The sequence below is a fragment of the Haloquadratum walsbyi J07HQW2 genome, assembly GCF_000415985.1.
In the GTDB taxonomy this organism is placed as follows: domain Archaea; phylum Halobacteriota; class Halobacteria; order Halobacteriales; family Haloferacaceae; genus Haloquadratum; species Haloquadratum walsbyi_B.
In genome coordinates this window covers 699,347-757,017 of record NZ_KE356561.1, presented here as the reverse complement: position 1 = coordinate 757,017, position 57,671 = coordinate 699,347, and the positions used below count along the sequence as shown (strand labels likewise).

51 protein-coding genes and 2 pseudogenes (1 of these 53 cut by a window edge) are annotated in these 57,671 nt (G+C 47.6%); 27 read left to right on the top strand and 26 right to left on the bottom strand.

Annotated elements, in window-relative coordinates:
• A protein-coding gene (locus J07HQW2_RS03490) for a sugar phosphate isomerase/epimerase family protein (RefSeq protein WP_021053958.1) crosses the window boundary here: on the bottom strand, window positions 1-316 show its 5' end (the start). The gene continues 443 nt to the left of window position 1, outside the view; only the first 316 of its 759 coding nucleotides appear in the window; it begins with the start codon at window positions 314-316; its stop codon lies beyond the left edge, outside the window.
• A gap of 86 nt (window positions 317-402) precedes the next feature.
• The gene (locus J07HQW2_RS03485; RefSeq protein WP_021053957.1) at window positions 403-1,068 is read right to left on the bottom strand and encodes a MaoC family dehydratase; all 666 of its coding nucleotides are present in this window, start codon (window positions 1,066-1,068) and stop codon (window positions 403-405) included.
• A gap of 171 nt (window positions 1,069-1,239) precedes the next feature.
• On the opposite strand from J07HQW2_RS03485, the gene J07HQW2_RS03480 reads away from it, so the two are divergent.
• From J07HQW2_RS03480 to J07HQW2_RS03460, 5 genes are all read left to right on the top strand, one after another.
• Window positions 1,240-1,554 carry an AbrB/MazE/SpoVT family DNA-binding domain-containing protein gene (locus J07HQW2_RS03480; RefSeq protein WP_021053956.1) on the top strand — a complete coding sequence of 105 codons (315 nt, stop codon included), beginning with the start codon at window positions 1,240-1,242 and terminating at the stop codon, window positions 1,552-1,554.
• Between the two features lie 6 nt (window positions 1,555-1,560).
• The gene (locus J07HQW2_RS03475; protein WP_021053955.1) at window positions 1,561-2,025 is read left to right on the top strand and encodes a hypothetical protein; all 465 of its coding nucleotides are present in this window, start codon (window positions 1,561-1,563) and stop codon (window positions 2,023-2,025) included.
• A 172-nt stretch (window positions 2,026-2,197) separates the two neighbouring features.
• A complete protein-coding gene (locus J07HQW2_RS03470) occupies window positions 2,198-2,752 on the top strand; it encodes a poly(R)-hydroxyalkanoic acid synthase subunit PhaE (protein WP_021053954.1) in 555 nt (184 codons plus the stop codon).
• The gene (phaC, locus tag J07HQW2_RS03465) at window positions 2,749-4,176 is read left to right on the top strand and encodes a class III poly(R)-hydroxyalkanoic acid synthase subunit PhaC (RefSeq protein ID WP_021053953.1); all 1,428 of its coding nucleotides are present in this window, start codon (window positions 2,749-2,751) and stop codon (window positions 4,174-4,176) included. Before J07HQW2_RS03470 ends, phaC begins: the two co-directional genes overlap by 4 nt.
• Window positions 4,177-4,362: 186 nt before the next feature.
• Window positions 4,363-5,106 carry a beta-ketoacyl-ACP reductase gene (locus J07HQW2_RS03460; RefSeq protein WP_021053952.1) on the top strand — a complete coding sequence of 248 codons (744 nt, stop codon included), beginning with the start codon at window positions 4,363-4,365 and terminating at the stop codon, window positions 5,104-5,106.
• A gap of 221 nt (window positions 5,107-5,327) precedes the next feature.
• On the opposite strand, the gene J07HQW2_RS03455 is transcribed toward J07HQW2_RS03460, so the two are convergent.
• The gene (locus tag J07HQW2_RS03455) at window positions 5,328-5,717 is read right to left on the bottom strand and encodes a Zn-ribbon domain-containing OB-fold protein (RefSeq protein ID WP_021053951.1); all 390 of its coding nucleotides are present in this window, start codon (window positions 5,715-5,717) and stop codon (window positions 5,328-5,330) included.
• Window positions 5,714-6,880 carry a thiolase domain-containing protein gene (locus J07HQW2_RS03450; RefSeq protein WP_021053950.1) on the bottom strand — a complete coding sequence of 389 codons (1,167 nt, stop codon included), beginning with the start codon at window positions 6,878-6,880 and terminating at the stop codon, window positions 5,714-5,716. Before J07HQW2_RS03450 ends, J07HQW2_RS03455 begins: the two co-directional genes overlap by 4 nt.
• A 339-nt stretch (window positions 6,881-7,219) precedes the next feature.
• Here J07HQW2_RS03450 and J07HQW2_RS03445 point away from each other — a divergent pair, with 339 nt between their 5' ends.
• From J07HQW2_RS03445 to J07HQW2_RS03425, 5 genes and pseudogenes are all read left to right on the top strand, one after another.
• Window positions 7,220-7,900 (top strand): energy-coupling factor ABC transporter permease, encoded by a 681-nt coding sequence (locus tag J07HQW2_RS03445; RefSeq protein WP_021053949.1) that lies wholly within the window; start codon window positions 7,220-7,222, stop codon window positions 7,898-7,900.
• Window positions 7,900-8,223, top strand: coding sequence for a hypothetical protein (locus J07HQW2_RS03440; RefSeq protein ID WP_021053948.1), 324 nt, complete (start codon window positions 7,900-7,902; stop codon window positions 8,221-8,223). Before J07HQW2_RS03445 ends, J07HQW2_RS03440 begins: the two co-directional genes overlap by 1 nt.
• A 2-nt stretch (window positions 8,224-8,225) precedes the next feature.
• The gene (locus J07HQW2_RS03435) at window positions 8,226-9,041 is read left to right on the top strand and encodes an energy-coupling factor transporter transmembrane component T family protein (protein ID WP_021053947.1); all 816 of its coding nucleotides are present in this window, start codon (window positions 8,226-8,228) and stop codon (window positions 9,039-9,041) included.
• Window positions 9,038-9,928 carry an energy-coupling factor ABC transporter ATP-binding protein gene (locus tag J07HQW2_RS03430; protein WP_021053946.1) on the top strand — a complete coding sequence of 297 codons (891 nt, stop codon included), beginning with the start codon at window positions 9,038-9,040 and terminating at the stop codon, window positions 9,926-9,928. Before J07HQW2_RS03435 ends, J07HQW2_RS03430 begins: the two co-directional genes overlap by 4 nt.
• Window positions 9,929-10,138: 210 nt before the next feature.
• A pseudogene (locus tag J07HQW2_RS03425) lies at window positions 10,139-11,425 on the top strand (RNA-guided endonuclease InsQ/TnpB family protein).
• Between the two features lie 319 nt (window positions 11,426-11,744).
• On the opposite strand, the gene J07HQW2_RS03420 reads toward J07HQW2_RS03425, so the two are convergent.
• Window positions 11,745-12,608, bottom strand: a complete 864-nt coding sequence (locus tag J07HQW2_RS03420) for a 3-hydroxyacyl-CoA dehydrogenase family protein (RefSeq protein WP_021053941.1) — start codon at window positions 12,606-12,608, stop codon at window positions 11,745-11,747.
• A 531-nt stretch (window positions 12,609-13,139) separates the two neighbouring features.
• Here J07HQW2_RS03420 and J07HQW2_RS03415 point away from each other — a divergent pair.
• Window positions 13,140-13,466: a cupin domain-containing protein gene (locus J07HQW2_RS03415; RefSeq protein WP_021053940.1), complete on the top strand. Its 327-nt coding sequence runs from the start codon at window positions 13,140-13,142 to the stop codon at window positions 13,464-13,466.
• Between the two features lie 248 nt (window positions 13,467-13,714).
• Here the strand turns inward: J07HQW2_RS03415 and J07HQW2_RS03410 are convergent, their stop codons facing one another.
• Window positions 13,715-16,054: a glycoside hydrolase family 31 protein gene (locus J07HQW2_RS03410; RefSeq protein ID WP_021053939.1), complete on the bottom strand. Its 2,340-nt coding sequence runs from the start codon at window positions 16,052-16,054 to the stop codon at window positions 13,715-13,717.
• 543 nt (window positions 16,055-16,597) lie between these two features.
• Here J07HQW2_RS03410 and J07HQW2_RS03405 point away from each other — a divergent pair.
• Window positions 16,598-17,653 carry a sensor histidine kinase gene (locus J07HQW2_RS03405; RefSeq protein ID WP_303703947.1) on the top strand — a complete coding sequence of 352 codons (1,056 nt, stop codon included), beginning with the start codon at window positions 16,598-16,600 and terminating at the stop codon, window positions 17,651-17,653.
• Window positions 17,650-17,820 carry a hypothetical protein gene (locus J07HQW2_RS17575; protein WP_021053937.1) on the top strand — a complete coding sequence of 57 codons (171 nt, stop codon included), beginning with the start codon at window positions 17,650-17,652 and terminating at the stop codon, window positions 17,818-17,820. The genes J07HQW2_RS03405 and J07HQW2_RS17575 overlap by 4 nt, the downstream gene beginning before the upstream one ends.
• Window positions 17,821-17,988: 168 nt before the next feature.
• On the opposite strand, the gene J07HQW2_RS03400 is transcribed toward J07HQW2_RS17575, so the two are convergent.
• A complete protein-coding gene (locus tag J07HQW2_RS03400) occupies window positions 17,989-18,375 on the bottom strand; it encodes a DUF5684 domain-containing protein (protein ID WP_021053936.1) in 387 nt (128 codons plus the stop codon).
• A 137-nt stretch (window positions 18,376-18,512) separates the two neighbouring features.
• Between J07HQW2_RS03400 and J07HQW2_RS03395 the strand changes: the two genes are divergently transcribed.
• The gene (locus J07HQW2_RS03395) at window positions 18,513-18,818 is read left to right on the top strand and encodes a DUF8011 family protein (RefSeq protein ID WP_021053935.1); all 306 of its coding nucleotides are present in this window, start codon (window positions 18,513-18,515) and stop codon (window positions 18,816-18,818) included.
• A gap of 417 nt (window positions 18,819-19,235) precedes the next feature.
• The gene (locus J07HQW2_RS03390) at window positions 19,236-20,450 is read left to right on the top strand and encodes an MFS transporter (RefSeq protein WP_021053934.1); all 1,215 of its coding nucleotides are present in this window, start codon (window positions 19,236-19,238) and stop codon (window positions 20,448-20,450) included.
• 13 nt (window positions 20,451-20,463) lie between these two features.
• Here the strand turns inward: J07HQW2_RS03390 and J07HQW2_RS03385 are convergent, their stop codons facing one another.
• From J07HQW2_RS03385 to J07HQW2_RS19875, 7 genes are all read right to left on the bottom strand, one after another.
• Window positions 20,464-21,183: a sensor domain-containing protein gene (locus J07HQW2_RS03385; RefSeq protein WP_021053933.1), complete on the bottom strand. Its 720-nt coding sequence runs from the start codon at window positions 21,181-21,183 to the stop codon at window positions 20,464-20,466.
• 170 nt (window positions 21,184-21,353) lie between these two features.
• The gene (locus J07HQW2_RS17570) at window positions 21,354-21,527 is read right to left on the bottom strand and encodes a DUF1289 domain-containing protein (RefSeq protein WP_303703946.1); all 174 of its coding nucleotides are present in this window, start codon (window positions 21,525-21,527) and stop codon (window positions 21,354-21,356) included.
• A 367-nt stretch (window positions 21,528-21,894) separates the two neighbouring features.
• Window positions 21,895-22,674, bottom strand: a complete 780-nt coding sequence (locus J07HQW2_RS03380; protein ID WP_021053932.1) for an ABC transporter permease — start codon at window positions 22,672-22,674, stop codon at window positions 21,895-21,897.
• Window positions 22,674-23,393, bottom strand: a complete 720-nt coding sequence (locus tag J07HQW2_RS03375; protein ID WP_303703945.1) for an ABC transporter permease — start codon at window positions 23,391-23,393, stop codon at window positions 22,674-22,676. The genes J07HQW2_RS03380 and J07HQW2_RS03375 overlap by 1 nt, the downstream gene beginning before the upstream one ends.
• Before the next feature lie 29 nt (window positions 23,394-23,422).
• On the bottom strand, window positions 23,423-24,193 hold the full coding sequence (locus J07HQW2_RS03370; protein WP_021053930.1) for an ABC transporter ATP-binding protein: 771 nt from the start codon (window positions 24,191-24,193) through the stop codon (window positions 23,423-23,425).
• Entirely contained in the window at window positions 24,190-25,239 is a 1,050-nt protein-coding gene (locus J07HQW2_RS03365) for an ABC transporter substrate-binding protein (RefSeq protein WP_021053929.1), read from the bottom strand. The genes J07HQW2_RS03370 and J07HQW2_RS03365 overlap by 4 nt, the downstream gene beginning before the upstream one ends.
• Window positions 25,240-26,013: 774 nt before the next feature.
• The gene (locus J07HQW2_RS19875; RefSeq protein WP_021053928.1) at window positions 26,014-26,304 is read right to left on the bottom strand and encodes a hypothetical protein; all 291 of its coding nucleotides are present in this window, start codon (window positions 26,302-26,304) and stop codon (window positions 26,014-26,016) included.
• Here J07HQW2_RS19875 and J07HQW2_RS19870 point away from each other — a divergent pair.
• From J07HQW2_RS19870 to J07HQW2_RS03345, 6 genes are all read left to right on the top strand, one after another.
• The gene (locus J07HQW2_RS19870) at window positions 26,200-26,433 is read left to right on the top strand and encodes a transposase (RefSeq protein WP_394324629.1); all 234 of its coding nucleotides are present in this window, start codon (window positions 26,200-26,202) and stop codon (window positions 26,431-26,433) included. The genes J07HQW2_RS19875 and J07HQW2_RS19870 overlap by 105 nt on opposite strands.
• Entirely contained in the window at window positions 26,367-26,726 is a 360-nt protein-coding gene (locus J07HQW2_RS19865; RefSeq protein WP_021053927.1) for an IS200/IS605 family element transposase accessory protein TnpB, read from the top strand. The genes J07HQW2_RS19870 and J07HQW2_RS19865 overlap by 67 nt, the downstream gene beginning before the upstream one ends.
• Window positions 26,627-26,986 (top strand): zinc ribbon domain-containing protein, encoded by a 360-nt coding sequence (locus J07HQW2_RS19860; protein ID WP_394324605.1) that lies wholly within the window; start codon window positions 26,627-26,629, stop codon window positions 26,984-26,986. The genes J07HQW2_RS19865 and J07HQW2_RS19860 overlap by 100 nt, the downstream gene beginning before the upstream one ends.
• 393 nt (window positions 26,987-27,379) lie before the next feature.
• Window positions 27,380-28,744 carry an MFS transporter gene (locus tag J07HQW2_RS03355; RefSeq protein WP_021053925.1) on the top strand — a complete coding sequence of 455 codons (1,365 nt, stop codon included), beginning with the start codon at window positions 27,380-27,382 and terminating at the stop codon, window positions 28,742-28,744.
• Window positions 28,745-28,872: 128 nt separating this feature from the next.
• Window positions 28,873-29,202 carry a hypothetical protein gene (locus tag J07HQW2_RS03350; protein ID WP_021053924.1) on the top strand — a complete coding sequence of 110 codons (330 nt, stop codon included), beginning with the start codon at window positions 28,873-28,875 and terminating at the stop codon, window positions 29,200-29,202.
• The gene (locus J07HQW2_RS03345) at window positions 29,199-29,984 is read left to right on the top strand and encodes a sulfite exporter TauE/SafE family protein (RefSeq protein ID WP_021053923.1); all 786 of its coding nucleotides are present in this window, start codon (window positions 29,199-29,201) and stop codon (window positions 29,982-29,984) included. Before J07HQW2_RS03350 ends, J07HQW2_RS03345 begins: the two co-directional genes overlap by 4 nt.
• A 572-nt stretch (window positions 29,985-30,556) precedes the next feature.
• On the opposite strand, the gene J07HQW2_RS03340 is transcribed toward J07HQW2_RS03345, so the two are convergent.
• Complete coding sequence (locus J07HQW2_RS03340) at window positions 30,557-31,213, bottom strand: AIM24 family protein (protein WP_021053922.1); 657 nt, start codon at window positions 31,211-31,213, stop codon at window positions 30,557-30,559.
• 461 nt (window positions 31,214-31,674) lie between these two features.
• Between J07HQW2_RS03340 and J07HQW2_RS03335 the strand changes: the two genes are divergently transcribed.
• From J07HQW2_RS03335 to J07HQW2_RS03325, 3 genes are all read left to right on the top strand, one after another.
• A complete protein-coding gene (locus J07HQW2_RS03335) occupies window positions 31,675-32,418 on the top strand; it encodes a TenA family protein (RefSeq protein ID WP_021053921.1) in 744 nt (247 codons plus the stop codon).
• 347 nt (window positions 32,419-32,765) lie between these two features.
• Window positions 32,766-35,375: a PD-(D/E)XK nuclease family protein gene (locus J07HQW2_RS03330; protein WP_021053920.1), complete on the top strand. Its 2,610-nt coding sequence runs from the start codon at window positions 32,766-32,768 to the stop codon at window positions 35,373-35,375.
• Window positions 35,372-38,266: a UvrD-helicase domain-containing protein gene (locus tag J07HQW2_RS03325; protein ID WP_021053919.1), complete on the top strand. Its 2,895-nt coding sequence runs from the start codon at window positions 35,372-35,374 to the stop codon at window positions 38,264-38,266. Before J07HQW2_RS03330 ends, J07HQW2_RS03325 begins: the two co-directional genes overlap by 4 nt.
• A gap of 1,100 nt (window positions 38,267-39,366) precedes the next feature.
• On the opposite strand, the gene J07HQW2_RS03320 is transcribed toward J07HQW2_RS03325, so the two are convergent.
• A complete protein-coding gene (locus J07HQW2_RS03320) occupies window positions 39,367-40,053 on the bottom strand; it encodes a sensor domain-containing protein (RefSeq protein WP_048075452.1) in 687 nt (228 codons plus the stop codon).
• Between the two features lie 328 nt (window positions 40,054-40,381).
• Between J07HQW2_RS03320 and J07HQW2_RS17565 the strand changes: the two genes are divergently transcribed.
• Entirely contained in the window at window positions 40,382-40,738 is a 357-nt protein-coding gene (locus tag J07HQW2_RS17565; RefSeq protein WP_021053915.1) for a transposase, read from the top strand.
• Here J07HQW2_RS17565 and J07HQW2_RS03310 read toward each other — a convergent pair.
• From J07HQW2_RS03310 to J07HQW2_RS03280, 8 genes are all read right to left on the bottom strand, one after another.
• A complete protein-coding gene (locus J07HQW2_RS03310; RefSeq protein ID WP_021053914.1) occupies window positions 40,675-41,067 on the bottom strand; it encodes a reverse transcriptase-like protein in 393 nt (130 codons plus the stop codon). The genes J07HQW2_RS17565 and J07HQW2_RS03310 overlap by 64 nt on opposite strands.
• A gap of 576 nt (window positions 41,068-41,643) precedes the next feature.
• The gene (locus J07HQW2_RS03305; protein WP_021053911.1) at window positions 41,644-42,549 is read right to left on the bottom strand and encodes a hypothetical protein; all 906 of its coding nucleotides are present in this window, start codon (window positions 42,547-42,549) and stop codon (window positions 41,644-41,646) included.
• A 472-nt stretch (window positions 42,550-43,021) separates the two neighbouring features.
• The gene (locus J07HQW2_RS03300; RefSeq protein WP_021053910.1) at window positions 43,022-45,670 is read right to left on the bottom strand and encodes a PAS domain S-box protein; all 2,649 of its coding nucleotides are present in this window, start codon (window positions 45,668-45,670) and stop codon (window positions 43,022-43,024) included.
• 756 nt (window positions 45,671-46,426) lie between these two features.
• A complete protein-coding gene (locus J07HQW2_RS03295; RefSeq protein WP_021053909.1) occupies window positions 46,427-46,939 on the bottom strand; it encodes a metal-dependent hydrolase in 513 nt (170 codons plus the stop codon).
• 224 nt (window positions 46,940-47,163) lie between these two features.
• On the bottom strand, window positions 47,164-47,439 hold the full coding sequence (locus J07HQW2_RS03290; RefSeq protein WP_021053908.1) for a DUF6360 family protein: 276 nt from the start codon (window positions 47,437-47,439) through the stop codon (window positions 47,164-47,166).
• Window positions 47,440-47,444: 5 nt separating this feature from the next.
• On the bottom strand, window positions 47,445-49,559 hold the full coding sequence (gene nasA / locus J07HQW2_RS03285; protein ID WP_048075130.1) for an assimilatory nitrate reductase NasA: 2,115 nt from the start codon (window positions 49,557-49,559) through the stop codon (window positions 47,445-47,447).
• Window positions 49,559-49,699 (bottom strand): hypothetical protein, encoded by a 141-nt coding sequence (locus J07HQW2_RS17560; protein ID WP_021053906.1) that lies wholly within the window; start codon window positions 49,697-49,699, stop codon window positions 49,559-49,561. Before J07HQW2_RS17560 ends, nasA (J07HQW2_RS03285) begins: the two co-directional genes overlap by 1 nt.
• Complete coding sequence (locus J07HQW2_RS03280; RefSeq protein WP_021053905.1) at window positions 49,692-51,470, bottom strand: nitrite/sulfite reductase; 1,779 nt, start codon at window positions 51,468-51,470, stop codon at window positions 49,692-49,694. The genes J07HQW2_RS17560 and J07HQW2_RS03280 overlap by 8 nt, the downstream gene beginning before the upstream one ends.
• Before the next feature lie 398 nt (window positions 51,471-51,868).
• Here J07HQW2_RS03280 and nasA (J07HQW2_RS03275) point away from each other — a divergent pair, with 398 nt between their 5' ends.
• Window positions 51,869-53,941 (top strand): assimilatory nitrate reductase NasA, encoded by a 2,073-nt coding sequence (gene nasA / locus J07HQW2_RS03275; protein ID WP_021053903.1) that lies wholly within the window; start codon window positions 51,869-51,871, stop codon window positions 53,939-53,941.
• Between the two features lie 533 nt (window positions 53,942-54,474).
• Entirely contained in the window at window positions 54,475-55,773 is a 1,299-nt protein-coding gene (locus tag J07HQW2_RS03265) for an MFS transporter (RefSeq protein WP_303704299.1), read from the top strand.
• Between the two features lie 256 nt (window positions 55,774-56,029).
• Here J07HQW2_RS03265 and J07HQW2_RS03260 read toward each other — a convergent pair whose 3' ends face one another.
• Window positions 56,030-56,374, bottom strand: a complete 345-nt coding sequence (locus J07HQW2_RS03260) for a hypothetical protein (protein WP_021053899.1) — start codon at window positions 56,372-56,374, stop codon at window positions 56,030-56,032.
• A gap of 671 nt (window positions 56,375-57,045) precedes the next feature.
• A pseudogene (locus J07HQW2_RS03250) lies at window positions 57,046-57,671 on the bottom strand (hypothetical protein); the annotation flags it as partial.

The following is a 57,671-nucleotide window of genomic DNA, read 5'->3' as shown; positions in this document are numbered from 1 at the left end:
TCGGAGCAATTCCACGACGTGTCGGATGTGCTACAGCGGTTGTTGCGCCAAGAGCACTTGCTGTCTCTAACACAGAATCAATATATGAGAGTGTCGCAGAGTCGATTGTATCTACGGCGGTTGCGAGCGGCTGATAATATGGGAGATGTACGGTGACATCAAGATTTCGTTTGTGAAGCCGTTCTGAAACCGAATTAACATTAATTTCTCCAATCGGTTGTTCACCCTCACCAAGTCCGATTTCGACGTACTCAAAAGCGTCTGGAATAGTTTCGATGCGGTCAAGATATGGACCAATCGAGACACCAACATGCATAGCTATCTATATGTTTAGAGACGAGCGCAATAGTTGATGCGACCGCTCGTCATTATCTGGGATCATAATAACGATAGTAACTAAACTTACTCACTCGTGTCTGTGTCTGTCTCGGTTGCTGGTGGTGAATCGATAAGGACAACCGCCTCACCATCAATGACAGTAGTCCCCTCCGCTGTTTGCACTGTCGTGTTGAGTCGATATCGATCACCGTCAAGCGTTTCAATAATACTAACAGTTGCCTCAACAGTCGTTCCAATATCGACAGGGCGCTCAAAATCAAGATCCTGTGACAGGTATACGATCATCCCGGGGAGACGCGCAAGTGCAGAGCTAATTAATCCAGACGCCAATGTGCCATGGACAATTCGGCGACCAAACCGGGTATCTGAGGCGAATTCATCATCAAGATGAAGTCGATTCGTGTCACCACTGATATCTGCAAATGCGTGAACATCACTATCAGTCAATTCTTTTCTGAATACTACCTCACTACCAACGCCGAGTTCTTCAACTGTGTCAACTGATTGAACCGTTGTCCATGAAGACTTACTGTAAGCGATTGAGTCATCACCGGACTCTCGATCAGTCGATTCTGCTGGATCCATCGATTGTGACCACAACTCACGATTGGCTTCAGCAATATTTGAGTACATTTGAGCCATATTCTTTGAAACAGCTGTTGATGACTCTAACCACGCAGTCGCTATTCCTTCGAATGAGTCAGTCATTGATGACTGATCAGATGCCATATCAGGCTAGATGTAATCATCATTGATAGCAGTTGTGAATTAATCATAAAATGCCAATCGACGGAACTGAAAGTATATCTGAAACATACAAAACCAACAAATGGTACTCAGTGGTAACAAATGGTAATAATAACAAGATTTATCATCTCAAGCCGAGTATGTAAAACTGAGATGACAGACGATTCGGATGATGAGACGCCCATCTGGTCGCCGGCGGCTGTTGCAAAACAGTTTCAGGAAGCAACACAGAATGCGACACAGAGCCAGCAGGAACTATTCGAGCAGTTCATGCAGAGTAATATGAACGCTGGCGGACTCGGTGATTTCTCACAGTTGAGTGCCATGAGTATGGGAACAGCGATGTTCAAAACACGCGTCCAAAGCGGTGGGCGTATTTCGATCCCCGATGCGGAGCGAGAAGCACTTGACATTGAGGAGGGCGACATTGTCCAAACGGTTGTCATCCCAATCAAACGAAATCGGTGATTTACAATGAATACAGATCAAAATCCACTCAGCAGTATGTTCGAGATGCAACGCACGTACATGGAAGCAAGTCGCGAAGCGGTAACCCAGTCGATTGAATTTCAGAAAGAAGCTGCCGAGGCAGTTATTGAAAGTTTTGAACCAACTGCAAGTGCTCAGCAAGATAGTGTTGAGATGACTCGTCGTGCATTTCACACTGCTATTGATGGAATGGAGCCTGGACTTCCAGACGACACCACTGAGGAACTTCGAAGTGCTATCGATGATCAATACGATGCATTAGTTGATGTGCACGGTGAAACGTGGGAGTCACTCGAGGATTCGGCAGAAGACGCAATTGACGGCTATGATGAACTCGCTGAGACACAGGCGGAGATGGTCGATGAGATGTATGAGATGATGTCTCAGGCGATGACAAACGCAGAGTCAATGAGTGACGGCACACCGGTGCCGATCTCCATGGACGAGTAAGACTCGGATTTATATTCATTACTACTACACTGTCTATGTGATAATACGACTCATGTAGATAGTGCGAAAATTATTATATATTTTATAACGCTATTTTTCAATCTATTATGGAGATCCGAAACGAAACCCAAACACTGACACTACGTGGGTACGATAACATACATAAATAACAATGAGCAATAATACAGGAGATCCCGCAGAGATGATGGGGACCGAAATGATGGAATCGATGTTCGAACAGTTTTCAGAAGCATACACCGACACACTCAAACGTAACATGGACGCACAGTCTGAGTTTGCGGACATGATGTTGGATTCAGCCGATGAGATGTTTTCTGAGGAGCAATTCGATGATGCCTCAGAAGGTGCTGCACAAGCGTATGAGTCCTGGATGGAGGCTGCAGAATCCTCATATGAACGGATGGGAGATATAATTGAGGGTGAAGACGTCGACCCGACAGAATTCCGTGATATTTGGCTGAATACCGCAAATGAGGCGTTCAAAGAGTCGATGTCAACAACCGCATTTGCAGCAATGACCGGTCAAAATCTCGATAGCGTTCTTGATTTCCAACAACAGATGAATGACACGGCTGAGGACACGCTTCACGGGATGGGATTTGCGACAACCGGCGATATTCGTGAGGTCGGTGAACGACTTGTGGAGGTTGAACGACGACAGCAATCAATTGAATCAAAACTAGATCAGCTTATTGATCAGACATGAATCCGTTCACATACCCACTTGACGCACAACGAAACTTCATCAACTCAATGACTGAGACAACTGAGTCGATGCAAGCACTTCCAGAAAGCCTGGAGACGATGGCAACTATCGAGGTTGGTGAAACGCCAAGTAACGTCGTCTATGAGGAAAATAAGCTTGAATTACTTCGATATGATGCTGAAGCAGCAGGCATCGACGCAGAAGAAAACCACGACGTACCAATTCTTATTGTTTATGCGTTGATCAATCGACCATATATTCTCGATCTTCAAGCTGATCGATCTGTTGTTCGGCGGCTACTTGAAGCAGGTTTTGATGTGTATCTGATTGATTGGGGTGAGCCATCGCTACTTGATCAGGCATTATCTCTTGATGATTATGTCAACCGATATATCGACAACTGTGTTGACGCAGTCACTGATCAATCAAACGTAGATTCAATTAATCTACTGGGATACTGTATGGGCGGGACAATGAGTGTCATGTACAGTGCCATTAATCCCGAGAAAGTTCGCAATCTTGGATTGATGGCAGCAGGACTTTGCTTTGCTGGAACTGGTGGCATTCTTGAAGAATGGGGCGATGATGAGTATTATTCCCCACAGGACGTCACTGATGCCTTCGGGAATGTCCCCGCAGAGTTCCTTGATACTGGATTTGCTCTGATGGATCCTGTTAATAATTATATTACAAAATACACGACGCTGTACGACAAACTCGATGATCAGGACTTCGTTGAGAATTTCTCACGAATGGAACGGTGGCTCTCTGATGGAATTGATGTTGCAGGAACGGCATATGTCGAGTTTCTTGAAAAGATCTACCAGGAAAATCAACTCTATCGTGATACACTTGAACTCGGTGGCGAGTCAGTCGAATTATCTGAATTGGATATGCCAGTGTTGCAAGTGATGGGCGAGTATGACCATCTCATCCCACCGGAAGCGTCTCGACCGTTTAATGACGTCATTCCGAGTTCGGATACCGAAATTATGGAGGCATCAACCGGACATATCGGATTATCTGTCTCAAGTAGCTCACACGCCGAACTTTGGCCAGATGTTGCTGGATGGTTTGCTGAGCGTTCAGCCGTTGAGTCAGCTTCAAGTCTCTCAACAGATGGGGCAACGGAAGTTGTTGATGATACTGCTGTTGAGATTCCTGTTGGTGACGATACCGACTCTAATGAGGGTGAGAGGAGCACAGAGCAAGCAGACACGACGACTGAGTCTGCAGAAAAACCTGAATTAGAATCAATTCAGGGCATTGGACCGGCATACAGTGAGCAGTTGGAGGATGCAGGCATTGAGACGGTTGCCGGTCTTGCCGCAGCTGATCCTGACACGCTCGCTGAGACAATCGAGGTTAGTGCATCACGGCTTCGTGAGTGGAGTGAGCGTGCGAGTGAGGTGACCGAGCAATAATCTCAATCACGATAGATACTAACTACTCGAGCATCTGTATGAGTGGAAAATAATCCTAATATGGTATAATATATCGATATGTGATTATCAGCAAATCCTTCTATACCTACCAAAATATTATCAATGTAGTATCATAATATGGATTATCTGCTGGGCAGATCACTGAACAGCAGGACTATCATAATGATGAACCTCGAAAATAGAACCTGCGTTATTACGGGTGCATCGCGGGGCATTGGTCGTGGCATTGCTGAGGAACTGGCTGGTGAGGAGGTCAATGTAGCGGTTAACTACCGATCATCACAGGCAGAAGCAAATGATGTCGTTGAGACGATTCGTGATGCCGGTGGTACTGCGATTACCGCTCAGGCAGATGTCACCGATTTTTCAGCAATCAAATCTATGCGGGACCATGTCCATGATGAATTTGGGTCAATTGATATTTTGATTAATAATGCCGGCATTACCAAGGACACGACATTTGAGAAGATGACGCCCGATCAGTGGAAGTCGGTCATTGATGTGAACCTCAACGGGACGTTTAATGCAACAAAAGCTTTCTTCAGCGATATCAAATCATCAGACCAAGGACGATTAATCAATATCTCTTCAATCGTCGGAAAACAGGGTAACTTTGGGCAGGCAAACTATGCAACCTCAAAGTCAGGCATTTTTGGATTCACGCGCACGCTCGCACTTGAACTTGCGCCATCAGGGTCAACAGCAAATTCAGTTGCACCAGGGTTTACCAAAACCGATATGCTTGCAGATGTGCCTGATACTGTCAAAGATTCAATTCGAGATGATATCCCAATGAGTCGGTTTGGTGATGTTCAAGATATCTCGCACGTGGTGAAGTTCCTCGCAAGTGGAGAAGCATCATATATCTCAGGTGAGGTTATCGATGTGAACGGTGCTATGGATCTTTAGTTCAATTGACACCATACGCTCCTCTTGATGATGAGCATTAACTGAATAAATATACTTTATTCACCAGCGGTGACGGCGAATACCACGGGTTTTGATCCAGAGGTGATTCATTATTCCGTATTTCTGCCTGCCGTCTTGATTCCTAATATCACGTATTTAACCGTTCGTCTCAAATCTTAAAAGATGAAAATGAAACAATTCCTGCAAGTAATGATGACGTATTATTTTCCAGCCGGAACGAACGTCACGACCGGTTCGCCTGTTTTTGTCGCGTCACCGAGTTGGACTGTAACATCAAGCCCGTGCGTGATATCATTATCATCAATACCAACGAGTTGTCCTGTCAACTGCACCTGTCCATAATCGACGATCACGACATTATACGGAGCGTCTTCGCTGAACCGTGGAGTCGGGACATGGACCTTTGTGTGTGCAACGACTTCCCCTGCATCGGGGAGTGACACTTCTTCAATATCAGTTGAACCACAGTGTGGGCATACACGTCGTGGTGGCAATGACCCATGCTCATTTTCGCACTCGAGATAGTAGCCATCACCCGCATCAATTGCCTCGAGTAATTCATCGTATCCAGCATCGCCAACATCACTCATTGGTCCACCTCCAAGACATGAACAACAGTACTTGCTACGGTTCCACCAGCATTATGTGTTATTCCGACAGAGGAATCTGAGACATACTCGCTGTTATGATGGTCACCGCGTAACAGTCGTGTCATTTCTGCAATCTGTGCGGCACCTGTTGCTCCGACAGGATGTCCTTTTGCTTTAAGCCCACCAGAGAGGTTGACTGGGATGTCGCCCTCAGGAAGCGTATCACCACGACGTGCAGCGTTGATCCCATCGCCGTGATCAAAGATTCCCATTGATTCGAGTGCGAGGACCTCTGCAATTGTGAAGCAATCATGTACCTCTGCGAGATCAACATCAGCAGGTCCAATCGTTGCATCGTCAAAGGCTTCATTTGCGGCGTTCGTTGCCGCTGGCGTCTGTGTAAGATACTCGCGGTCCTGGAGTGCGAGATTATCTGAACCCTGCCCGGATCCTGTCACGCGGACGTCAATATCGAGATTATTATTTGCAGCATACTCCTCACTGACAATGACCGCTGCCGCGGCTCCATCGGTCACTGGACACGCATCATAGAGATGTAACGGTTCTGCTACCGGTGGCGCATCGAGAGCGTCATCAATATCAATTTCATATTGGAACTGTGCAAATTCATTATCAACGGCATTTGCGTGATTCTTCTGTGCGATATACGCTAGATCTTCTCTTGACCCACCATATTCCTCAAAATACGCATCTGCCATCAGGGCATACGCACCAGGGAAAGTCATTCCAACACGAACCTCATACAGATCATCCGCGGCGAGCGCGAGTGATGCCGTCGTCTCGGCAGTCCCAAGATTATTCATTCGCTCGGCACCTCCGACGATCACTGCGTCGGACTCACCAGAGCGAACGTTCTTGACAGCTTCACGCACAGCAACACCTGAAGATGCACACGCACTTTCAATCCGTGTTGCAGGGGCATCAATACCGAGCGCCTCTGCTGAGATTGGTCCCATATGACCTTGATCCTCAGAGACCTCACCGATGAAATTCCCATAAAAAACACTTTCAATATCGTCCGAGTCAACTCCGGCGTCATCAAGAGCCGTGAGACCGGCTTCTGCAAACATGTCTCGAGTTGTGCGTTCAGGATGCTTCCCAAAGTGTGTGAGTCCGACGCCTGCGACCTGTGGATGACCCATAATAAACATATTATTGAGATTCGATAAAAAGACTGCGTAAATTTTACTTCTTTATTATCTGAATGATGCTATCGGTGAGATATGAATAGCTTTAATTTAGTGACATTTGATACATATAATACATTTTATTTGCTGCTCCTTGATTAATTATTCTGCGATTGTTTCGATTCATATCGATACATGCTAATAAATCACAGAAAGTAGAAGTTAGCCGCTTGATTCCATATCACAGACAAAATGCATTATCAACGAGACTCCGTTGCTATTGAATAGTTGTTAGTTTACTTCCTCAAAAATGGTAAAATTATTATATCCAAGCACAAGATTACTAAATCAGATATGGCACATATCCATCTTGGCGAGGGCTCATTCCCCCTGTGGGCACTAATCGTATGGACAACACTTGGCGTAACATTAGTCAGTCTAGTTGTCTATCGGATTCGTAAGGGTGGAATAAAGACTCATCAGATTGCTCTTGCTGGAATTGGAGCAGCAGCAAGTTTCGCAATTTTTCAACTGAACATCCCTGTATGGGGTGGTATCCATATGAACCTCACCGGTCTCGTCGGTATTCTTGCCGGACCACTGCTTGGCACACTCATTGCTCTTGTCGTCAATATTTTCTCGGCAGCGTTGGGTCACGGTGCTGTCGGCCTGCTCGGAGCAAATACGCTGATCAACGCTTCTGAGGCTATCGTTGCATACTACATATTCAGGACGTTGCTTCGGATGGATTGGGATAGCTTCCCTGCCAGTGCCAGCGCAGCAACTATCGGTCTTTCAGCTGGAGCAATCCTGATGGGCGTAATTATTATTATTAGCGGCGTCAACGGGAGTACATTACCGCGCAGTGACCTAACAATCGCAGTCGGTGGGCTGGTCGGTCTCAATCTTGGTGTGGCAGTCGTCGAAGGGGTTTTAACAGGATTTATTATCCAATTTCTTGCCTCGGTCCGACCTGATCTCATTGGTCTTGCCGACCGCACTACGACTGAGGAATCCGCTGGGGTGACAGCCTAATGAACCGCTGGAAACAGTATGGTGGGCTTGCTGGATTATGTGCATTTTGCCTTGTTGCTGGTCTGTGGGGGTTTACTTCAACTGGTGGCTCACTTCCGTGGGCTAAACGCTCTGCACAGGCACTCCAACGCGGTGCACGAGAGGGCAGCGGTGCACTCATTGATCTTAGTCGGGGAGTACTTGTCGCTGGTCCGATCCGCAAAGGTGGTATGATGCTCGAGTTCTTCGGCGTTGTTGTGTTGATGATTGTCTTTGCTATTGGGTTATATGTATATGCGAGTCGGTATCGTGAACTCGAGGACTCTGAACGCACAGCTCAGTAATCGTGACAACGCTTTCAAACCACGTTCCAGACCCACGGCTCATTACTGCGTATGCCGAACATCAAGAAGGACCCCTACACCGCGTGAATCCCTGGACAAAGGTCGGCGTAGTAGGCGCCCTCGTCCTCGCAGTGACCGTTATTGACAGCCTCTTTATTCTTGCAGGGCTCTATGCTGCGACACTATTGACATATGGTGTCGCCGGATTCCCATATGGTCGACTTATGTATTGGTATACGCTACCACTGTTATTTGTCGTTTCAGTGGCGGGACCGCTAGCCTTTCTTGAACCAGGGGTAGCAGTCGGTGGAGCACTCGACACTCCCGTTGGTGAACTCTCGGTAACCTGGGCAGGTGCCTCGCTGTTCGGCGAATTAACTTGTCGGTCACTCAGTGTCGTAACGTTCACACTGACCGCAACAATGAGCACTCGATACGCTGATATCGCTTATTTGCTTGGTCGCTTGCTGCCCCGACCAATCGACCAAGTCGCATTACTCACCTATCGATTCACATTTGTCATGATTGAGACACTTGAGGATTTGGTGAAAGGTGTCCTCGCTCGTGGGGCATCTCTTTCTGAGTTCTGGGCGAACCGCCGGATCTATGCCCGAATACTTGGAATGACATTGTTGACCGCTATTGAGCGATCTGAACGGCTAGTCAAGTCGATGGAGGCTCGCGGATATAATGGTGATATCACGCTGTACGGTGATGTCTCACGACCGCCTGCTCGTGAAATTATCGGCGTTGGTGTCTGTTATATTAGTGTCGTCGTTTACGCGCTGACTGCCGTTTATGAGGTGGTCTCAATATGAGTACGGACCGTTCTGAGAGGCAGACACCACTGATTGACCTCCAGTGTGGAGCTCACACATACCCCGACGGGACTGTTGGGATGCATGATGTCGACTTCTCAGTGTATCCTGATGAGGTCGTTGCGTTCGTTGGCGGTAATGGAGCCGGCAAATCGACATTATTAGAGCACTTGAACGCTACCCTCGTTCCAGATGATGGCGAGTTGGTCGTTGATGGTACCGAAATCACCGAAGATAACAAAGGATATGCCCGGAAGGCAGTCGGATTCGTCTTCCAAAATGCCGATACACAGTTAGTGGCGCCCACAGTATTAGATGATGTCGTGTTCGGTCTCCAAAACTACGGAATAACCGGAAAGGAAGCTGAGCGCCGGGCTCGGGAAGCACTGGCGACGGTTGATGCATCACATCTTGAAGACCGTGTTCCACATTATCTCAGCGGCGGTGAGAAGCGACTCATCGGTCTTGCCGGCGTATTGGTCTTAGATCCTAGTGTGGTCGTACTTGATGAACCGCTGGCTGGTCTTGATCCTGAGCGGTCACGGTTAGTTGCTGAGCGAATCCACCAGATCCATGAGGAGGGAATCAGTGTTGTAGTATCAACTCATGACTTAGAGTTCGCCGCCGAAATTGCCAATCGTGTCTGTGTGATGGCTGATGGTAATATCATCGGGAGTGGCACACCACAGACAGCGTTCTATGATGATGAGCTATTAGAACGAGCAAATCTTCGTCCACCAACAGCGGTCCGTGTAGCGCGTGATGTTGGCGTTGATTCCGCTGTTCAGCCGGTCACAGAGGCTGATCTTGTTACAGTATTTTCTGATCGCACTCGCCCGTCTGAGACGACTCACACAGAATCACTGGATAATACCAGTATCGACTGACCGCTTCGTATACTGTTTTCTTCCGATATGTTGTGTAGTATCAAAGGCGTTTAATTGCTGTGAGTGAATTTACACATATTCAAGAAGAATGCCTGACCCTGTAGGGTCAGGATGAATTCGACATTATTTTTGCAGTCAGTCACCGATAGCAGGTTCGGATATTCCAAATTAATGCAAATTAGTAATTAGCCTTATCAACGTAGTTTATGTATGGTGAAACAGGTCGTTACCCGTACCTATACTGCTTCCATACGGAATCAGCAACAGGTGCAAGACGACCTTGATTCGCTCGGGTTCGCCGCTTCAACACTCTGGAACGTCGGACGGTGGACGTGCAGTCGCGTCTGGGATGAAATCAACTACATTCCAAAACATGACGAACTCACCGCCTACCTCAAGAATCACGAACGCTATGGTGACCTACACTCTCAGTCAAGTCAAGTCAGCGAGTCCTTCAAGAACTCGCTGAAGCGTTCAACGGTTGGTACGGTAAACGACGAAACGGAGATATGAGAGCTAACCCACCTGGCTACCGCAAACGCGGTGACAAACACCTACGAAGTACGGTCACGTTCAAAGCTGCTGGTTTTAAACTCGACACGGAGTACCAGCGTGTTCGCCTCTCACAAGGTGACAACACCAAGGACTACCGGTCGGACTTCATCCTTTGCAAGTACAAAAGTTGTCCCGATGTTGACCTCTCGACCGTGGAGAGCGTCCAACAAGTTAGAGCCGTCTGGACTGATGACGAGTGGAAACTACACATCGTCTGTAAAGTCGCAATCGAAGCTGCTGAAGCACCCGGTGAGAAGACTGTGGGCGTTGACCTTGGCATCAAGAACTTCGCCGCACTCGCTTACGAAGATGGGCATAGCGAACTCTACCCACTGAACTGTCTGAAACAAGATGACTACTACTTTAGCAAGTGCATTGCCCAGTGCGACGACTCAAACTCCAAGCAAGCTACCCGGTTGAATCAAACGAAATCGGGTCGTCGCACCCACTACTTCCACTACCCTCTCGAAACACATCGTTCAGCGATGCGTTGAGGAAGGTATTGGAACAATTGTGGTGGGTAATCTCTCCGGCATCCGTGAGGATGAAGAGAATGGTGAGTCGAAAAACTGGGGTAAACACGGTAATCTCGACCTTCACTCATGGGCGTTCGACCGTTTCACCGACTTGCTCGAATATAAGGCTGAAATGGAAGGAATCACGGTCACAAAAGTGTCTGAACGTGATACATCAAAGTCGTGTTCATGTTGTGGTCGCAAGCGTGACGCGAACCGTGTGGAACGCGGTCTGTACATGTGTGATGACTGTGACACAGTAGCGAACGCAGACGTGAATGGTGCTGAGAACATTCGGCAGAAAGTATCTTCGAGTTCACCGAGTCTGTCGGTGAATAGAAGTAACGGCTGGTTGGCACAGCCTTCGACGTTCTTGTTTGAGACCGAAACTGGTGTGTTCGCACCTCAAGGACAGGTCACGTCGTAAACCACAATATCCTAACCTAGCGGTGTGGTGCCGTGGGATTCCCGCATTTTCAGGTGCGGGAGGATGTCAATATCGACATCTTTCCTGTCCCATGCACCGTTACTGCTTGTGTGGACGAAGATGATCGTGAGCTATTGAAACAGAATCTGACGGTGGATATGACATAATATAAGCTAGTCAATCCAGTCAAGTATATGAAATGTATCACAGGCTTCCACCTATCATATTACTTATGATATCTGAAAATCAATTATCACGAACTCAACACAAACAGGATACTTTCCAGCCAGATAGGCTATTTTTCATATCTTCGGTCCAATCATTCATACTCATAGAAGCCTTTACCAGTCTTCTTTCCAAGGTCACCAGCTTCGACCTTCCGCTTAAGCAGGTATGCTGGTTTATATCGGTCACCAAATTCGTTATATAGCGTTTCTGTTGCATGCAAACAGACATCCAATCCGATGTGATCTGCGAGCGTCAGCGGTCCCATCGGGGCGTTCGTTCCGAGTGTCATCCCCTTATCTATGTCTTCTTTCGTGGCAACATCTTCATTATACGCACGAATCCCCTCATTGATCCATGGCATGAGAATTCGATTTGTCACGAAACCTGGCTTATCATCAGAAACCCATGCTTCTTTTCCAAGCGTTTCCGTAAATGAGCGAGCGAGTGTCAAAACATCATCAGCAGTCTTCTCCCCTGCAACGAGTTCAACACCATCCATCACAGGAACGGGATTCATAAAATGAATACCAATAACACGCTCAGGGTATTTCGTCACACTCGCGATACTGGTAATCGATAGCGTGCTTGTATTTGTCGCAAGAATGGCATCCTCACTTGTCATTGCATCAAGATCACTGAAGATATCCTGTTTAATATCCATATCTTCGACGGCTGCCTCAACAATGAGATCACATGCTGTAAGATCATCGAGTGTCGTCGTCCCACTGATGCGCTCTTGTATCATTGCTGCCTCATTTTCGCTCCGGCGCTCAGCTTCGACATCCCGGTCAACTCGATCAGCGATTGCTGCAAGTCCATCTTCAACGTATTTAGTTTCAATATCTCGCAGGATCACGTCATATCCTGTCGCTGCTGCAACCTGTGCGATCCCACTACCCATTGTTCCTGCTCCAACGACGCCGACCTGCTCGACAGATTCAATATCACGTGTCATCAAACGGGCGTCAGTCTAGTACTCACCTAATCTTTTCGCTTATGAAACAAGTCAGGGTCTAATAATTAATTACGTATCAAGTACGCTTACTACAGATGTCAATTCACCCTACGTGCCTGCCCTGATACTGTCTCAGCTTCAAAAATAATACAGCAATAGTTAGTAATATTGAACGTGAGTCTTCGATTCGATAACTGCATGTCTATAGTATGTGACAGTTTACCATTCAGATATGAATACAAACGTATCATTTTCATCTTGTCGAGTTAATGATTGAGTTTCGATGTTTGACAGTTAATTAAACTATTTATTAGACAAAAAATACACATTGCACTCAGGAACGCACTCTATGCAAATAGATCAATCATAAATTCGCGATTATACACATCAGAAGTTAGCATATTCATTGCTACTCGCCGCGCAGCATCTGATTGTAGGTAGCCTTTACTCTCATATATACCCAATATGGTACTACCTAAATTGGAGTTACCAAAACATACAAACTACTCGCACTCCTATATTAGGATGTAAATGAACGCAATTGAAGTCGCCGAGCAAGCTGCTGAACTGGAAGAAGAAAGCGAGGAGTCTGTCGAATCTATTCGGACAGACTCATTCAGTCTTGAAGTGATGCGATTTGAACCAGGCGATGAGGATCCATTGCACGCACACGCAGAAGAAGAAATCTACCATGTCACATCTGGTGCCGGAAAAATCAATGTTGAAGGAGATGTCAGTCCGGTCTCCCAAGGTGATGTGATCCATCTCGAACCGGGCACCGATCATCAGTTCCTCGAATTTGAGGATGAGCTAGTCATGTCAGTCCTTTACGCACCTGCAAAAGGATCGAATAATTAATTCGGTAGCGATTACGGTGGCACGTAGAAGACACGCATTGATTTAACGAGTTGTTGCATTGTGTTGCTGAATTTAGCTACTGTATGAGCATGTTTGACATCCTCCCGCGCCTGAAGACGTGGGTATTCTCCTCGTATTCTATAATACCATACACAGAGATTGTGTTATCAAATATCGGAAATCAAAATCAAGATAGTTTATGATGATACAGTGAAACTATTTTGATTTCACAGCATAATCGATTGACTTCACCGCTCAAGATCGAACTGGAGTGTCTCAGTATCGCTATTATGAGCCACCGCAGCTGGTTCAATCATCGTTTCGTTGACCGTGATACGCTCTGGGAGTGAGTATATCTCTTCAATGATCACACTTCCCGATGGCAGACCCTCTGAACACTTGATCGTAACCTCATTGTGTGAATCATCAATAACCGCGGTGATAGTTTCGGCTTCAGGAATTTCGGGATGTTGGAATGTGAACTGAGCGGATGTCTGTGTATTTTGTCTTGGATATATGTGATACTGGAGTTCTGTTGGTAGCCCATCAGTATGTGACCGTGTTGATGGATATTCTGGGATGATGCTACCAGCTCGAATGAAGAATGGAAGTTTCGACGCATCAACGGTGCGTTTCTGATGATCTGGACCGGTATAATATGTCTTACTCCAATAATCAATCCACTCGCCAGGTGGGAGGGTGATACTCACAGACCCATCTTCTGAGAGAACCGGTGCAAGAAGAAACTCTTCACCCACCATATGCTGTGTCGCTGACATTGATGAATCTATCCAGTCTTCGAATTCAACTGCCATCGGTCGCATCACCGGGATGCCGCTCGAAGCAGCCTCACATCCATAGCTAATATAATACGGAAGTAACCGATACCGAAGATTGGCAAACTTTGTAACGATTTCAGCTGCCGTGTCGCCAAATTCCCATGGTTCCCGCGGACTCTTTCCGTGAAATCGGGGATGTGAAAGGGCAAGTAGTCCCCACTGTGCCCACCGGATGTATAGTATCTTCGATGGAGTAGGCTTGTAGCCCCCAATATCACAACTCCAAAACTGGAATCCTGACATAACTAAACTCAATCCGCCACGAACACTTGCCCGAAACCCATCGAATGTCGACCGTGCGTCACCACCCCAATGGACTGGATACTGTTGAGCACCAGCCCACGCAGATCGAGACCACAGCACCGGTGGTTTATCTGTTTTCTCAAAGCCTCCTGCAACAGCCTGTTGGTACACAAGTGGATATGCATTCTTCGCGCCTGTTCCTGTGCGTCGACCGTCTGTTGTTGTCTGCGGTGGAAGATATTCACCAAAATCGGTTTTGAACACATCAACACCAGTGTCGATCAATTCGCGGTGAAGATCTTGCCACCACTCGACTGCTTCGGGATTTGAAAAATCAATAATTCCAGCGCGTGTCTGTGCGTGACTCGGTCGTCTGAAAATATACGTCCGACCCTCATGATTACGCATCAAATATCCATTTTGCTGAGCCGTCTGGAACAAGTCTGTATCCGTATTAATATATGGATACTCCCATAGCGAGAGTTTGAACCCGTCCTCATCAAGACGTGTACACATCTCCTCAGGGTCTGGGAATGACTCTGAATCAAAGGTCATCTCTGGAGAGTCAATATCCATCCATTCTGGGTCAATATGAATGACATCACATGGCACTGAGCGCTCTCGAAGTTTGGCTGCAGTGTCGAGCACTTCAGTTTGTGTTTGATACGAATTACGCGACATCCAGACACCGTATGTCCATGCGGGAAGCGAAGGCGCTCGTCCACTCAATCGAGTGTATGATGAGATAATATCCTTGAATGACGACCCAACAAAGAGAACAATCGAAAGCACTGGCGACTCAACATCGATGGCTGTTACGTCAGGCGTTGTATGCCCAAAATCAAAGGTAGTATCTGCTGCTGTTTCGACGAGCATTCCATATCCCCGATCAGAAATAAAGAATGGAATCGGGGCATACGTATCACTGCTGTTCACACCATGTGCCTGTGTTACTGAGGTTGTTATCCGCTGACCGCGCTTTTCAAATCGACTAAACTGCTCGCCAAGTCCAAAGAACGATTCCGTGGGATATGACCGTGTTGTGAACCCTGTCCGAGTCACTTCCAATGGATAATTTTCGACGACCGTCTCTTCATATCCAATTGAAGGAACGTTCAACTCACCGCGATTGTTCGTGACATCAACATCTGTATCGATGAGTTGTTTATTATCGTGGGTAACGCTAAAGCTAGCTGTCTTTGTATTGATACTGAATGACATTTCACCAGTAGCAAGTTCGATAACGCTATCATCTAAATTGACGCTTACATCTGGATGTTGGTCATATACATCATATGGGAGGGAAAGTGGGGAGCAATCTGTTGGAGATGCTTCAGGATTCGGTCGAAAAAGGATTTTGAGTGTCTGATCGTCTAGAAACCGGATCGTGAGTGGAAACTCACGGTTGGGAGTTGTGTGTTCATTTGAAACGGAGCTAACCCCACATTGAAATGTAAATGTGTCATCGAAATCCGTCGTGATGATATCGGTGAGTTCCAGCCACATTGTCAGCACACATGAAGATGGCGAGTAAATATGCATTGATGTGTGAGAACTCCCTGTGTCTCTGGTTGTTTGCATACATAATCTATTCAGAACAGGCAGATACCCTCATGAGACAATTCAATTATCATTATTCATGAGCACGTACGAGAATGGAAAATTAAGAGATAATCAACAATATGAACAAATTATGCTAACTCCTACTGACAGTAATATTTCATTAGATTATAAAAATGTGCACTGTGAAGTGCAGTGATAAAATTTCTTAAATTAACGGTCTTAGATACATCACCAACCATACTAAGTAAACTGATTGATTTAGTAACTACTGAAGATGTCAATATATGCAAAGTAAAAAATTTCCAAATTTTTAATATTACCGTCTGCTGTCATGTGTAAGGAGTATCAGTGTATTGAATACAGAATACCGCATATCAGATCAGTGACAAAACAGAAAGAGCCATGACGCAGAAGTGGAATCGGAGATTAATCCCTCCTATTATCCTCGGATCAGGAATACTGTATCTTTGTATAGTCGTCATCGAGATGGTATATGTCTTATTTGTCTCAAATCCGCTTGGAGATGCGTGGATAGCAGGTCTCGTCACAAGTGTACCATTTATTTTTATTGTTATTTATCAGGGAGTCTGGCTTCCAACAAGTTTCGTCTCCCCCCGTCGATATCAGCGTGTTGGATTATGGTACGTGGGAGGTCTGAGTATCTTTTTGATCATCAACCTCATTATCATGGTCACAATTACGCCTGACAGCGGATTTGAGTTCCTCTCGTGGGGACGGTGGGCAATGACAATCGGTGCAGGAATCGGACTTTTGATTGGGGTGTTTGAAGCCCGCAGTGTCAAAAAGGCGATTGAAGCAGAACGAGAGCGTGTTCGCGCTGAAGAAGCGGAGAATAAAAATGAGATGCTCAAGTATCTTAATGCGACACTTCGTCACGAGATTCTTAATTCCACCAGCATCATCACTGGTTATGCAGATCTTGCCCTCTCCGAGCAAGACACGAATGAATCAATCTCTAATAAATTATCAATAATCAAATCGCATACTCAAGAGATGGAAGGTGTGATCGAAGACGTGCGTTTACTATTAGAGGCATCGAAGAACGAAGCTGATACACAACCGATTGACCTCATCGAATTATTAACTGAAGAGATTGAAACGATCCAAAACACGTATTCTGAAGTGGTAATTGAGACTTCACTCCCAGAGCACGCAGTCGCAGAAGCGGACCAACCTCTCCGGCGAGTATTCGCCAATTTGTTTCATAATGCCGTCGAGCACAACAATGCAGAGACGCCGCAGATTTCGGTGGCGGTCGAGATGGAACCAAATGATATTATTATAGAAATTTCGGACAATGGACCAGGAATTCCCGATGATAGATTGGATACGGTCTTTGACCAGAATGTTCGACATGATAGTAATCATGGATTAGGGCTTGCACTTACCCAGACGATCATCAATAGCTATGATGGCTCAATCAAAATAGCTGAAACAGATTCTGATGGAACTGTTTTTGAACTTAGGCTTACTCGAGCCACAGTACCGTCTCCTGAACAGCAACCGTCGATTCCACAGTGAGTAACCACACCCTCTGTTCAGAATTCTATCTTCGGGTTGTCTTCCCACCGAGGTTTGTCGGAGTGCTCGCATTGATGATCGGGGTCGGGGTCGCGTACTTCTATCCAAAAAGTGATGACGTGAGTAATCAAACACAAAATGGAGACCCAATGATTACGTTTCGATAGAGATACCTAAACGTGGACTTGAAAAATAAAGACCTTGACACTTAGGTTTAAAGATTAATTGAGACGGAATCTGGTGTTAGCTCTCACAGTGAGCCTAAATTTAAATGTGAACTTGAGCGTGAGAATGAAAAATAATTCCAAAGAGATCAGTCAATCAAATATCAATTCTTAGACTGATCCTTGATACCGATATCCTCCGAAGCCAAGAATTGGATAAAATACGAACGGTATAAACGCAAGTCCAAGACCGAACAACATCCCCTTATTGAATTTATTGGCGAAATCAACACTTACCTTCGCAAGAGCAATGAGGTTGATTACCGGGATAAAAGTAATCAGCAGTAACCACCACCAAGCATTCTCACTAATTTTGAGAACCACATAGACATTGTATATCGGAATAATGGCAGCCCAAGCGGGTTCACCAGCCTTGCTAAATGCTCCCCACATTCCTGCAGCAATTCCGACATACAGGATTAATTGGAAGCTTAAAACCGGATTCTGAGTTAATAAGTCACTCTGCAGTAAGACAAATTTATCCAATACTAAGGTCATAAATTGGTGATGAGATTAAAGATATATAATACCCCGAGTAAATTATCTTTATTTGAGTGTGTCAACAGTTGTTGATATGTTTCAGACACTGCATACCGTAACAGTAGTATTTATCTTTTGAATCATATCCACATGTCATGTATTCTGTTGTTGTTGATATATTATTTGACGAACCACGTGGGTATCCAATATCACTTATCCACTTTGGTGGTTCGGTTACTCTCTCTGCACTCATAATATATACATGGATCACAGGACATTCGATCAGCGGAGGAAGCGTTGTGATGCTGATTGGGGTCACCATTACCGGTATTGCAGAGTCACTTCCAGCAGATCACCGACAAATCGCTGGTGTGCTCCGTCTCGGGGCAATATTCATGTTTTTGTCACTTGCAGTAATGAGCTTGTTTGTTCCCGAAGTCATACTCGAATTCGGATACTGAGACGCTAGACTCGATACTCACAACGAGATTTATTTGAGTTGGTTATATACAGCTGATAGTATATTGGATAATTCGATTTGTGTATACGTGTCCAAGAGAAGTATACACTAACTGAATCAGATTGAAAATATACGGATTTGAATGGCGAGAACCCGACATACATTAAATACAACTTCATGCCAGCGGTATCAAACTGTATCAATTCCTCGTCTCTGAAGAAACAAAATTGTCCAGATTTGTGAGCCCGGACTGTGCAGTCTAATCTTCTTGAAACATGGTGGATGGATTTGTGCATATCAAGACAATCAAATCATACATTGAATTTAGTGAACAGGAACTGCCCGAGTAATACCAACATTAGCACGACGAAGCAATTCTCACACTTGATAAAAGATCAATATCATTTGGTGTCCCGAGATGATGAGTGAGCAACGACGGTCGCTTCCATTTTCCCGGTGGTGGCTCATCGCAGCCGCTGCGCTAGCAATGGGAATGGCAGGTACTTTCCAGTTTGTGTGGTCATCCATCCGTGGACCACTTGGGGTACAAATCGGCACGACGGAGGCGACATTGGGCACATTATTTACACTGGTGATTGCAGTCCAGACAATCGTTCAGTTCCCAGCAGGATGGGTCCGAGATCGATATGGTCCACGGATCCCAGCACTTGTTGGGACGATTCTCATCACGAGTGGATACATTGGACTCTCAGTCGCTTCATCGCCGATTACTGCTGGTATTGCAGTCATTGCAGGCGGGAGTGGTGCCGGGGCAATCTATACAGTTGCGGTGAATACGCCAGTCAAATGGTTTGATGAGTATCGTGGTCTTGCAACTGGTGTTATTACAATGTCATATGCAGTTCTGAGCTTTGGACTTATTCCAGTCACACGTGGAAGTATTCTTGGGACCTTCCAGCGAACATTACTGTTTTTTGGCGTTCTCGCAGCGCTGACCTGCTTACTCGCTGTGATTGTTCTTCGTGATCCACAAAGCGATCATAACACAACTAAACTGATCGAAGAGACAACTACAGTGACAAAGGAGTACAATTGGACTGATGTAGTTCAGACGTGGCAGTTTTGGGTCCTCTATGGTGCCTTTGTAATCGTGAATGGTGTTGGTCTCATGTTGATCGGCAAGCTCATTGCATTCAGTGATGCGATGGGATTATCAACTGGTATTGCAACCGCTGCTGCATCTATTATTGCTATCGCGGACGGCTCCGGAGTTCTCATTGTTGGAGGGCTCTCAGATCGATTCGGACCGATCCGAACAGCCGGGAGTTCTTTATTGCTCAGTGCGGTTGGAATTGCCGGTGCTGTTATCAGTGGGGCAGAAGGTACTGTCTCAGTTTTTATTATCTGTGTTGCAGTAGCTGGGTTCTTCAGAAGTCCAGTGTTTGCCATTTTTCCGACACTAATTGGGGAGTATTACGGGCGTAGGTACTCATCAGGGAACTATGCGACTCTCTATACGGCAAAGCTCTGGGGGAGCTTGTTTGCCGGTTCAATTGCTAGCATCCTCATTACGAGAGTCGGGTGGTCAACCGCTTTTTTATTGGGTGCGATACTGATGGGACTGGCTGGACTCTCTATATTTATTATCCGCCCCGTCAGTAACCCAAACTAACTATGTATGAATATCACTCCGGTGTAGTCCCGAATTTGAGGAGTCGCAGTGTTAGCGTCCTGAATGCCCATGCAATCAGGTTGATGACGTGCAGACCGACAAAACAACAGATGATGCCCAGTGCCGAAACGACCAGTGCCTCTGGAAGCGTGTTAATGCTGGCACCAGTCATCGAACCGAGATCAATTGCCACTGATCCGACATCGACCGTCCCGCTCGCCTGTGTCAGCTCGTATTCAATTCCAGGTATCCAATAAACAAGCGGGGCTACAGCGAGCGTCAGTGCTAACGTGAACACCACGATGATAGCAACGAACATCTGGAGACCAATCACAAATGACCCAAACGCGAACAGAATTAGCAGGTAGTTACACGGTGCAGTCACGATAGCTTTCAGATACTCTGTAATCGATAACGCTTGAGGATCCGCAATGGTATGAGACATATCCCGTCCATAGAGTTTATTTAACAGTTTAGTCTCGATGACCCCGACGTAGCCGGCTAGTCCGATGACACCAGCGAGTATCGGGAGTCCGACCACCACTGGAACTAAACTGACTCCAAGAGCGAGTCCAGTCACGAATATAGTAAAATATACCATCCCGAGTGGGAATCTAGCAAGTAGATACACAACATTCAGATATGTTTGCTGGCGAGTCCCGACACCGAGAACGCGACTGATGAGTGATCGCCCGTCTGTGGCGTCTGTCTGGGTATGTTGGCTTTGAGCCATGCTATATGAATCCGGATAATAGTATATGAGTTCCAACTCACTGTTACGCGATGAGAAACAATGAGTATGAACGCTTCCCGATTATGTGGTTATCGTTGACGTGTACGATGCTCAATCCGGTATTTTGGTATGTATACTCTGGCATGACTCCAGTGTGAGTATAATCTGGATCACTTCTTACACATCCGCTTCGGGTAGCCCATCTCTTCTAATCTCTCCATGATCTTCTGCCGATTAGATGAAGTCACCCCCGACCGGGTTGCGATTTGATCAAGTGTCCGACCGCAGTTAGCGCATGCTTCTTTCAACTTATCAATATTGCACACTCTGATGCATGGACTCACTATTTACCCGCTTTATAATTGCAGTATTAAGATAGAAACCATATTATGTTTCGACATGGATTGATTTGCACGCTCGCTTGGGTTCTGGCAATACCAACAATGTCGATGAAGCGGCTAACCACTGCGATGACTATTATGATGACACACGCATGGCGACATTCTGCCGGTCATGAAGTTATCTAGTAAAGCTGATTATCAATAGAAACTTGTGATATAGATTTATTCTCGGAGGCGCGAATGATATCAACCCGGCGAATACATTTGCAGAAATCAATCAGGACGACAACATATTAGTTTCTCTGAGAGGTCGCATGGTTAGTGTTTGAGGACTTACTCTCATGCAACACCCAGATCTTGCTGGATAGCGTCAGCTAGAATAACGGACGCGCGCCTCAACAGCTCTAACACTCTCAACCGCAAGAATGCCGACAAGCATGAGAGCAATAACGCCTGCAAGGAGTCGGTCAGTCTCAAATGCTGCCCCACTGTCGATGAGATACTGTCCAAGCGCATCTGCATATAAAAACAGTTCTGCGGCAACTGCACCTCTGATGGCTCTTCCCGCACCCAGTCGGGCACCGGTCAGTATGCTTGGAAGTGCATATCTTATTCGGACACGAATCCCGGTAAACTGACTATTTCCGCTGTAAACAGCAGCAGCGTCTAGTAGTCCTTGCGGTGTGTCGGCTAGCCCTGCCTTTGTATTAATAATAATAACGAACACCGCAAAGGTAACGACAAGCGTGATCTTACCGATTGGCGAGAGCCCAAATAAAATTATAAATAACGGTGCAAGCGCAACCATGGGCGTTGAGTAAAGCGCATCCAATGCTGGGTCAAGCACATGCCGAACCGGTGATGACAGTCCTATGAGCACTCCGGTTGGAATACCAATAACGAGTGCAATAGCATATCCCGCGATTGCATTTCGTAAGGCAATAAGAATTGCTTCAGATAAGACGCGAGTCAGGAACATATCAGTCACAAAGGCTTCTGCAACAGCGCCTGGCGATGCAAGAAGTATATTCTGTGTAAGAACAAGACCGTGCCAGCCAGCTATCGCAAGTGATGCTGCGAGTATCCGAACTACCCATCGCACAACGGGTTTGAGCGACGGAGTCGAGTGTTTGTCTCCAAGTATAGCCATCAGACCGACACCTCACGCCAACCTGTATACCGTCGTTCAATCACTCGAAGCAGCCGAACGCCAAAAACAGCAAGTAACATAACGTGTAAAACGACAGCAAGTACTTCTGGAGTCTGTGAAAATCGTTGATAGCTGTGCAAGAGCTCTCCAATGCCCGCATAAATCCATAACTCAGCAACGACTGCTCCTTTGACCGCACGGTTATATCCGATGCGGAGAGCAGCAACGACGTGTGGAAGTGCTGCTGGCAAGAGAATATACCGATATGCTCGCCATCCAGTCGCACCAAACACGTATCCAGCGTCACGTATGCCCTGCTCAACAGTCGCAACGCCTGCTCGAACGATCAGTATCATATGAAAAACGGCAAAGAGAAACACGACCGCTGTATAAAAATTGATATCAGTTCCAGCAACAAGAATGAGAAACGGAAGTAAACTTGCCACGCTCGTGACGAACAGTGCGGTTACATATGTTCCAATAAAGATATTAAGAAACGACGATAGCCCCATTACCGCGCCGACTGGAAAGGCAATAACTATTGCTAATCCATACCCAAACATTACCCGAAGAAGTGTTTCTGCGAGTGCATCCACAAGCGCCCCCGAGCGATAGAGCTCAACGGTAGCAGATCCAAGCACAACAGGGCGTGGCAGCGTCGGACCGGTCCATCGTGCGAAAAGACTCCAAATAACAACTCCAAAGACCAGGCCAGCCAACTGGTGTTGACGTCGTGCCGACAGCCTCATTATGATATTGCAGCAGTGCTGTCTTCGAAAGTGGTCCGAACACGACGTTTGAGTTCGATGAATGTTGATGATGTTTCAAGTGTGTGACTATCGCGCGGTCGGTCGAACGGAATATTGATTTGGTCAGCGATTCGATTTGGATCATCGACCATCACCAACACACGGTCGGCAAGAAGTAATGCTTCATCAATGTCGTGGGTGACAAATAGTACGGTTGTCTGTTCACGAGAATGGATAGAAAGTAGCTCACGCTGAAGTGTTGCACGTGTGCGTGCATCAAGAGCACCGAAGGGTTCGTCCATGAGCAACACACCGGGTTCAACAGCAAGTGCTCGAGCTAACCCAACACGCTGACGCATTCCACCAGAAAGCGCATCTGGATAACGCTCAGCATCATCAGTCAACCCGACTAAACTAAGTGCCTCATCAGCGCGTTCATGACACTCAGAATGGTCAACACCAGCCATCTCTAACCCAAATGTGACATTTTTTATTACGGTTCGCCATGGAAAGAGATTGAATTCTTGAAAAACCATTGCACGTTCACGACTTGGACCCGTAACTGACTCATTGTCGTACAACACATCACCGGATGTTGGCTCAATAAGTCCCGCAAACAGGCGTAAAAGTGTTGATTTTCCACATCCAGAGGGTCCAACAATAACGACGAACTCACTATCATCGACAGTAAACGATATTTGATCGAGGGCGCGAACATCACGCGCCTCGCCGTATTGTTTAACAACATCAACCGCGGTGAGGGCACTCATCCATCATCACCAACACTCGCAATGGCGTCCTCAAGCGGACCGCGGTTGAGCGGGTCGTCAGTCGGGATTCGCTCATCAGTCAATCCAACGCGCTCCGAAAGGTCAAGCATATAATCTACATTTTGTTGCTGAAGATCGCCGTTCTGCGGCCAGATCCCGATATCGGTGAGGAAATCATATGTTGGTGACAGGATGTTGCTATCTGGTCCACCTCCAGGGACATACTCTCGGATAGCCTGTTCATAGCGGTCATATCCATCGTATAGTGCACGATAGCCCTGCAGCTGTGCTGCGACAAATGATACAACATCTGCCCGTCTTGCCTCCAATACGTCAGTCGGAATCATAAATACCTCCTGAATCCAGTTATCCAGCGTCTCCCCAAACCGGAGGATATTATTCAAATCACTGTTTTGCTCGCGCATATCGAGCCATTGAGCGTAATGCTGGGGTGAGACATCGATACCTCCACTGAGAATTGCCTCTCGACGCGCACCAGAGTATCCAATACGCTGGTAATTGAGCTCATCAACACTGTCGATAACACCTGCCTGAAACATTACAGCTGCAACCTGCACAGCATCGAGTCCAGTTGGTGCAGACATGCCAATAGCGGCATCCTGCTCGACAATATCTGCAAGCGACTCGATGCCTGGCTGAGTTGTGAGTACATAATCCGTGCTTCTGATAGGCGTAATAATAAATTCGAATGGTCGTCCAGCCTCGATAACTGAGGCAACAGCGGTCACTGATCCCCGTGCGATGTCTGCCTCACCAGATAGTACAGACTGTACCGCGAGGTCAACACCCTCGAATACATCAATTTCAACGGATATACCCTGATCAGAGGCAAATTCTTGTGCACCTACCCATGTGTTTACATCCGTTGTCTCAGCTGGTGCCTGGAAAGCAAGGCGCAGAGGATCGTCTGTAGTCTCTGTTTCGCCTGAACTGCGCTGCCCCGAACAACCCGCGAGCGTCGCTATTCCACCACCCGCAGCAATAGCGCCAGTCCGCCGAAGTAACTCACGCCGTGACTTATCCATTGATATTATTATAAATAAGCACAGAGACAAGTACTTGTTGATATATTTTGTTTTATTCTCGCTTCATAGAATAATTCTCTTCACGTAAACCAAATGAATCGAATATAATACAGTGAACAGACTTTGACTGAAGATTCACTGGAACATCACATACAAATAGAGATATGTAGAGAAATTACTGTGGGGACTGATATGTTCTATCTGTAACAAGGAGAGAATCCCGCCGTTCACGGCGGGAGTGAATCCGACAACGCTGACCCAATCCCTTACAGATGGTAGGTTGGATATTCCACGCCCACGCACATCAACACTAGTCAATTAAATTAGTTTGTCTACAGAGTCTCTATATGGCGACTAAGACCACACGTACCTACGTTGGTTCCATCCAGAACCACCAACAGAACAGGTCTGTGATGGTCTTGATTCGCTCGGAGACTCCGCCTCGACAATCAAAATCTGGAACGTCGCACGATGGACAGCCGACCGTATCTGGGACGCAACCGGTGAGATCCCGAACGGGAGTGTGCTCAAATCGTATATGAAGAACCAGCCGTGCTGGAAAGACCTGAACTGAACGCACAATCAACTCAGACAGTCATTGAAGCACTTTCTGACGCTTTCCAGTCGTGGGTCGATCTGCGACACAACTTCGATGAGGCCAATCCTCCCGGTTACCGCAAACACGGTGACACCCGGCCACGTTCCACGGTGACGTTCACAGAAGACGGGTTCAGACACGATCCCGAGAACAACCGCGTCCGACTCTCAAAAGGCTCACATCTGACAGAACACTTCTCGGAGTTCCTGCTTTGGGAGTACCAGACTCGGCCAGACGGTGACCTCTTGCAAGTCACCAGCGTACAGAACGTTCGTGCCGTCTGGAACGGTGACGAATGGGAACTCCACTTCGTCTTCGTTTGTAAACTCGAGATCGAATCTGCCGACCCACCAGGCGACGGCGTGGCAGGAATCGACCTCGGAATGACAAATATCGCCACGGTCGCGTTCCCGGATCAATACGTGTTGTACCCCGGCAACTCGCTCAAAGAAGAAGAAGACAAACACTATGTCACCAGAGCTGAGTTGAGTACGACACTGCGGGAGAGAACGACCCGTCAGAGCGGTCGATGTGGGCGCGTCGGAAACTCTCCCTCTCCGACCGTGAGACACAGTACTACCACTACCACACGCTAACGGACGCCATCATCACAGAATGTGTTGAACGTGGTGTCGGCACGCTCGCGGTGAGTTGGCCTGAAGACGTGCGCGAGTCAGACTGGGGCAAACCCGGGAATAAGAAACTCCACTCGTGGGCGTTCGACCGCATCTACCAGTCCCTCGACTACAAAGGCGAGATGCGCGGTGTCGAGGTACTGAAAGCAAACGAGTGGAACACCTCACCTCGAAAACGTGGTCACGATGTGGAGACGACACGAAATCGAACCGTGTCGAACGTGGCTTGGACGTCTGCTCGTCGTGCGAGTTGATAGCCAACGCGGACTGTAACGGGGCGGAGAATATGCGCCAGAAGATAACTCCGAGTCCTCATGGAGAGGATAGGAGTAACGGCTGTGTGGCACAGCCATCGACATACCTGTGTGACCGCGAGAGCGGGATGTTTCACACGAGAGGGCAGGTCGTGTCGGAGACCGGCACCGGCAAATATCCCACCTGCGGTTGCGGTACGGGAAGCCTCGCCGTTTCCGGCGAGGAGGATGTCACAGCAAGGTCTGCGATAATGATATGATATTTACCTGTTTCACCATTTTCGATGTGGTTCATCACAATCTACCGTGATATTATGTGTGAGCTGTCACCATCTTATGATCGCACTCTTTAGCTGTCGTGGGGGGAGTGGTGGTGATTATTCTTGAACCCATCTGGTATGCTTCAACTTTGGATCATAACTAAGATCCCTTATGTCGTGTCTGTTACTGCAAAGATAAGGAGAGTTGTTCGTACAGGTATAGAAATATTATTTATTACGTGCTGAGAGAATCATATGTGCATCATTTGTGATTCCATACTTGAAATCAATGCCAACACCGCCACCAGAGCAGTCTATAGGACCAATCGATATGATGGCAAATGACCAAGTGGAACATATTGCGACCGGCATGGGAATTTTCTCACCTCACCAATGAGTCAGGAACAAATCACTATTGAGTCGGAGGAGTCAGGACCACTGGACACATTCCGCCAGTTTTTTGCGCTAGAGCAGGATGTGTTGGTACTCTCGCTGTCGATGTTCGCGTTCAGTCTTGGTTTCCAGATGACAAATCGATTCCTCCCAGAGTATATCGTCGCACTCGGAGCGTCAGGATTCGTCGTCGGTATCTTCGGAACTGTCGGCAACATCATATCGGCGGTGTTTCCATATCCTGGTGGTGCGATTTCAGACCGGATTGGGTCGCGATATGCCCTAACCGTATTCGGAGTAGTCTCAACACTTGGCTTCGGGGTTTGGCTGATTGCACCGGATCTCGGTGCGATTACTGTTGTCGGTATCACGATTCAGCCGTGGATCTGGATTTTCGTTGGTCTGTTGCTCGCACAGGGCTGGAAGTCGTTTGGTCTGGGGGCGACATTTGCGATCGTGAAACAGGCAACTGATCCCTCACGATTAGCCGCCGGCTTCGCTAGCACCGAAACATTTCGCCGCACTGCATTTCTTATTGGTCCGGTGCTTGCGGCTGTTCTTATTGGCTTTCACCCGGAATTCACGGTGAGCTTCCGGTATGTTCTGTTGATGGCGATCGTCTTTGGAGTCATCGGAACTGTTGCCCAACATATTCTTTATGACGCCAGTGAGGACTCTATGGGCGACTCATTCGAAGGAATTGAACAAATTAAAGACGACCTACGTGAGATGCCAAAACCGCTTCGTCCATTGCTTGTGGGTGATACGCTTGTCCGATTCGCGAATGGGATGGTGTATGTGTTTTTTGTGCTGGTAATCACGCAGCTCTATCAAGTTGGATTCGAAACAACAATTTCACTGGCAGGCTTTTCATACGGCGTCGATCTCTCGCCGGAGGCGTTCTTCGGGTATCTGCTTGGTGTCGAGATGTTTATTGCGCTTGTTTTCATGGCTCCAGCTGCAAAGGTTGCTGAGCGCGTCGGGCTTAAACCAATTGTTGCTCTTGGATTTGCGGTGTATGCCATCTTTCCCGTCGTACTTATTAGTGGTCCCGCGGTTCTTGCTCCGGTGATGCCACTATCGTTGACGCTGATACTCATCTTTGCGTTTTCTGGGCTTCGGTTCGCTGGCTTACCCTCTCATAAGGCGTTGATCGTTGGTCCTGCAGAGAAAGGTACTGGAGGGCGTGTAACCGGTACGTACTATTTACTTCGAAACACCATCGTTATTCCAAGTGCTGCACTTGGTGGCTATCTCTGGGAGTTTGTGAGTCCAGAAATCGCGTTTACAATCGCGGCGGTGATCGGTGTTGCCGGGACTGGTTATTTTCTCGCTTCCGGCGAAGAATTTGAAGCTTACGTCTGAGGTGACTTTTCGCTACTTTCAGCGATAAGATACGATCATAAGGGTCGCTATCGACTGCACTCCACGGTGAATTCACGCTGAGGGAGGTGTAAGGGCGGAATTAATCAACGCCCGATATCATAATATACATGTCTAATTTCTCCATGACCGTCATCAAATACCTCAGGTCCAGCCGCAGTGAGCTATTCGAATTTGTTAAGATACTTATTAGTTACAATACACAGAATAGCCCGGCTCAAAACAATGATGCCGACGAGCGGACGTACGGAGAGAAATCAACTAGTAGTGACGACGAAATGCTTCGATATGGTATGAGTTTAGTGATCAATTCTGGCTTTCCTATCCAGTTGATGTATGCGAATAAGGAGTCTCCAGCACTTGAAGATCTGATTCAAGTCGGTATCAATTACAGCATGGATATAGATTATGATGAAGAATTGACGAGTGCTAATAGATGACCTTAGCGTTTGAGGGACCAGTAATCGTGGGAATGACAATTGTTATCTTGATTGCCGGGACGACCAATGGACTCGCTGGTTTCGGGTTTGCCCTTGTCGGGACGATGGCACTTGCAACAACAATCAACCCAGCGACAGCAGTCGTTTTCATGATAATCCCAATTCTCGCAGTGAATGTCTCATTGGTCCGTGATCTCTCTCAAGAGGAACTTCGAAGTTGTAGTAGACGATTTGGACCACTTATTACTGCAGCGCTGATTGGTACGGTTATTGGGATGGTAATCCTCAATAGAATTCCAACTGCCCCACTGCGTGTTGGCCTTGGATTATTGACTCTTGGATTCGTTGCGACTGCTCAACAACGCATTTCCATCCCAGAGTGGTCGACCGGAGGGACTGGAACGTTTGCACGAACGCAAATTGGTATGCTTGGTGTGGGTGGTATCTCAGGACTATTATTCGGTGGGACGAACGTTGGTATTCAACTTGTTGCGTATCTTCGGAGCTTTCAGCTCTCTCATGGGCTATTTGTCGGTGTCGTTGCGCTTGTATTCTTAGGAGTTAATGGAATTCGGGTTATTGTGGCGGGTCTGCTTGGACTGTATCCAAATTGGGGAATCTTGTTTGTGTCTATTGTCGCTGCTGTCCCAGCCGTAATTGGTGTCGCTGTCGGGAAGCGCCTCCGAGTTACTGCTAGTGAGCGTTCTCGCAGACTCGTCGTTTTAGGGCTCCTCACTATCGTTGGAATTCGTCTAGTTAGCGGTGGATTGGGACTGATTTAATTGCGACTCAATTCGATTGAATAAATCTACAGATAGCGAGGCAGAGTGCTTCGGGACTTGATCCCGACGCAGTTCACTATTTACTGATAGAAAACTGGTGTTGCTGTATGCTTCACTTTGTGGCAACTTCATTATTATCAGCCCGCCACACTCAACACGTGACAAATTTATTTAATTCGATAAATCGTAGCTGAGTACTAGATATTATTTTCTAATATAAATAAGATGGTTGAGATTATAATAGAAGTACGGTTGTTATAACATCTTTATAAATACTAACAAATTCAAGCACTACTGAGAATTGATAGGATATATGTGATATTTTGCAGCTAGATGCGAACATTAGCTGTGTTCTTGCCATCATCAAATTCGGTATTAGCCATATGATTGATATGGCTGTTACTCCTTAGCTAGATATTTTTGTCAGTGATTGAGATATCTCTCTTAAGATGGTTTCAAAGCTGTTTCATCAGCTATAGCAATGTAGCGGAACTTATGGATTATAGAGATTGTGGCAGAAAACCCACGACTTTAGCCGTGGGAGGATGTCACATTGATAATAATGACCCCGTCTATGCAAGTTCCTCGTATGGCTGGACGATAACGAAGCCATCGGAATTGTCAAAGTCCATCTGTAAGCGCTCTCCTGATTCTTGACCAACCATATCCGAGAGATTCTTGTTCACTTCGACGGTCGGGTCGGTACCGCTCCAGGCTACCGTTGCGCTCGGGTCAGTTGAAACGGGTCGATCTAACACAAGTGGATCGCCATAGGTGGTGATTGCGATATAACCTGGACCCTGGAGGTATACATTAGTAAGACCCCCGGCAAAGGAGCCGGCAAGGCTATCGATTGTGCTAATCTCGAATGATACGCGGTTCTCAAAGGCGAGAATATCCTCACCGTTGACGGTAATTGATTCATCCGCATCAAGGTTCAGTAGTTGGACCTTCTTTTGCTGATCAGCAAGATACACGTGTCCGTTGCCTTCGACCCGCATCACCGGAGCCTCCTCGCTACTTGCCGCCTCTTTGAGGAATCCGGTAATCCCACCCTCAGCCGAAGCCTGACCGGTAAATGAGATATCTCCGTTGTAAGCGACCATCGAACCGGCTTTCGCCATGATGGTCCCGTCAACATCGATATCAAGTGTATATGAATTTTCCAACTCAAACATCTCAATCGTATCGGTTGAGCTATGCTCGGAAGCGAACTGATTCATATCCATACCTTCTCTAAAACATGATTGGAATATCAATGTGGCTGTGGTGTTTCTTACACTGCAACAGACGACAGGTAACGCATACTCTCAGTTATCAGTTCAGCATAATTATGTAGGAGCAAGTTGACTGGACTTGATTTCTGAGAGAAGTGTCACAAAGTGCTATCTGATGAATCTCACATAGACAAAGTGAGAGCGAATTTGATTACATTAGTCGTTTGCACACTACTAGCAACAATGTTTGATAGGCTCGATAGTAGTGATCACGCCCTCAATTTAGGCACATTAATTTAGCAGCCTCAAAACAATACCCGCTCGTCAATAAAAACGTCGGCGGCACGCTCAATCGCAGAGAATCTAAATGCTGGGTAAATTAGGACTATCGTTCGCAGGAGTATACTCAGTTGTGATCACTCGCTAGTACGAGCATACGCATCATATAATAACCACAACGAGCAATATGAGATATGAACAGCGATTCACATACGACTGGCGAGGTTGCTGATAGTTTCACTGCATATGCCGAGAAGTGCGATAATCCGCGGTTCACCAGTTGGCTTCGCAAGCAAGCCGAACCAGCCTGGACCGAGGCGACAAATCATCAAATGACACAAGAGTTGGGTGCGGGCATACTGGAAGAAGCCGTGATGGCACAGTATCTTGTTCAGGATTATGTCTTCCTTGACACGCTGGTAGGCGTCTTCGGTTACGCGGTTGGACAGGCACCGACGATGACTGAAAAACGGCAGTTTGTTGAGTTTCTTGATCTTGTCACTGACGATGAAAACGATTACTTCGAACGTTCGTTTGAAGCTCTCGGTATCTCCGAGAGACACCGAGATGACCCAGTGCGAACGGAGACAACTGAGTCTTTCATCGATTTTCTTGAACTCGCAAAACAACAGGGTGGATACGCTGAGACGCTCGCTGTGTTGGTGCCCGCAGAGTGGGTCTATCTCTCGTGGGCGACTCGTGAGTCTGAGAACCCACCAGAGGCGTTTTATTTTACTGAGTGGATTGACCTCCACGCCAATGAGAGATTCAATACGTTTGTGATGTGGCTACGAGAACAACTTGACACAGTTGGTCCGACGCTCTCATCTCGTCGACAACGCCGTGTCGCTCGCTTGTTTGAGCGTACGGTTACACATGAGATTGCTTTCTTTGACGACGCTTATGACTCCGCAGAATCCCTGATTGGTGTTTCGTGATTGTGACCCTCCTGATATTGTGCTTGTCTTAGAACTGATAACAGTCACCCTCCTGGAATAATCTATCAAATATTTTGAAATACCGCTGATATGAGTGTATATCAATACTGTAAGAATCCTAATATGAGGCATATAGTAGCTAGAGCTGAAATAATACCAAATATATACACATACAATAGCCGCGCGATCCATTTTTTCGACTAGCTCAGAAGTGTCGATACGGAACCTGTCGATAACTGGATTCAACCTTCAGTTTCACGTGGGATCAGTTTATTCACAGTGAGTTTATACTTTGATGAAATTTTGACTAGCAATAGCTTCAAGTCATTCCCGTTGCTCTCACAAATGTGCCACTGCGAAAGGCAAAATCAATTGATGCCCTTCATTCGGAAGTCACCGGCTGCGACATCGCACTCACCGATGAAGCACCACTTGCGCTCGCTCTTGACAATCGTGTTCGCTCGCCTCGCATCGGTCGTCTCGCAGCAACTCCACGGAGTCACGCTGCCAACGAGATGTTTCCTGAGGACGTTCGTCCGCTGTTTTTTGATATTCTCGAAGCCACTGACCTCCCATGGAAGCAGGTGGTCAGAGCCCTCGAACGCGCCATCGATTGCTGGACAGCCACCGGCGATTGTGAAGCCATTGTTGAATATGAGGAGTTCGATACCGAAGCCATCCGGACGATAATTGAACTGCTCGGTGAACTCGATAGCTCATATCGAGCTGTCAAAGAGATGACGATGACACCCTCGCCAGACGATGATATTGCTGTCATTGACGAACACCAGCTCTCCGCACTTGCTGAGACCATGCTCCCCGCTTCAGGAGCGTATAACTCGGTCAGTTCATTCGATTCTGAGGAGATTCCTTTCCCAGAGATCGATATATTCCCGTCGGCGACGGCTATCGTTTCTACCATCGTCGATCAAATAGACCCCGAAATAGCCGACCAGTTTGGGATCGTTCTTGTCGAAAACAGTCACTACAGCACATTGGTCGAATCCGCACTTGAAGCTCAAGGTATCCCCTTCAGCGGTGGACCAGGATTTGAAGACGACCGTGACATTCGGTCGTTTCTTCGACTACTCGACGTGAGTTTCGGAGGCTCAAATCAACGACTTGGTGAAATCGAGGGGGTGCTCTCTGCGATTGGAATCGACGTTCCGAGTGACCTTGCCGAACAACGTGTGGACTCGCTTTCCTCATCACAGCTTGGACCATATAGTCGGGTCCGAGAGACAGTAGAATCGGGCACGTTTCGAGATCTAGTTGCCGTATATGAAGAGATTGAAACTGTCGAGCTCTCGGATCTACGAAATGAATTCGAGCAGTTGAATCTTCTTGATAAAGCTGTCACTGAATCGCGTCTTACCCGATTTCAGTACTATCTGGATACTATTAATGTTCCAAGCGACACTGACACCAACGATGGCGTCTTGCTAGCCGGAGCGACCTCAACTGCGTATGTTGATCGACCGGTGGTGTTCTACGCCGGGCTTGGTCCTGAATGGGCCAACAGTCCACCCGAGTATCCGTGGGTCGACAAAGAGGAGTACCTCAAAAAAGATCTAGATCGATTTGAACGGCTTCTGCAGAACGGTGAGCAACGGCACTACTTCGTGCAAGAAACACACGCTGGAAGCGAGGTACCACCTTGTGTGTATCTCAGGCAATTATATGATGACTCGATTGAATCTTTCGAGGACCTCCCACATAGCAAGTATCGTACTAATAGAGAGACGAGTCTTGAATCTCCATTTTCTGCTCCCGCTACTGCATCATCATCATCATCGTCACTGTCGTCACCCGAAATGACCATCAGCCAATCCGGACTCAACCGACTGACCAACTGTCCGCGCGATACATATTTTCACCAACTGGTTGAGAGCCCATCCAACCTCGCTATGGCTAGAGGCAATCTACTGCATGAAGCTGCCGAGATCTACGAGGCTGACCCTTTGGTATTCGAATCTAATCGCCAATCTGTATTAGACGGAATGTGTGAGTTACTTGACCCTTATCTCAGTGATACCAAACGGACTATTGAACGAACAAAACTCAATGTAGGACTGACTGCCATCACTCGTTATCTTGAGGCGTACCCTCCACAGCCTGCTACCCACAGCACATACGCTAATCGTGACCGTGACAATAGTCTCGCAGCCTTAGTTAATCTCCCCTACGATTCAGAGCTTACCGAACGCTGGTTTGCCTCGGAGGCTGTCGGTCTGCGTGGGTATGTCGATCTCCTCCAGCATCCCGAGACCGTCGTCGACTACAAAACTGGTGATAAAAATAGCCCATCAAAACTACTTGATGCCGCCGCGATCGATCCGGTCGCCGAGAAGCCCAATTTTCAGCCACTAGCATATCTAAGTAAACACCGCGAGGAACGACCAAACGAACGTCTCGAAATCCGGTTTGTTCATCTATTACACGATATTGATGCTGCAATCGCTGGTGAGCCACCAACGCCGGCTGATCTTGTTTCGACAATCACCTACGTCCCATTAACCTTCCCTGAGTTTGTCGCCAGTGAGGATACTTTCAGACAACTCACAGACTATGCTGACTCGAATGACCGTTGTAAGGTTTTGAACTCACTTGGCTATGAGCGCTACCGGGAGTTTTTCAAAAATCACGAACTCCCCCCAGTAGACGAGGATCCAACACAGCGAACAACTATCATCAAGGGTTTTAGAACCCTTGCAGAGTCGGTCGTTGGGGAATATAAATACGTGATCAAAGGATGTCAGAAGATTTTCGATGATCTGGAGACGACGCCAACCGGCTATGTTCTCAAATCTGATTTGGATACCTTCGAGGACTTCGTCGATGAGCAATTAACCAAGCTCAACGAGTATCGTACTGATCGATTCCCAATCAAATTCCGCGAAGATGGTCCGACATGGAATCGTGTTGACCATCGCGACCTCATTCTCACAGACCGATGACTACATTTGACCCAAACGACAATCAAGAACGACTCATCACTAGCATAGATGGCATTTATCTCGTCAACGCCGGGGCTGGGACAGGCAAGACGTTCACTATCACTCGGCGGTATGTCGAAATCCTTGATCAGCGAGCCATCAAGCCCAACGATATTCTTTTACTCACCTTCACCCGGAACGCCGCCGCAGAAATGGCTGACCGCGTCTCCCGATACTCCGAGTATGACCCGGTCCAGTTACAGGATGCTCCGATTAGTACCTTTCATTCGTACTGTCATCATTTGTTGCAGCGGTACGGCTATGACTCGCCCTCGAAGTTGGGCATTGATGAACAGCTGCCGGAGTCATTAGACCTCATCGAAGACGATATCCGCGAACAGGCGCTTTTTCGAGGGTTTATGTCACGGTTCGAGGACGCTCACCCGGAGTATAAAGAGCTCTTAACGGCACTGAATGATCCAGCGGCTCTCCGTACTTTGATCGCCGAATTGGCCTCGAAGGGTGTTATCCCGAATAAAGAAGGCTGGTATCGAGACACCGGAGCTGTGTTACAGGGAGACCGAGAGGATTTTTTCGAAGTTTTCGAGATCCAAAATCAACCTAATGAAGGTGTATATGGTCCCACACAGTCGGATGCCAGGAGTTCACTTGGTGACTGGAAAGATGCGGAATATGTTCCCGATGCCCCAGTTAGTGACTCATTTTTAGATGAGCACACTGTTGATCCCGCCGTCATCACAGCCGCCTTTGATGAGGATCGAACACAACTGGTTGGGTTTGTCCATGATCTGTATTTTGAGTATCTAGAGTATGCCATTGGACGCAACTACCTGACCCAGAGTCTAATGCTGGCGATGGCTTTCGTGATGCTCTGTGAAGAGGAGTCGATCAGACAACAACTCACCCATCAGTACGTGATGGTTGATGAATTTCAGGATACCAACGAACTGCAGTTCAAACTGAGTCTCTTATTGACCAGCAAGAATAATTTCTGTGCGGTTGGTGACTGGAAACAGAGTATCTATGGCTTCCAGTATACCGAGGTGGAGAATATCCAATTTTTTGACCGGCGACTGGAACGGTTCAAAACCGAACTTAACACTGACCGACAGCGTATTTCTTATTCAGTTGACGATATAAATAAGATTCCGCTCCAGAAGAACTACCGTTCGACAGCTTCGATTCTATCACTCGCCAGGGAAACGCTGACTATTGCAGGGACACAGAAAGAAGACATTGATAGCGATGCGATTAGGAGCGATCTTACCCAACTGGAAGCAACAAATCATGTCGATAATAGCGAATGCCATGCCTACACTCACGAGGACGAACTCGAATTGATCCTTGATCGGATTGAACACATCGTCGAAAACCCCGAATATAGCGTTGAAGTAGCTGATGAACCCGCAGAAGATCCTGGGATGACCGACTTGGCGGCTGAAGCCGCCGAACAAGAGCGACTTGGCAAGCCCTCATACGATGATATCGCCGTCTTCACACGCACGCGAGCGTTTGCCAGAGACCTGCTTGAAACCGCCAGGGATTATAATATCCCGGTTACCTACGAAGGTGGCGTCGAACTATTCGATACTGACCAGGCTAAACTTCTGTTGGCATGGCTTCGTATCGTTGAGACCGATAGTGATCGTGGCTGGGCGACCGTTCTAGAGGAAGCTGGGTATACCCTCCCCGAAGCCAAGGCGACTCTTGAGAGCGGTAATTTTCCACCTGAAATGGTGAGTTTTCACGACGAACTCGGTGAGTACGACACACTCGGTGGATTTGGACGCCATGTATTTGATGCCTATGGATACGATGGAGCTTACGCCGATGGGTTGCTCGCAGAACTCACCGGAATGCACGAGACGACACTGAACACCCGAGGTGAGGCAATCACGTTTATTGAGGACAGTCTGGAGGCTGAAACTACGGTTGAGATCGACACTGAATCTGGGGAAGATTCAGTCACTCTTCAAACGATTCATTCCGCAAAGGGACTGGAGTATCCAATTGTGATCCTGGGGAATATAAATCGCCATGGATTCCCTAACGCGAGTAACCCATCCTCGAGTGACATACAGTATTCAGACCTACTTGGGCTTCGACAGCGCAACAAATACAGTACAGCAAGCGGTCAAGCACATGTTTATTCACACTGGCCATATGATGTACTCTCGGGCTGCCTGCCCTCCGAGTATGATGAGGAACGTCGATTGTTCTATGTTGCTGTGACTCGAGCCAAGCGACATCTGCTGTTGACCGCCGGAGAGACACCGAGTCAGTTCTTTACGGAATTTTCGCTTGAACCAGAGGAGATCAAACCGAATATCCAACCCAAAACTGCTTCCACAGCAGCGACTGACGAGTTTTCGATTACACTACCGGAAGAAGACCGTTCAGTTCGTTTATCTGTTCATAATATCATGGATGACAGTATCTATCAGGATGTCGAGGACGGTCGCGGGACCGAGTTCGGTAATCAGGTCCACGATTTTGCCGAGGAATACGCCAACGGTCAATCAGTCACGCCACAGTCAGCCGATGAAGACCATGTGGCTGCGTTGTTGGACTCATTGTCCGGAGAGTTCATCACCGAGATCACCGCGATCCTCCCACTCAGTGGACCGTCACAGATCACGCTCGTTGGGATTGTGGATCTACTCGTTGAAACAGAGAATCGTATCGAAATCATCGACTACAAGACCGATCGTAGTCGCCATGCTGAACCGGAGTATCGAAAGCAACTGAGTGTGTATTACCATATCGCCGATGAGTGGTACCCAGACAAAGATATTAGACCCACTGTTTTCTATACTGCAGATGATGAGCAAGTTACAATCGAACCACTTGACCGCGGAACAGTTCGTGGCATAGCTGAGGAAATTAATTAAATCAGGTGTTGATTAACTCTGTGAATTATCATCCGACAAAACACAGTCCACACCCGCTGCGTCATCATAATAATCCCTAGTCAGTGGGATACACTCATTACCGATATTGAACGAGACGCTATGACGAAGTCATGGACAGAGCATCAAATGAGTTGCTCACTATTGGAGATGTCACCCGTGGAAAGTAATACACTGAAATATTAAATGACCATTCGTTCACAAGCAAATATTGAGGACGAGACTGCACTGAAGCGCCCTTTGTGTGGATCACTGAGACATGACATGAGATATATAGACTGCATCGTAGTTGCCATCCAGCTACATTTTCGTTAGTGTGATATCTGAGAAATGGTTGAAGAGCAAGGGAACACTGAGATGTCAGAGGCGGCTACCTTATTTCCTCAGAATCATCCGAAACTCGCTCAGGAGCTGTTGTGTCTCTCGAGTAATTCTGAGACTTACCCTTACAACCTAATTAATTAACTTTTCTCTGGATATTAATCCTTTCTCCCAATATTCGCTCAATCCATAAAATTATATTATCATGTAAGTCCGACTTAACATCTAATTTGATATTTTGCCTAGATGAGTCGAGATCTCATCTAAATATGATATCAGGCAGTGAATTGAGATAGATGCTGTGTTGGGCTTCTGTCGAAGCCGTACAGAAAACGTATATTTTAGTATGAAGCCGAGATATATAGTTTGTGAGTTTGGATCACAGACACAGTGTGAGTGTCAACTGCTTCATAACCTAATGAAGATTTTTTACCCTTCTTGTAGACTTAATCCAAACACACTGCGATCCGCATTGAGTCCAACAGCATAATCACGAGCTCAACCGACAATATAGCCACATCCATCAAATAATGACTGACACCGAATTCTTGATTCCCAATAGCCACACAGTCTTATCAACAAATATTCATCAAAGTATCAATCTCTCTGATGCAGATCTCACCGGTGCTAACCTTCCAGGCGGGTGAGATTCGGAGTCAAAAGTTCATGCTGTACCCATACAGATTATTGATCTTGATCATGTACGTACGATGCTTTCTCTCAATCTTATCCAACGGTGATGAGTCGACTATTAGCTAAGATTACTCAGAAATCTCTGAGTGATTTTTATTCCCGTCGTCTTCGGTCGACTTCCCAACTCCAAGCAGCGCAGTCGTCATCTGCTGAGTGACGTAGGCACTGAGATTCGCCATGTGGAGCGTAATAACAATACCGGCAACACCGATTGCGACCGCGAAAAACGCCTCAGGGAGCGTTTCGATTGACCACCGTACCGGCTCGCCGTTGACCTCGCCAAAACCTGTCGAAAGTGGATATCGGAGTGGAGCAGTGAGCAGCGGGAGTCCGTTTGCAAGCACGAACAATGGGACGAACGCAAACCCGGCAATGAAAGATTTCAACGAGAGAAAACCAACACCGCGCCACGTTGAACCTGCTTCGATATATTTCTTGACACTTCCGAGCATGCCATCGGTATCCCCAGCCACGTCACCGTACTCCTCAAGATCCGTGTCTAGTAGTCGGTTTGCAAGCCATCGCTCAAATCTGACCACAACCCGAGTGGCAAACAGTGCCGCTAACAGAATGATGAATCCGATTCCCACCACACTGAGTATAATCCCCAAGACGATCATTGAGAATAGCGCTGAGTAAACGAATATAGCCGGGAGCGCGATCACGAGATATAATAGGTGTTTGTACGTTCGGATGTCGACGAGGACGCCAATGACCGGGAGATTGGAGGGTAATGTTGAACCGAAGGAGTTCATATCAACACATAATTTGAATACTTGCCTGAGAGATAAATCGGTCGTCATCAGCGAGACAGTCAGATGGGACTCATCACCAGCCATGGAAATTGCGGATTTAGCAGTTTGTGGGCGCTAATCCCCCGCCCCCGTCCTCAAGGAGCAACGCGGCGAGGCGAAGCGAAGCGAGTAGCGCAGTAGGGGATGCAGAGCCGTCATTATAGAGAATTCAAGCCGCCGTGATGCGCATTGCAGAGAGTATCAAAGCCCCTCGGGGCTCAAACAGAACGGCTACAACGTCGGGAATCTTAACCGGAAAGCACCCAGCGAGTTTCGGAGTCTCACCTGCGTGCAGTCTGGCTTCGAGTTTGTCAACAAGAACAGTCAGACCGTTCTCTCACTTTCGAAACTCGCAGATATTCCAATTAGTTACCATCGTGAGATTCCCAAGAATGTCACCGTCAAAGAAGTCTGTATCAAGAAAGAACGGACCGGTGAGTGGTACGCTTCGTTCGCCGTTGAGGATAAAAAAGAACCAGCAAACCCAGCTAATTCTGACCGTCATGTCGGCACTGATATTGGTATCCTCAAGCACGTTCATGACACAGACGGGCGTGCTATCGGCTCGCTTGACCTCAAAGTTCACTTCCTGTATGCCGTTCTTGCAAGTCTATCTGCCTTCCCATTTCTGGCGCTTGGAATATAATTTACTATTACTGTTTCAAAATATGTTGTCAATTTTCGGAATCTCGCGTACCATCTTTGTGTGCTCTTTGCTGTTGGTGTACTTTTCCCGTCTGCCACTTCCGCAACACTGTTACTATCTGTGTTAATCATGACCGCATCAGTGTCTTTGTTTGTGGCAATCCATGAGAGGGCGTGTATCACTCCAACCCACTCAGCACTTGTTGACTCTCTATACCCAATCCGTGAGTTGTGTGTTATCTCTTCGCCTGTGTTATCTGTGAGTATCCATCCGATGCCTGCCTCCTGCTCAGCTGGGTCAACACTTGCATCAGTGTGAACGGTTAACATACTATATTATATTGGATTCAAACGTAAAGAATTTTCAACGATAACATAATCATCTGGACCTTTTTAGACGTGACTCACGAGGTTTTGTTATCGTTGCAACGATGTCAGATATGGGATATGGCACATGATGAATTCGGAAAGCGATCCTCCGCTGCAACGGTGGACAGTGCTATTATAGAGATTGTAGCAGAGAACCCACGACTTTAGCCGTGGGAGGATGTCACCTATGAGTCACTGAACCGTTTCTAGGTCAGGAACGCAGATATTGCAGACTGATTTTTGGGATCCATCAGAGTGTGTCACAACCCGGACGTGAACATCATAATAGATTTGTTCTTGCTCGTCAACAGCACCGCAGTAGACGCACTCATTCTCACTCATGACTAAGTTAGGTATTTACCGGACAAACTATTGTTGATTCTGTCTTTAGACATCTCCCTCTTTCTATAGTCCGTGAGTATCGTGATGATTCACAATTCAATCTAGGAGCGTCTTGGCATCACTTCATTTGATCACACGGAATAGCTCAATATTTGCTCTATTGTGCAGACCATTGATAAGATCTCAAGAGTAAAATCAATTTTCTCTTCCTATCGTAAAAAATCGCGTGTCTTCATTGATAGGGCGTGTGAATGTCGCCTCTTCAGTATCGTACACTTGGATTTCAGACGGCACAATTGTTCGTGTTACGGTTTGTCCCTCAGGTACGAGAAACCCAACTGGTTCACTCACGTCAGAGGCGTAATCGGGTTTAATAAGTGCTCGAAATCCAGCGTCTCTGGGGCTAGCATTTGCTACAGTCAGTTCGAGAGCGAGTTTATTATCGAAATTAGTTATTTCCGCTTTCTGGAGTTGGCAGTTAGGTTGTATACTCAATAGTTTCAGTGTGTTTTCGTCCAAATTCCATGCTGCACGAACGCTATCAGAGCTAGAGTAAGATGGTTGATACACCACTGCAGCAGTGTCGGCTGCGCGAGTGTCGACAGGAATTCCAATGCACGGTGTAGAGCAGTTTCGGGTGATTGAGACAATCTCCTGCGGACGAGGATTTGGATCAATTACTCGTCCGTTCCGTCTGAAAGCAAACTCAGTTGTGTCCACCTCAAATGTTCCCTCGATCCCGACAACGATGAACTGCTGAGTAGGTTCACCTGACCCCATTAACGAGTAGAAAACATTATTCGAATAAATGACTGAGCCCTGAATGGTTAGGTTATTCACAGAGACTGTCCCAGTTGATAGGTACGCTGTTTCCCCGATAGAAAGTTGATGTCGCCGTTGTTGCTCTGTTGCGTCAGGGTTCGAAGAGGGAGACTGTGAGACTATCTGTGCTGAGTTATCGGGCGCATCCGGAGGCGATGAGCTTGAGACAGAGTCGTTTTTATCAGAGTGCGAATCTCCATTGTCGTTGCTAAGACACCCGCCACCGACTGTGCAGAGACCAGCTGTACTGATGAGCGAAAGCACCTCACGACGATGCATATCCGTGATTGAGTTTTCTATAGTTTATTTATACTGTGCTGTGACACTCTCTGAAACACTCAGACTTCAGATTCAGCATTGACGAATTAATAGATGGCTAATTAGATTGATTCCGGACATTCTGATACTTTTTATGTGATTTCAAAAACTCACTTATTAGAATGATTCGTTAATAAGAAACTCGAAGAGAACGGTGCTATTTGACATCCTCCCCGCGCTAAAGCACGGGGCTTTCTCCTCGACTCTCAGTAATGATACCCTGCTGCGCTCAGTTAATTGAGGCGCTACGCTCGTTTTATGCGCATGTATTGACTGAACGGAAACAACGATGCACACTTATCTGATACTTTATAACTGAGAAGTCACGGAGTAATATGATTATTGCAGTTTTGCTAAAGAGCTGAGAACTACCGACATGTGTCACCCCAGATTCTGACAGCGTGTCTGTGGTCACCTGCCTAGTGAGAGTCAGCTAATCTTCGATGACATTGATCCCGGTAATCTCGAATCGTGCCCCACCCTGTTCGCTATTGGTTATGACGATCTCCCATCCATGCGCGTCAACAACTTGTTTGACAATCCGCAAACCGAATCCGGTTCCTTGCCTGGTTGTTGTGTATCCTGCCTCAAAGACATCGTCGCGATTCCCCTCTGAAATGCCGGGTCCATCGTCTTCTAGATAAAATCCCGTCTCTAATTTTCCGGTTTTAACACTTACATTTTCACCACCGTGTTCAACAGCATTTCGTAGTAGATTCTCAAGGAGTTGCCGAAGACGACTCCGGTCAGCTTGGATCGTCCACTCATCATCAATCATGATCTCAGCCTCGGGTGCTGCGACGGTCTGCCAACAATCATCGACAATATTAGCAAACATAACTGGCTCTACTTCCCCAATCCGATCGCCCTCTCGTGCTAGTGTTAGAACATCTTCAATTAACGCATCCATCCGATCAAGTGCTCGTGCGACATTGTCGAGATGCTCACTGTCACAATCATCCTGAACAAGCTCCAACCGTCCATTTGCCACCTGAAGTGGACTCTGCAAGTCGTGAGAAACAACACTGACAAACTCATCAAGTCGTTCATTTTGATGTTTGAGCTGTTCTCGTTGACTCTGAAGATTCTGTTCACGATCAGCACGAACCAGCGCGGCATGAACTACGTCGCCGAGAATATGCGCTAAGTAGGTGTCGAACTCATCGAACGCGTTTGGCTCTGTCGCACCAAAGTTCATCACGCCATGTTCACCCAACGGAAGTAAAATCTCGCTTTCGACCGGTGTATCCGGATTGTATCGTCCTGGAGTAGTCTGAAGATTATTGTCTACACGGACTTCACCAGTCTCAAATGCTTGCCATGAGAGGCTTTCACCACCGGTGTATGTCGGGAGTTCACCAAACAGATTACGAGCTTCGTCTGTTGCAGCGACTGGACAGAGTGTCTTTTCAGTCTCGTCATAGAACCAGATTGTATTGAGTGTATGATTCAATACAGTTCGTGCTGTCTCAACTGCGTGGTCAGCAACCGCTTGTCTGTCCGGTGCTGTTATAAATGTCTGTGTCCTTTCGTGAAGTTTCCGGAGAGTGTTCACTCGCCGTCTCCGGTCAGTGATGTCACGCCCAACCCCAGCGAATCCGGTGACGTTATTATCAGCATCTGTCAGCCGCGCTCCTGTAAACTCGTATGGAATATGCTCACCATCAGTTGTCACCAACCCGGCTTCGACGGTCGCTTTGCCGGTTGTTAATGTATCCTCAATTGCATCAGCGATCTGCCCTTGATCGTCACTAGAAAAGAACTCGGCAACGTTCATTTCCGTTATTGTTTCATCAGTATACCCGCTAACTCTCCTGAGTCGGTCATTCCACCGACGTAACTCACCATCCGGGCTCGCAACATAGAAGATATCTGTAAGTGTATTTAGGGCTTGTTTAACAAATGTGCGTTCCTCCCGAAGCTCCTGCTCGTTTTCTTTCTGATCAGTAATATCTCGAAGTGTCCCAACCGAGCCGTTGAGTTGATTTCCTTCATCAAGGACGCCCATATGATCCTCACAAACGACTGGGTCACCCTCGCGGGGGTATACTGTTATCTCAGAGGAGACAGTCTCCGGACCGTCATCTGACAATAATCGCCTCAACTGTTGTTCTGCTTGTTCGATTGTCGGTTCGTCCTTGATCAGCGATTGCGTGCTCCCGAGAACTGTTTTTCGGTCGTAACCGACCAACTCAATGAACTCGTCGTTGACGTATGTGAACTGCCCGTCCTCATTGAGCACATATACCGCATCACTCAGCACATCGATGATACTTCCGTGCTGTTGAAATTCCCGCTGGCGGTGACATTGCTCGGTGATGTCCCGAAATTCAACGACAAGCTGATTTATCTCACCCTCCGGAGATACGGGTGCAACCTCACATTCTCGAATAACTTCTCCTGTCGGAAGATCAAGTGTGACTGTGTATGCAACAGGTTCGCGTTGGGCAACGCATGTGCGGTATGCGCCAATCAACTTCTTTGCGTCCTCAGGTCCAAACAGTTCGCATGGAGTACTGCCAACGATTTCGGCTTTATTCTGACCAATAAGTTCGATTGTCTGTGGATTACACTGCTGATAACGGAACCCATTGTCTTCGACCTGAACCAGTATCAGAGCATTTTGGGCGTTCTCGAAGACAGCAGCATACTCTTCACGTGTTTCGCGGAGTCGTTGCTGTGACCGATACTGCGTGACAGCGTTTTCAATACGGTTCGCAAGTAATTCGTATCGTTCAGACCCAGATTGCTTCTGAATATAATCGGTTGCATCTGCCCTAAGCGCGTCGCTGGCAACATCCTCGCTACCCTTGCCAGTGAATAGAATGAATGGTAACTCCGAGTAGTCGTCTCGGACAGCCTCAAGAAACTCGATGCCGTCCATGTTGGGCATATTGTAGTCCGAAACCACACAATCAGGTGGGCGATTGATGATTCTCTCTAATCCCCTACTGGGCTTAGTCTCGGTCTCGACGGCGAAGTGATTATTTTCGCGCTCAAGAAACGTGGCGGTGAGATCTGCGAACTCCGGCTCATCATCAACGTGGAGAACCTGAATCGTCTCTTGAAGGGCAGTTAACACGAAAATTAATACGATATTTGTATTAGAATAAACTTACGACGCCAATACTGGATTAAACTGTGTGATGCTATCAGACAGGTTACTCCTCAACAGTTGCCTCATCACAGAAGTATAATTGTCAGGGTTCAAAGAGCAGTCTCGACGATTCGCGATCGTAATCAATCCTCTAAGTGATATCAGGCATTGTATCAGTATTAGGGCGATATACCAAATATTGCTAGTTGAATTGTGAAGTGCCTCGGGGACAAGCCCCAAGCCGAGGCTTCACCGTTTTGGGGTCAACACCATTTCACACCACACCCGCAGGCGTGGGCGAGTTTCAGTCCTCCCGACCTTGTCGTTTTAATTTTTCTTTCGCTTTTCGGTGAGGAGTCGGCTGGAAGTAAGTTGACTTGACACCCGAACAGCCGCTGTGCTGTGTCCGTGGGAATGGGAGTCGAAGTCGGTCGCTCCATCATCATGACTATGACTACAACTCCGACCCCGACCCCGACCCCGACAACTCCCGTCCCCGTCGCACTGCCAGTGACCATTGTGAGAGGAGTCGCATTTCCAAGCCCACGCTCTCGTAGCCAGCATTGACTGAAGAGTGGGAATTCGTCTGTGAGGGTCTCTGGCTGTCTGTGTCTATCTATCAGACGACATCATAACAGTGTATGTCGGCTTCACCCTTTTGAGTCACATCAGTACAGTATCAAAGCCCCGACCCCGAGGCACTCGCCTCGCCTCGCTATCTGCAGATGACTCATCAGTCTGCTATAAATAAATGGACAAAAACTCGCTAATTTTAGCACCGATAACGAGTGCCGCCATCGTCGAAAGGACCCCAAGCCCGAGTAATCCATAGTTTCCAATCACACTATCAGCGTTCCAGAGGTCATAGGAGTAATGTCGCTCATCACCGAACGGTGTGACTCCCATCGGTGTGAGTGCATCCGCAGCAATGTGTGAGCCGATAGTGAGACCGCTGACAAGAGCAAGATATAGACTAGATCCAACAGCAAGAAGTAACTGTGAGCCGAAAATAAGTCCGAGTATCCCCCCAAAGATGCCTGCTGCGGCAGCGACACCCAGCATAAAGTGAACAGTGTGTGTCAGTCCACGGTGGGATAGATTTGGAAGGTTCATATCTATATCTGGGAACATCGCTAACCCGATGGCAACGACCCCACCACTGATGGCGGCTACGTCAAATCCAAGAATAAGCGCACCCATTCCAATGGGGGCATACGCCGTTAACGCAGCCCCATAATGACCCTTCTTATGCATCAATAGTCCCTTATTAGGGAGGTAAGGACTTATCACATTTGGTAGTTACTGTGGTTAACTTCTACAGATACAGGGTGAGTGTCTTATGAATTTGATTTTCCACGGAAACGACTCAGTGCTTAATCCAACTATGAGATATCATCAAAATATGATATTAAATCACCATCTCTGCGTTCCACGTTCCGTGTTAATTTGATCACTTTTTATTATGTTGTCAGCAAGCATCAGTCCGTATCCGCCTCATCTGCGTATTGCTGAAGATCATCTGCAAGCGAACGAGCCTGAGTAGGCGATAACCGAACGCGGTCGGCGTGCGTGGCTACCTCATTGGTTTCGACAAGATCGAGTTCGACGCCAAGCGTGACCTGATCTGGATGGTCATCCGCGACAGAAACGTTCACTACGCCGTCTGTACGGAGTGATTTTTCAGCCGTCTCAATGTCTGCTGTGACCAAATCAAGTGTCGTATATGCAGTGACAGAAAGAATTCGATGTGACATTGGTATTAATCGTCTAAAGCCGAAGATGTCGGAGGGTGTTCAGCGTACTCACTCATGACTGGTTTGATCGCAACCGCACATTGTTTGAGGTTTGGCTCGTTTGAGCGCGGGTCTGTTGCCGGAAGTGTGAGCGTGTTCGTCTCAGGGTGGTGAATCGAGAGCCACACCATTCCCGTCGGAATGTCAGTATCAAGGGCAAGTTCAACGGTTACCGTTGCACGCCGTGAGGAAATCTGTGCCAGTGCTCCCGGTTCAAGCTCCTGTGATTCATGCGATGCGCTGTTTGCTGAGAGAGTGTCGGCTGTGCGTGGATTGACTCTGGCGACCGGGTGCGATTCCGCGTCTACGTCTCGCGATCGGATACCGGTGTTGTACCCGTCTGGTTCGCGTCCAGTCGTAAGTGTGAGTGGGTATGATTCATCAATAGGCTCTGGAACGCCAGCATGTGTTGCCGTTGAGAAGCGAGCCCGACCTGAGGGGGTTTCGAAATCCCACGTCCCATCTGCATAGTACTGATAGCTTCCCTGTGAAACAGCCGAAGGTGCTGGCCACCGCACAGCCCGTTCATCATCAAGCCGTTCGTAACTGATTCCCGAGAGATCAGCTGGTGTTCCCGCGGTGAGCGCGGCAAGTTCGTCGAAGATAGCTGATGGAGTGGTCGTTTCAAACAAACCAGGAGCAATCGACCCACCGATTGTGGTAATGATGTCGAGATCTGTGCGGACCATCGGTTTGAGTGCTGACGCCGAACGTACTCGAGAGACACGTCGTTCCATGTTAGTTGCTGTCCCATCTGTTTCGCCCCATGTCGCAGCCGGGAGGACGATATCCGCTAACTCAGTCGTCTCCGTATGAAAGGCATCTTGAACGATGAGAAATGCATCCGAAAGGCGGGATTTGGCGGTCGAAGCATTCGGGAGTCCAGCTGCCGGATTCGTTGCGACGGTCCACACCGTCTCTACCGGACCATCTGCTATTGCTGTGATGGTCTCGACTGGACCGGGACCAGAAGTATCCGGAAGCCGCTCGGGAGGGATATCCCAGGCGTCCGCAATCGTTTGACGCTCTATTGGATCAGTGAATGACCGCATTCCAGGCCATGTTCCTTTCGAAGAACAAACGCGCGCTCCCATAGAGTTAGCCTGCCCAGTTAAGGAGAATGGACCACTACCCGGCCCCATATTCCCCGTTGCTAAGCATAGGTCAATGAGCGCACCAGCGGTGGCGGTTCCTTGAGTGCTCTGATTAACACCCATTCCCCAGTAAAGAAGCGTCTTATCGGCGAGTGCAGCAGCGAGACGGTCGACTGTTGATACCGAAACACCCGCGGTAGCGGCTGCATCGCCGACATCAGGAAGTGCCTCTGTAAGCGTCTCAAATCCAGTCGTTGCCTGTTGAATGAACGTGTCGTCGATGTCACCACGCTCAATAACACGTGCAATCACAGCTCGTGCAAGTGCGAGGTCAGTGCCAGGCGCAGGAGAGATGTGCTCGTCACCCTTGGCAGCGGTCTGGGTCTTCACCGGGTCAACGACAATGAGACGACTATCATCGACGTCGGCACTCGAGTTGATCCAGCGGAACATCACCGGATGTGCGACGGCAGGATTCGCTCCCCAGACGAGATGTGTTTTCGCATCATCAATGTCGTCGTACGTTGGCGGGGGTGCATCATTACCAAATGCATCAAAGTATGCAGTGACCGCACTCGCCATACATAAAGTGGTGTTAGCATCATAATACTGGGTACCAAACCCACCACGGGCGACCTTGCCGAGCGCGTATGCCGCTTCATTTGTCTGTTGACCACTACCCAGCACGGCGACGCCATCACGTGTACGCGACAGCGTCTCTGAGAATGCGGAGACTGCTTCCGAAAGTGCAACATCCCAGGTGGTTGACTGGAGGCTGCCATTCCGCCGAACATGCGGCTGCGTTAGTCGATCTCCATCTGGATTCTGTGTTTCGTTGATACCGCGAGCACATGCCTGTCCTCGACTTGCTGGGTGTGCAATATCACCACGAACACTATCGATACCGTACCCAGAGTCGGTGCGCTCGGTAATGTGACCACAGCCGACTGCACATCGCATACATGTGGTTGGGACGGAGTCGTTCATTATTTACTTACTGAAGTTAGATTATCATGCGATTCAAATGCTGCGACTAGTTCCGGTGCAACATCTATCGGAGCGACTGAGTCAGGTACTGATACGTCCTCTGACCTGGTATCAACGTCGGCAGTGTGCTGATCAGTCATCACTCTGACTCGTAATAGGCGTACCGTTAGCTGTCGTTGGTGCTGGGCTCTCTCCATCTGCAAACGGATACCACGACTGTTTTGCGTCGTTGAGACATGGGTCAGTGTAATCATCGACTTCTTCAGGCTCTGCAAACTCAGTCAGCGAGGACTGCTCGGTCGCGGCGACCCACTCTCGGAATGTCTGTCCCTCATCACGCTGTTCACTGAACGCGGTAAGAAGGTTCCCCAGCAATCCAGGTATCTCATCGGCGGGAACACGCTGACGGATCCACTCAACAAAGCTCGGGTCAGGACCAACTCCTCCACCAACACCAACGTCAATTGCCTCAACCATCTCACCATTCTTACGTGCACGCATTCCTTGCAGTCCGATGTCAGCGGTCGTTGCTTGACCACAGTCTGCCGTACAGCCTGAGTAATGAATTTTGAGTTGTTCAACGTCAGCAGGGACGTCAACGTTTGTGCGGAGCCACCGGAGTAATGTAGCCATCCGAGCCTTTGTCTCAGTAAGCGCCAGCGAACAGAATTCACTTCCCGTGCATGCCATCGAGCCTCGAGTGAATACGTTCGGAGTAGGGCTGTGTGTCTCAAGGAGGTCAGCTGCAAGGATATCATCAAGCGCTGACTCTGGAATATCCATAATAAGCGGATTTTGTCGCCGTGTAAGCCGAATTGCCCCTGAGCCGTATGTATCCGCAAGGTCTGCCAATTCAACTGTCTCCGTGGCAGTTAACCGACCGATTGGCACGGAAAGTCCAACGTAGTGGCGTCCATCAGATTGCTCATGGACACCGATGTGATCGTGTTTGCCCTCTGCTGGGGTTTTTCCGGCATTGTATGTGTATTCATCGCGCAGATTCGCACCCTCATGATGAAGCGGGAAGTCCACGTATGACGATTCAAGCAGATCTCGGACCTCTTCTGTGCCCCACTCATCGATAAAGAATCGACTTCGGTTCTTTTGCCGATTTGAACGGTCGCCATGTTCGAAGTAAAGTTCAACGAACCCTCTGACTACCGCACAGGCATTCTCAGGTTTGACAAAGACATCGAGACTCCGTGCTCGGCGTGGCTCCCGTCCCCCGAGCCCCCCGCCGACACGCACATTAAACCCCCGTGTAGGTTTGTCGTCGATGAGCTTCTCTGCAGGTTCAAGCCCAATCCCGTTGATTGAATCCTGTGCGCAACCCTCACGACAGCCAGTGACGCTGATGTTGAACTTCCGAGGCATGTTGGCGAGATCATCATCTGCTCGGATTGTCTCAGCGATTTCATCGAGCACTGGTTGGGCGTCAACAAATTCGTGTTTGTCCCGACCAGCAACCGGGCACCCAGCGATATTTCGCATTGTATCGCCGCCTGATGACCGAGAGGAGAGACCAACAGCTTCGAGTCGGTCCCAAATAGCTGGGACATCTTCAAGTTTAATCCAGTGAAGTTGGACGGATTGTCTTGTAGTGAAGTCAATCCACGAATCACCGAATTCTGGATTTTCGACAGGTCCAACCGCGTACTCCGCTGCTACTTCACCAATAGCACGCAACTGAGAGGCAGTAAGCACACCGTTTGTGTTCGCCAATCGCATCATAAAGTAGCTTTCTTGACCAGAACGCTGATGAAAGACACCCCAGAATTTGAATCGCGAAAACCAAGCATCCCGCTCGTCTTCAGGAATTGACTCCCATCCTTGATCTGCGAATTCAAGGATCTTCTGACGTACCTCGTCACCATACAACTCGTCTTTCCATTGCTCTTTCTTATTTGCCATGCTTAAACCTCATAATTGTATATCGCAATCGATTCCGGTATTTTGCTTTGAGATATGTCATTGTTTCAGTTACAAATTGATATACTGGCATAAAATGCTGGCTATTTAACAAATAAAGAAATATTGACTTTGTATGGAAAAGATAGTACTACCGGGTCTGCCGACGGATAATTTCTCGTTTATGACAGTGAATATTATTTCTTATATTTTTATTATTGAATCACTGTAAAATCACAATTAGTAGTAAAAATCCACAATATCTCTATAATGTGTTTATACAAATATCATATGTACACTGTTCTGGGTTATTACTACTGAAAAATAACACATTAATCACAATATTAATGATAAACAACTATTATAACGCTGAGTCAGTTTGATGTGACTGAACAAATGAGATGAGTAGGTCAGATCAACAAGATACGACTAACGAACAACCAACGACATGTATGCGGTGTGCGGTCGGATGCGGTTATCTACAACAATCTAGTGAAGTCGATTCAGAACTCGTTGCGGTAACGGAGAACCCAGCACATCCAGCAACCGGTGGGGAGGCATGTCAGCGAGGAATGAACGAAACAGCACGACCAAGTGGGAATCGATTAACACAACCACTGATTCGTCACGGAAACACATTACAACCAACTGATTGGGATACTGCGCTTGGCGCCATCACGACGCGTCTTATCGATACTATCCGCACTGATCCTGACAGTGTTGCGATTTTAGGGAGTGGTCAACAGACAAATGAAGCAGCGTACGCGCTCGGCAAGATGGCGCGAGGCGTTATTGGAACCCAACATTATGACGCTAATACCACGCTGTGTATGGCAAGTGCCGTCTCGGCATATCATCAAGCGTTTGCCAGTGATGCACCCCCGCCGACTTATGATGATGTACCAGATGCACAGACCCACATTGTATGGGGTGCTAATCCAGCAGTTGCACATCCAGTCTTATCGCGCTGGATCGAAACAAGTGCGGATAAAGATGATAGCTCATTATATGTCATAGACCCAGTTGAGACGCAAACAGCGGGCAATGCCGATGTACACGCACGACCCGAACCTGGCACTGATCTCGCGCTCGCACGGGCTGTGTTGCGTTCGGTCCTTTCATCAGGTGATGTCGACACTGAATTCGTTAAGGAACATACCGACGGCTATGAGGAGATGTGTGCGTCGCTACCAGAGCTTACCACCGCCGCATCGACAGCCGGAGTTTCACTTGAGACAGTTCATAAGATCGCAACAGCGCTCACCGATAAGACGCTCATTTACTGGGGAATGGGAGTTAATCAGAGCATCCAGGGAACGGAGACTGCCAGAGCACTCATTGACCTGTGTTTAGCAACGGGAAATATGGGACCGGGCAGCGGTCCGTTCTCGCTGACTGGTCAAGCCAATTCCATGGGTAATCGAGTATGCGCCTCGAAAAATACATGGCCTGGTCACCGACCGTTCGATGATGCAGCGAGCAGACGCATAGTAGCAGACACGTGGGAAGTTCCATTAACCCGACTTCCCACGTCGTCTGGTCCAGGATTTATTCGTATCGTTGATGAACTTGCACGTGATAATATCGATATTTGCTGGACAGTGGCGACAAATCCTGTTGCGGGGATGCCAGATGCAAGCCACGTGAAGCGAGCGCTGAAAGATGCTTTCGTTATCGTCCAAGACGCATTTCATTCAGATACGGTAGCATGTGCTGATGTCGTTCTGCCGGCAGCAACATGGGGAGAGTCACAGGGAACGACAACAAACATGGAGCGTCGTGTTTCCCGCGTTACGGCTGCGACTGACCCTCCTGGAAAAGCACGGCAAGATCTCGATATTATTGCAGCAATCGGAAATCAACTCGACTCAAGAGTATTCGATGCACCATCGGTTAATCCTAAATCAGTGTTTGATGAGATACGAACAATGACTGCAGGAACGAGTGCTGATCTCTCAGGAATAAGCTATGAACGACTGGATCGTGAACTGGCAGTTCGTTGGCCTGCACCGAACGCCGAAACACAGGGTGGATACCGATATTACAACGACGGCGAGTGGGCATTCCACACAGATTCCGACAAGGCTCAGTTCTCAACAGTCACGCACAGCCGCGTGCCAGAGCCCGCCGATGAATCTTACCCGCTTACACTGACAACCGGTCGTGTTGGTGGTATGTACAACACTGGTATGCGATCGGGGAATACAGAAACCGTCCCGAGAGCCCGGATCAATCCAGATACAATTTTGGAGTCACTCACCGCGCTCAACCGTGGACAAGCCAAGATTGAATCTCGCCGTGGTGGCGTCACTGTCGATGTCAGCCCAAGTGATAATGTCCCACCAGGTATGGTATGGCTCCCGATCCATCATTCCGCAATCAACGAACTAACACTTGCAGCCGTAGACCCGGATTCCGCAGAGCCAAATCTCAAACAGTGTGCGGTGCGACTGTCGCCGCCGAAGGGTAGCTGAGAGTTCGATAATCCTCTACTTTCGTTATTCTTGATTGATTCTTTCAGAGGAAATCAGTAGTTACAGATTATTATATATCCAGCATCTCAGGGAATCAGGTGGACATTCTCGACGGAATATAATAATTAATATCGGCTGAATAACACGATTTTTCAGAATCAGGAATATTGTGTGAATATTATTATTTTTATGCTTACGAGTGTGTAATTATATTGATGACGATAACTACTTTTGAAGATAAGGATATTTTCGTCATAGTCAACTATTTGTCAATAGAACTGTTTATTAACTTTGGCAATATTGTGTCTTACTGTGAAAAACTGCAAATACGAAACTATTGATCGAGAAAACGTGCAGTCCTCACAGATCATCAATTGGAACGATACACATGTGCAGATGAATGATCTATGCAATCATGCCCAATTGTCTCCTATGAGTGAACGCTTATCTATTGAATTATATCTCTCAAAAACAGTAGATACAGACGATCAAAACGATATGGAGGCACATATCGCATGAATAGTCCGATACAGATGACGAAGTACCGAACCCTCCTTCTCGCGACGATTGGATTCAATTTTTCATTTCTCATCTGGTTTTCGTTTGCACCCTTCACCGGTCCAATGGCTGAGGAATTTGGGCTCTCGCTCGCTGAAATTGGAGTACTAGCAAGCGCAGCAATCTGGCTTGCCCCATTTGGGCGAATCCTCACCGGGTGGCTATCTGATCGATTTGGTGCGCCAGTAATCTTCGCTATCGTACTCGCGTATGTTGGCGTGTTCTCGATCTGGAGTGCATTTGCTGAATCGTACTCGGTGTTCTTTTTCACCCGGCTCATCGTGGCAACTGCTGGTATCACGTTCGTGATAGGTATCCAGCATGTCTCAGAGTGGTTTGAAGCCGAAGAGTTGGGTACAGCGGAGGGAATCTACGCTGGCATCGGTAACGCAGGTGCAGCTGGTGGGGCGCTCATACTTCCACGCGTGTTTACCACGGGGTGGAGCGGACCGATATTCTCCACTAACTGGCGTGCTGCGTTCTTTTATACTGGCATTGTATCGATCCTGCTTGCTGGAGTCTATTACGCCTTCGGCGAAGCCGCAAAGAACGAGGAAAAGCGGGTTGCAACGAAGAGCAAGGCAACGATCAAGGAATGGCTCTTTACCGCGACACGATACGGAACAGTTGTGTTAGCGTTCGCGTACGTGATGACGTTCGGTCTCGAATTATCGATGAACGGATGGTTGGCGACATATTATCGAGAAGGATTCAATACCAGCAATCTCGTGTTAGCCTCAACGTTTGCAGCGACGTTCTCCATTGCGGCTGGGTTGTTACGACCGTTCGGGGGGTATATTAGCGATGTGCTAGCTCGTAATGAGCGAAATATCCTCCCAGTGTTCAAAGGACGGTACCGTGAACAGTGGACATTCGTGTCGCTGTGTTTCGTTGTCGTGGCAATGTTCGGTATGACAGTCGCAGGCTTGAGCGGAGAGGTGCTGATCGCTGTTGGTGTTGGGTTCCTCGTTGGGATGGGGTGTGCGTTCGCCGAGGGAGCAATTTTCGCACAGGTGCCAGCAATGTTCCCGGACAGTTCCGGTGCGGTCGCTGGTGTTGTCGGAGGGGTAGGAACTGTTGGTGGGATTGTATATCCTCTCGTGTACGCGGCACCGTTCTTACCAAATCTACATATCGGTTACTCAGTCGTCGCTTTGTCGATGGTGCCGATTCTGTTGTTGACAGCCTGGGTATTCCAGCCAACAGTTGCTTCCCGAGCAACGGACGATGGGTTCGTCAGCAGCGACGAGAGCGTCTCAATCGCAGACGATTAGATTAAAATTAGATATATCGTATTTTTAGTTGAGCGTGTGACGGATTTCAAATCAACATTGGCAATCTCACGCAGGAGCTATCGTAAAAATTTGCTAACATGATTGACAGGTTCAACCCGATTATCACTCCAGACTAGGAGAAGGTCTGATTGAGCAGGTGAATCTGCATGGTCATTTATTCAGCGATATTCCGGTTATGCTCGATTGTCGTATTCAGATCGATTCATCTGTTTATACTGATTTTATACCGACTCAATTAATCGAGTATTCGCTCGCCGAGGTATGCGCCACCAATCGAGATGCCGAATCCGGCGGCTCCATACAGCAGCGCAACGGGAATCCCGACAACAAGGAGGGTAAGGAACAGATGATCAATCATGAATCCAAGTGTTGCGATCAAAAATGCCGCGACAGCAGGCTCAATGAGAGTATCGCCCGGACTGCCCCACGCAGTTAATGCTCCGACGATGAAATACGCTGGAAGCCCAGTCAAGAGTCCGACGCCAATAATCCACCCGAGTGTCTGCACTATTAGCCCTAGAGCGAAAGCGATGCCGAGCCACTCAATGCTGAACAGTTTCTCGTCATTGCTGTTCGCCATAGTGAATGCAGATATACACCGCTCGTATTCAAGCACTACGGAAGATCGGTATATGATACTTTCTCTAGAAATGAGCGTTAGTTTCGTAATTGCGATTAGATATCTGTACTCATAGCGACTGAGTCGTCTATGGAACAGCCTCCTGCTATCGGATATCTTAGAGAGTATCTCAAGTAAGTGGTTGTCTCAAAGAAGACGATGACACATATGATTTCCAGGGTAGATACACGGGAAACGGCAATTAAATCTATTCTTGATGATTTTCCCTATATAACTAGTGTGTATTTGTAATCAAAAGTCATCCAGTGTTGTCCCCTATCATGTGACGTAAGCCAGGCGACGGGATGTGGCAAGTTGTAGATACTAAACGGACCTATAACCCAAGTTAGTGTAGCCTGTATGCGATCGTCGATAGCAGATACAACATCCGCTTCCACCACCTCGCTGACTTTGTCACAGACTACACTGTCCGATTTCAGGAAGTTCACTTGTGGGTCTGTGCTCGACAGCGCCGTGTCATTCGTGTCGATTATTAGACCGAACATCTAGACTATCTTCAGTAAGTTGGGATATGATGATGACATGTCATAGGGATCTTGGATGTACGTGTTTTGATTTTCTCGTGAATTCTCACAATAGCATACAATAAAAATATGAATATGCACAGACGGCTACATGATGAATTCAACCCCGATCTGTCCGAACTCAGAAAACGTCAACTCACCGCTAGCAAGGGCTTGAGCTGCTTGTCCGAGTTCAGTGATCTCAATGTTATCATTCCCATCCTCATCGAATTCTTCTACAACCGATGTCGGGGATTCCGAACCTCCGCCTGCGTCTGAGTTGGATGACGCGACCAGCTTTGGATAGTCGCCAGAAACGGTTCGCCAGATTTCACCAAACTCCAGTCCAGGCATATTCTCGATAGCTGCGTCTCCTTGCATCTCGCTGGTTGTTAATCCAATTGCAGGACTAGCAGAGGTATCTTGACCGGTAGTTTGTGTATCAAAGTACGACGACTCGACTAACTCAGAACCGCGTCCTGACTCGGTCAATCCAATAAGTCCTCCCACATTTCTATTGCCGGTGACAGGTCCAACAGCGAATGTATTTTTGATGACTCCATTGACTCCAACGAGTCCGCCTACAGAGTTATCTCCAGTTACACTTCCAGAGGCACTCGCACCCAGTATAATTCCATCTTTATTATTACCGACAAGTCCACCAACAAAATGCCGCCAGTCACCTCCCAGAAGCCGTTGCATTCCGCACTGTACCGTCGTTGTTATCTCCGACA

Bases quoted from the DNA above. Each gene is read 5' to 3' on its own strand.
- J07HQW2_RS03485 (WP_021053957.1), bottom strand. From the start codon at position 1,068: ATGGCATCTGATCAGTCATCAATGACTGACTCATTCGAAGGAATAGCG.
- J07HQW2_RS03480 (WP_021053956.1), top strand. From the start codon at position 1,240: ATGACAGACGATTCGGATGATGAGACGCCCATCTGGTCGCCGGCGGCT.
- J07HQW2_RS03475 (WP_021053955.1), top strand. From the start codon at position 1,561: ATGAATACAGATCAAAATCCACTCAGCAGTATGTTCGAGATGCAACGC.
- J07HQW2_RS03470 (WP_021053954.1), top strand. From the start codon at position 2,198: ATGAGCAATAATACAGGAGATCCCGCAGAGATGATGGGGACCGAAATG.
- phaC (WP_021053953.1), top strand. From the start codon at position 2,749: ATGAATCCGTTCACATACCCACTTGACGCACAACGAAACTTCATCAAC.
- J07HQW2_RS03460 (WP_021053952.1), top strand. From the start codon at position 4,363: ATGAACCTCGAAAATAGAACCTGCGTTATTACGGGTGCATCGCGGGGC.
- J07HQW2_RS03455 (WP_021053951.1), bottom strand. From the start codon at position 5,717: ATGAGTGATGTTGGCGATGCTGGATACGATGAATTACTCGAGGCAATT.
- J07HQW2_RS03450 (WP_021053950.1), bottom strand. From the start codon at position 6,880: ATGGGTCATCCACAGGTCGCAGGCGTCGGACTCACACACTTTGGGAAG.
- J07HQW2_RS03445 (WP_021053949.1), top strand. From the start codon at position 7,220: ATGGCACATATCCATCTTGGCGAGGGCTCATTCCCCCTGTGGGCACTA.
- J07HQW2_RS03440 (WP_021053948.1), top strand. From the start codon at position 7,900: ATGAACCGCTGGAAACAGTATGGTGGGCTTGCTGGATTATGTGCATTT.
- J07HQW2_RS03430 (WP_021053946.1), top strand. From the start codon at position 9,038: ATGAGTACGGACCGTTCTGAGAGGCAGACACCACTGATTGACCTCCAG.
- J07HQW2_RS03420 (WP_021053941.1), bottom strand. From the start codon at position 12,608: ATGACACGTGATATTGAATCTGTCGAGCAGGTCGGCGTCGTTGGAGCA.
- J07HQW2_RS03415 (WP_021053940.1), top strand. From the start codon at position 13,140: ATGAACGCAATTGAAGTCGCCGAGCAAGCTGCTGAACTGGAAGAAGAA.
- J07HQW2_RS03410 (WP_021053939.1), bottom strand. From the start codon at position 16,054: ATGTGGCTGGAACTCACCGATATCATCACGACGGATTTCGATGACACA.
- J07HQW2_RS03405 (WP_303703947.1), top strand. From the start codon at position 16,598: ATGGTATATGTCTTATTTGTCTCAAATCCGCTTGGAGATGCGTGGATA.
- J07HQW2_RS03400 (WP_021053936.1), bottom strand. From the start codon at position 18,375: ATGACCTTAGTATTGGATAAATTTGTCTTACTGCAGAGTGACTTATTA.
- J07HQW2_RS03395 (WP_021053935.1), top strand. From the start codon at position 18,513: ATGTATTCTGTTGTTGTTGATATATTATTTGACGAACCACGTGGGTAT.
- J07HQW2_RS03390 (WP_021053934.1), top strand. From the start codon at position 19,236: ATGATGAGTGAGCAACGACGGTCGCTTCCATTTTCCCGGTGGTGGCTC.
- J07HQW2_RS03385 (WP_021053933.1), bottom strand. From the start codon at position 21,183: ATGGCTCAAAGCCAACATACCCAGACAGACGCCACAGACGGGCGATCA.
- J07HQW2_RS03380 (WP_021053932.1), bottom strand. From the start codon at position 22,674: ATGGCTATACTTGGAGACAAACACTCGACTCCGTCGCTCAAACCCGTT.
- J07HQW2_RS03370 (WP_021053930.1), bottom strand. From the start codon at position 24,193: ATGAGTGCCCTCACCGCGGTTGATGTTGTTAAACAATACGGCGAGGCG.
- J07HQW2_RS03365 (WP_021053929.1), bottom strand. From the start codon at position 25,239: ATGGATAAGTCACGGCGTGAGTTACTTCGGCGGACTGGCGCTATTGCT.
- J07HQW2_RS19865 (WP_021053927.1), top strand. From the start codon at position 26,367: ATGTGGGCGCGTCGGAAACTCTCCCTCTCCGACCGTGAGACACAGTAC.
- J07HQW2_RS03355 (WP_021053925.1), top strand. From the start codon at position 27,380: ATGAGTCAGGAACAAATCACTATTGAGTCGGAGGAGTCAGGACCACTG.
- J07HQW2_RS03350 (WP_021053924.1), top strand. From the start codon at position 28,873: ATGTCTAATTTCTCCATGACCGTCATCAAATACCTCAGGTCCAGCCGC.
- J07HQW2_RS03345 (WP_021053923.1), top strand. From the start codon at position 29,199: ATGACCTTAGCGTTTGAGGGACCAGTAATCGTGGGAATGACAATTGTT.
- J07HQW2_RS03340 (WP_021053922.1), bottom strand. From the start codon at position 31,213: ATGGATATGAATCAGTTCGCTTCCGAGCATAGCTCAACCGATACGATT.
- J07HQW2_RS03335 (WP_021053921.1), top strand. From the start codon at position 31,675: ATGAACAGCGATTCACATACGACTGGCGAGGTTGCTGATAGTTTCACT.
- J07HQW2_RS03325 (WP_021053919.1), top strand. From the start codon at position 35,372: ATGACTACATTTGACCCAAACGACAATCAAGAACGACTCATCACTAGC.
- J07HQW2_RS03320 (WP_048075452.1), bottom strand. From the start codon at position 40,053: ATGAACTCCTTCGGTTCAACATTACCCTCCAATCTCCCGGTCATTGGC.
- J07HQW2_RS03310 (WP_021053914.1), bottom strand. From the start codon at position 41,067: ATGTTAACCGTTCACACTGATGCAAGTGTTGACCCAGCTGAGCAGGAG.
- J07HQW2_RS03305 (WP_021053911.1), bottom strand. From the start codon at position 42,549: ATGCATCGTCGTGAGGTGCTTTCGCTCATCAGTACAGCTGGTCTCTGC.
- J07HQW2_RS03295 (WP_021053909.1), bottom strand. From the start codon at position 46,939: ATGCATAAGAAGGGTCATTATGGGGCTGCGTTAACGGCGTATGCCCCC.
- J07HQW2_RS03290 (WP_021053908.1), bottom strand. From the start codon at position 47,439: ATGTCACATCGAATTCTTTCTGTCACTGCATATACGACACTTGATTTG.
- nasA (WP_048075130.1), bottom strand. From the start codon at position 49,559: ATGAACGACTCCGTCCCAACCACATGTATGCGATGTGCAGTCGGCTGT.
- J07HQW2_RS17560 (WP_021053906.1), bottom strand. From the start codon at position 49,699: ATGACTGATCAGCACACTGCCGACGTTGATACCAGGTCAGAGGACGTA.
- J07HQW2_RS03280 (WP_021053905.1), bottom strand. From the start codon at position 51,470: ATGGCAAATAAGAAAGAGCAATGGAAAGACGAGTTGTATGGTGACGAG.
- nasA (WP_021053903.1), top strand. From the start codon at position 51,869: ATGAGTAGGTCAGATCAACAAGATACGACTAACGAACAACCAACGACA.
- J07HQW2_RS03265 (WP_303704299.1), top strand. From the start codon at position 54,475: ATGACGAAGTACCGAACCCTCCTTCTCGCGACGATTGGATTCAATTTT.
- J07HQW2_RS03260 (WP_021053899.1), bottom strand. From the start codon at position 56,374: ATGGCGAACAGCAATGACGAGAAACTGTTCAGCATTGAGTGGCTCGGC.